General features: G+C 65.1%; 55 protein-coding genes (1 of these 55 only partly in view). 19 read left to right on the top strand and 36 right to left on the bottom strand.

The features are described from left to right. Positions 1-66: 66 nt before the first annotated feature. The 25 genes from ACFVJ3_RS38615 to ACFVJ3_RS38735 form a co-directional block, all read right to left on the bottom strand. The gene (locus ACFVJ3_RS38615) at positions 67-429 is read right to left on the bottom strand and encodes a MaoC/PaaZ C-terminal domain-containing protein (RefSeq protein WP_378457073.1); all 363 of its coding nucleotides are present in this window, start codon (positions 427-429) and stop codon (positions 67-69) included. A 771-nt stretch (positions 430-1,200) separates the two neighbouring features. Continuing rightward, positions 1,201-2,562, bottom strand: coding sequence for an MFS transporter (locus ACFVJ3_RS38620; RefSeq protein WP_378457074.1), 1,362 nt, complete (start codon positions 2,560-2,562; stop codon positions 1,201-1,203). Then, positions 2,559-3,350 (bottom strand): enoyl-CoA hydratase, encoded by a 792-nt coding sequence (locus ACFVJ3_RS38625; protein ID WP_378457075.1) that lies wholly within the window; start codon positions 3,348-3,350, stop codon positions 2,559-2,561. Before ACFVJ3_RS38625 ends, ACFVJ3_RS38620 begins: the two co-directional genes overlap by 4 nt. Positions 3,351-3,376: 26 nt before the next feature. Next, positions 3,377-4,606: a CaiB/BaiF CoA transferase family protein gene (locus ACFVJ3_RS38630; protein WP_378457076.1), complete on the bottom strand. Its 1,230-nt coding sequence runs from the start codon at positions 4,604-4,606 to the stop codon at positions 3,377-3,379. A 31-nt stretch (positions 4,607-4,637) separates the two neighbouring features. Next, positions 4,638-6,725, bottom strand: a complete 2,088-nt coding sequence (locus tag ACFVJ3_RS38635; protein WP_378457077.1) for a 3-hydroxyacyl-CoA dehydrogenase NAD-binding domain-containing protein — start codon at positions 6,723-6,725, stop codon at positions 4,638-4,640. Between the two features lie 56 nt (positions 6,726-6,781). Continuing rightward, the gene (locus ACFVJ3_RS38640; RefSeq protein ID WP_378457078.1) at positions 6,782-7,882 is read right to left on the bottom strand and encodes an acyl-CoA dehydrogenase family protein; all 1,101 of its coding nucleotides are present in this window, start codon (positions 7,880-7,882) and stop codon (positions 6,782-6,784) included. Between the two features lie 52 nt (positions 7,883-7,934). Further along, complete coding sequence (locus tag ACFVJ3_RS38645; protein WP_378457079.1) at positions 7,935-9,134, bottom strand: acyl-CoA dehydrogenase family protein; 1,200 nt, start codon at positions 9,132-9,134, stop codon at positions 7,935-7,937. Between the two features lie 8 nt (positions 9,135-9,142). After that, positions 9,143-9,808: a 3-oxoacid CoA-transferase subunit B gene (locus tag ACFVJ3_RS38650; RefSeq protein ID WP_378457080.1), complete on the bottom strand. Its 666-nt coding sequence runs from the start codon at positions 9,806-9,808 to the stop codon at positions 9,143-9,145. Between the two features lie 3 nt (positions 9,809-9,811). Beyond that, the gene (locus ACFVJ3_RS38655; RefSeq protein ID WP_378457081.1) at positions 9,812-10,525 is read right to left on the bottom strand and encodes a 3-oxoacid CoA-transferase subunit A; all 714 of its coding nucleotides are present in this window, start codon (positions 10,523-10,525) and stop codon (positions 9,812-9,814) included. Positions 10,526-10,540: 15 nt separating this feature from the next. Beyond that, complete coding sequence (locus ACFVJ3_RS38660) at positions 10,541-11,698, bottom strand: acetyl-CoA acetyltransferase (protein ID WP_378457082.1); 1,158 nt, start codon at positions 11,696-11,698, stop codon at positions 10,541-10,543. Next, positions 11,695-12,054 carry a Zn-ribbon domain-containing OB-fold protein gene (locus ACFVJ3_RS38665; protein ID WP_378457083.1) on the bottom strand — a complete coding sequence of 120 codons (360 nt, stop codon included), beginning with the start codon at positions 12,052-12,054 and terminating at the stop codon, positions 11,695-11,697. The genes ACFVJ3_RS38660 and ACFVJ3_RS38665 overlap by 4 nt, the downstream gene beginning before the upstream one ends. Positions 12,055-12,503: 449 nt before the next feature. After that, a complete protein-coding gene (locus ACFVJ3_RS38670) occupies positions 12,504-13,343 on the bottom strand; it encodes an amidohydrolase family protein (protein ID WP_378457084.1) in 840 nt (279 codons plus the stop codon). Next, the gene (locus ACFVJ3_RS38675) at positions 13,343-13,954 is read right to left on the bottom strand and encodes a TetR/AcrR family transcriptional regulator (protein WP_378457085.1); all 612 of its coding nucleotides are present in this window, start codon (positions 13,952-13,954) and stop codon (positions 13,343-13,345) included. The genes ACFVJ3_RS38670 and ACFVJ3_RS38675 overlap by 1 nt, the downstream gene beginning before the upstream one ends. 707 nt (positions 13,955-14,661) lie before the next feature. Beyond that, positions 14,662-15,708, bottom strand: coding sequence for an ABC transporter substrate-binding protein (locus ACFVJ3_RS38680; protein WP_378457086.1), 1,047 nt, complete (start codon positions 15,706-15,708; stop codon positions 14,662-14,664). Between the two features lie 217 nt (positions 15,709-15,925). Further along, positions 15,926-16,513 (bottom strand): ABC transporter permease, encoded by a 588-nt coding sequence (locus ACFVJ3_RS38685; protein WP_378457087.1) that lies wholly within the window; start codon positions 16,511-16,513, stop codon positions 15,926-15,928. A gap of 269 nt (positions 16,514-16,782) precedes the next feature. Further along, on the bottom strand, positions 16,783-17,565 hold the full coding sequence (locus tag ACFVJ3_RS38690; protein ID WP_378457088.1) for an ABC transporter ATP-binding protein: 783 nt from the start codon (positions 17,563-17,565) through the stop codon (positions 16,783-16,785). Positions 17,566-17,757: 192 nt separating this feature from the next. Then, positions 17,758-18,669, bottom strand: coding sequence for a LysR family transcriptional regulator (locus ACFVJ3_RS38695; protein WP_378457089.1), 912 nt, complete (start codon positions 18,667-18,669; stop codon positions 17,758-17,760). A gap of 120 nt (positions 18,670-18,789) precedes the next feature. Beyond that, on the bottom strand, positions 18,790-19,596 hold the full coding sequence (locus ACFVJ3_RS38700) for an enoyl-CoA hydratase (protein WP_378457090.1): 807 nt from the start codon (positions 19,594-19,596) through the stop codon (positions 18,790-18,792). Positions 19,597-20,798: 1,202 nt separating this feature from the next. After that, positions 20,799-21,191, bottom strand: a complete 393-nt coding sequence (locus ACFVJ3_RS38705; protein WP_378457091.1) for a hypothetical protein — start codon at positions 21,189-21,191, stop codon at positions 20,799-20,801. Further along, a complete protein-coding gene (locus ACFVJ3_RS38710) occupies positions 21,188-21,379 on the bottom strand; it encodes a hypothetical protein (protein ID WP_378457092.1) in 192 nt (63 codons plus the stop codon). The genes ACFVJ3_RS38705 and ACFVJ3_RS38710 overlap by 4 nt, the downstream gene beginning before the upstream one ends. A gap of 40 nt (positions 21,380-21,419) precedes the next feature. Next, positions 21,420-22,556, bottom strand: coding sequence for an acyl-CoA dehydrogenase family protein (locus ACFVJ3_RS38715; RefSeq protein WP_378457093.1), 1,137 nt, complete (start codon positions 22,554-22,556; stop codon positions 21,420-21,422). A 10-nt stretch (positions 22,557-22,566) separates the two neighbouring features. Further along, complete coding sequence (locus ACFVJ3_RS38720) at positions 22,567-23,736, bottom strand: acyl-CoA dehydrogenase family protein (RefSeq protein WP_378457094.1); 1,170 nt, start codon at positions 23,734-23,736, stop codon at positions 22,567-22,569. A 47-nt stretch (positions 23,737-23,783) separates the two neighbouring features. Continuing rightward, positions 23,784-24,611: a crotonase/enoyl-CoA hydratase family protein gene (locus ACFVJ3_RS38725; protein WP_378457095.1), complete on the bottom strand. Its 828-nt coding sequence runs from the start codon at positions 24,609-24,611 to the stop codon at positions 23,784-23,786. 43 nt (positions 24,612-24,654) lie between these two features. After that, positions 24,655-25,464: an enoyl-CoA hydratase gene (locus ACFVJ3_RS38730; RefSeq protein ID WP_378457096.1), complete on the bottom strand. Its 810-nt coding sequence runs from the start codon at positions 25,462-25,464 to the stop codon at positions 24,655-24,657. A gap of 204 nt (positions 25,465-25,668) precedes the next feature. Beyond that, a complete protein-coding gene (locus tag ACFVJ3_RS38735; protein WP_317567774.1) occupies positions 25,669-26,310 on the bottom strand; it encodes a TetR/AcrR family transcriptional regulator in 642 nt (213 codons plus the stop codon). Positions 26,311-26,511: 201 nt separating this feature from the next. Here ACFVJ3_RS38735 and ACFVJ3_RS38740 point away from each other — a divergent pair, with 201 nt between their 5' ends. The 9 genes from ACFVJ3_RS38740 to ACFVJ3_RS38780 all read left to right on the top strand — a co-directional run bounded on the left by ACFVJ3_RS38740 (position 26,512) and on the right by ACFVJ3_RS38780 (position 34,005). Further along, positions 26,512-27,882: an MFS transporter gene (locus tag ACFVJ3_RS38740; RefSeq protein WP_378457097.1), complete on the top strand. Its 1,371-nt coding sequence runs from the start codon at positions 26,512-26,514 to the stop codon at positions 27,880-27,882. A 95-nt stretch (positions 27,883-27,977) separates the two neighbouring features. After that, a complete protein-coding gene (locus ACFVJ3_RS38745; protein ID WP_378457098.1) occupies positions 27,978-29,639 on the top strand; it encodes a long-chain fatty acid--CoA ligase in 1,662 nt (553 codons plus the stop codon). 3 nt (positions 29,640-29,642) lie between these two features. Further along, positions 29,643-30,632, top strand: a complete 990-nt coding sequence (locus ACFVJ3_RS38750; RefSeq protein WP_378457099.1) for an NAD(P)H-quinone oxidoreductase — start codon at positions 29,643-29,645, stop codon at positions 30,630-30,632. Between the two features lie 41 nt (positions 30,633-30,673). Beyond that, positions 30,674-31,276 carry a hypothetical protein gene (locus ACFVJ3_RS38755; RefSeq protein ID WP_378457100.1) on the top strand — a complete coding sequence of 201 codons (603 nt, stop codon included), beginning with the start codon at positions 30,674-30,676 and terminating at the stop codon, positions 31,274-31,276. 206 nt (positions 31,277-31,482) lie between these two features. After that, positions 31,483-32,220, top strand: coding sequence for a hypothetical protein (locus tag ACFVJ3_RS38760; RefSeq protein WP_378457101.1), 738 nt, complete (start codon positions 31,483-31,485; stop codon positions 32,218-32,220). Further along, positions 32,106-32,780, top strand: a complete 675-nt coding sequence (locus ACFVJ3_RS38765) for a hypothetical protein (RefSeq protein WP_378457126.1) — start codon at positions 32,106-32,108, stop codon at positions 32,778-32,780. Before ACFVJ3_RS38760 ends, ACFVJ3_RS38765 begins: the two co-directional genes overlap by 115 nt. Positions 32,781-32,828: 48 nt before the next feature. Beyond that, positions 32,829-33,161 (top strand): hypothetical protein, encoded by a 333-nt coding sequence (locus tag ACFVJ3_RS38770; protein WP_378457102.1) that lies wholly within the window; start codon positions 32,829-32,831, stop codon positions 33,159-33,161. Positions 33,162-33,305: 144 nt separating this feature from the next. After that, positions 33,306-33,653 (top strand): Lsr2 family protein, encoded by a 348-nt coding sequence (locus tag ACFVJ3_RS38775; RefSeq protein ID WP_378457127.1) that lies wholly within the window; start codon positions 33,306-33,308, stop codon positions 33,651-33,653. A 130-nt stretch (positions 33,654-33,783) separates the two neighbouring features. Then, positions 33,784-34,005, top strand: coding sequence for a hypothetical protein (locus ACFVJ3_RS38780; RefSeq protein WP_378457103.1), 222 nt, complete (start codon positions 33,784-33,786; stop codon positions 34,003-34,005). A gap of 119 nt (positions 34,006-34,124) precedes the next feature. Here the strand turns inward: ACFVJ3_RS38780 and ACFVJ3_RS38785 are convergent, their stop codons facing one another. The 3 genes from ACFVJ3_RS38785 to ACFVJ3_RS38795 form a co-directional block, all read right to left on the bottom strand. Next, entirely contained in the window at positions 34,125-34,460 is a 336-nt protein-coding gene (locus tag ACFVJ3_RS38785; protein WP_378457104.1) for a hypothetical protein, read from the bottom strand. A gap of 556 nt (positions 34,461-35,016) precedes the next feature. After that, on the bottom strand, positions 35,017-36,129 hold the full coding sequence (locus ACFVJ3_RS38790; protein ID WP_378457105.1) for an alcohol dehydrogenase catalytic domain-containing protein: 1,113 nt from the start codon (positions 36,127-36,129) through the stop codon (positions 35,017-35,019). 70 nt (positions 36,130-36,199) lie between these two features. Further along, the gene (locus tag ACFVJ3_RS38795) at positions 36,200-36,796 is read right to left on the bottom strand and encodes a cysteine hydrolase family protein (RefSeq protein WP_378457106.1); all 597 of its coding nucleotides are present in this window, start codon (positions 36,794-36,796) and stop codon (positions 36,200-36,202) included. Between the two features lie 129 nt (positions 36,797-36,925). On the opposite strand from ACFVJ3_RS38795, the gene ACFVJ3_RS38800 reads away from it, so the two are divergent. Beyond that, complete coding sequence (locus tag ACFVJ3_RS38800; protein WP_378457107.1) at positions 36,926-37,657, top strand: GntR family transcriptional regulator; 732 nt, start codon at positions 36,926-36,928, stop codon at positions 37,655-37,657. 401 nt (positions 37,658-38,058) lie between these two features. On the opposite strand, the gene dmpG is transcribed toward ACFVJ3_RS38800, so the two are convergent. The 3 genes from dmpG to ACFVJ3_RS38815 are packed head-to-tail and all read right to left on the bottom strand — an operon-like array spanning position 38,059 to position 40,891. Next, the gene (dmpG, locus tag ACFVJ3_RS38805) at positions 38,059-39,075 is read right to left on the bottom strand and encodes a 4-hydroxy-2-oxovalerate aldolase (protein WP_378457108.1); all 1,017 of its coding nucleotides are present in this window, start codon (positions 39,073-39,075) and stop codon (positions 38,059-38,061) included. Next, the gene (locus ACFVJ3_RS38810) at positions 39,072-40,055 is read right to left on the bottom strand and encodes an acetaldehyde dehydrogenase (acetylating) (RefSeq protein ID WP_378457109.1); all 984 of its coding nucleotides are present in this window, start codon (positions 40,053-40,055) and stop codon (positions 39,072-39,074) included. The genes dmpG and ACFVJ3_RS38810 overlap by 4 nt, the downstream gene beginning before the upstream one ends. 5 nt (positions 40,056-40,060) lie before the next feature. Then, positions 40,061-40,891 (bottom strand): 2-keto-4-pentenoate hydratase, encoded by an 831-nt coding sequence (locus ACFVJ3_RS38815; protein ID WP_378457110.1) that lies wholly within the window; start codon positions 40,889-40,891, stop codon positions 40,061-40,063. A 146-nt stretch (positions 40,892-41,037) separates the two neighbouring features. On the opposite strand from ACFVJ3_RS38815, the gene ACFVJ3_RS38820 reads away from it, so the two are divergent. The 6 genes from ACFVJ3_RS38820 (at position 41,038) to ACFVJ3_RS38845 (ending at position 48,935) form a co-directional block, all read left to right on the top strand. Further along, complete coding sequence (locus ACFVJ3_RS38820) at positions 41,038-41,820, top strand: IclR family transcriptional regulator (protein WP_378457111.1); 783 nt, start codon at positions 41,038-41,040, stop codon at positions 41,818-41,820. A gap of 82 nt (positions 41,821-41,902) precedes the next feature. Next, positions 41,903-43,441, top strand: a complete 1,539-nt coding sequence (locus ACFVJ3_RS38825; RefSeq protein ID WP_378457112.1) for an FUSC family protein — start codon at positions 41,903-41,905, stop codon at positions 43,439-43,441. Between the two features lie 704 nt (positions 43,442-44,145). After that, a complete protein-coding gene (locus ACFVJ3_RS38830; RefSeq protein WP_378457113.1) occupies positions 44,146-46,113 on the top strand; it encodes an FAD-dependent monooxygenase in 1,968 nt (655 codons plus the stop codon). After that, positions 46,113-47,024 carry an alpha/beta fold hydrolase gene (locus tag ACFVJ3_RS38835; RefSeq protein WP_378457114.1) on the top strand — a complete coding sequence of 304 codons (912 nt, stop codon included), beginning with the start codon at positions 46,113-46,115 and terminating at the stop codon, positions 47,022-47,024. Before ACFVJ3_RS38830 ends, ACFVJ3_RS38835 begins: the two co-directional genes overlap by 1 nt. Positions 47,025-47,026: 2 nt before the next feature. After that, complete coding sequence (locus tag ACFVJ3_RS38840) at positions 47,027-47,968, top strand: 3-carboxyethylcatechol 2,3-dioxygenase (protein WP_378457115.1); 942 nt, start codon at positions 47,027-47,029, stop codon at positions 47,966-47,968. Positions 47,969-48,215: 247 nt separating this feature from the next. Next, complete coding sequence (locus tag ACFVJ3_RS38845) at positions 48,216-48,935, top strand: GntR family transcriptional regulator (RefSeq protein WP_005245204.1); 720 nt, start codon at positions 48,216-48,218, stop codon at positions 48,933-48,935. 77 nt (positions 48,936-49,012) lie between these two features. Here ACFVJ3_RS38845 and ACFVJ3_RS38850 read toward each other — a convergent pair whose 3' ends face one another. The 4 genes from ACFVJ3_RS38850 to ACFVJ3_RS38865 form a co-directional block, all read right to left on the bottom strand. Next, positions 49,013-49,777: an SDR family NAD(P)-dependent oxidoreductase gene (locus tag ACFVJ3_RS38850; protein ID WP_378457116.1), complete on the bottom strand. Its 765-nt coding sequence runs from the start codon at positions 49,775-49,777 to the stop codon at positions 49,013-49,015. A gap of 9 nt (positions 49,778-49,786) precedes the next feature. Continuing rightward, positions 49,787-50,659, bottom strand: a complete 873-nt coding sequence (locus ACFVJ3_RS38855) for an alpha/beta fold hydrolase (protein WP_378457117.1) — start codon at positions 50,657-50,659, stop codon at positions 49,787-49,789. A gap of 66 nt (positions 50,660-50,725) precedes the next feature. Next, positions 50,726-52,072 carry an MFS transporter gene (locus ACFVJ3_RS38860; RefSeq protein WP_378457128.1) on the bottom strand — a complete coding sequence of 449 codons (1,347 nt, stop codon included), beginning with the start codon at positions 52,070-52,072 and terminating at the stop codon, positions 50,726-50,728. Between the two features lie 387 nt (positions 52,073-52,459). Continuing rightward, a complete protein-coding gene (locus tag ACFVJ3_RS38865) occupies positions 52,460-53,365 on the bottom strand; it encodes a LysR family transcriptional regulator (protein ID WP_378457118.1) in 906 nt (301 codons plus the stop codon). A 121-nt stretch (positions 53,366-53,486) separates the two neighbouring features. Between ACFVJ3_RS38865 and ACFVJ3_RS38870 the strand changes: the two genes are divergently transcribed. Together ACFVJ3_RS38870 and ACFVJ3_RS38875 are read left to right on the top strand one after the other, a co-directional pair. Then, positions 53,487-54,785 (top strand): aconitase X, encoded by a 1,299-nt coding sequence (locus tag ACFVJ3_RS38870; RefSeq protein WP_378457119.1) that lies wholly within the window; start codon positions 53,487-53,489, stop codon positions 54,783-54,785. After that, on the top strand, positions 54,782-55,216 hold the full coding sequence (locus ACFVJ3_RS38875; RefSeq protein WP_378457120.1) for an aconitase X swivel domain-containing protein: 435 nt from the start codon (positions 54,782-54,784) through the stop codon (positions 55,214-55,216). Before ACFVJ3_RS38870 ends, ACFVJ3_RS38875 begins: the two co-directional genes overlap by 4 nt. 8 nt (positions 55,217-55,224) lie before the next feature. On the opposite strand, the gene ACFVJ3_RS38880 is transcribed toward ACFVJ3_RS38875, so the two are convergent. Continuing rightward, entirely contained in the window at positions 55,225-55,956 is a 732-nt protein-coding gene (locus tag ACFVJ3_RS38880; RefSeq protein ID WP_378457121.1) for a GntR family transcriptional regulator, read from the bottom strand. Positions 55,957-56,272: 316 nt separating this feature from the next. Here ACFVJ3_RS38880 and ACFVJ3_RS38885 point away from each other — a divergent pair, with 316 nt between their 5' ends. Next, positions 56,273-57,189: the 5' portion of an LLM class flavin-dependent oxidoreductase gene (locus ACFVJ3_RS38885; RefSeq protein ID WP_378457122.1), read on the top strand. Its footprint extends 157 nt past the window's final position; 917 of the gene's 1,074 nt are visible here — the first part of the coding sequence; its start codon is at positions 56,273-56,275; its stop codon lies off the right edge, out of view.

Genomic DNA, 57,189 nt, shown 5'->3' on the forward strand with positions numbered 1-57,189 from the left:
CCACGAGTTCCACGGCGAGTGGAACTACACACTCCACCCCGCACCCGACGACACGCCCGAACCGAGCTAGATTAATTCATCACAAGCCCTTAGTGTCGCCTTTGCGCGGATGCGTGCTCCGGATTTCACGGGGGTGACGAACCGAACGCGGTTCTGACCGTAGTTGAGCCGGAATTTCGGTTGCCGGTCGAAACTGATGAAGCCGGACGTCAGTGTCGGAAGCAGAGACAACAACAGGTAGCCATGCGCAATCGTGGTGCCATAGGGTCCCTGCTGCGCGCGTTCGGTATCGACGTGTATCCACTGTCGATCACCGGTGGCTTCGGCGAACTGATCGATGGCGCTCTGTTCGACGGAGTACCAGCTACCCGTTCCCAGGTCCGATCCGATGGCAACCTCAAGGTCTCGGACGGAAGCGAAGAGTGCCATAAGAAATTCCTCTCCGGATGGTGGTGTGGACGACGAACGGAGATCGGGAGTTCAAGTGCGATGGGTATCGCGATGGTGCTTGTGCAGAGACCAGGTCTGTCGGTGCGGTCGATCGGTCTCGTCGCCGCGACCGCAGGTTGCGGCGGCTTCCTCCTCCACCCACGCCAAATTCGGCACCGGGAACGGTCGCACCACTCAGTACGTGTTAGCGCCGATTTTCACTCAGCGAGTCCACCCTCATTCGCTGGGTCTGATCATTCGAATTCGTAGCGGACCGTGCGTGCGCCGAGCCATGGGACTGGGACGTTGGGTAGGTCAGCTTGGCGTGGCGGGCGAGCAGGTGCGCTGGGTATTCGCTCACTGGTCGATGACCTCAGTCAACCGTGCCCCGGTCGCGGAGATCACCGAACCAGCGCCCGCGTGTCGCCAGCTCGGCGGCCGAGCGTCCCAGAATCCTTAATGGCAGGAGAGTAGTTCGTGACGGCATGAGGGTGTCCTCCTTGATAGGCCCCGCCAGCAATCGTTCGCAATGGCCAGCAGGGATTCGCTTTGCCAGTCAGCGAGATGCCCTCATCACGTTCGCGCCGTGATCACCCGCCCCACAGCGAAACGCCTACCAGGCAACGCATTCAATCCCTCACGATGCCACGAGTGCCTCCCGAGCGACACGAAGTTCAGGCAATTAGCGCTCCGCGAAAATCGGCGTTAGGGAGTCCGACCGCCCCGATGACCCCAACGGTCCTACGACGGGCCCGCCGGTGTAGCTCACGACTACTGTGTTGCCTCCTCTTCCGTGAGCGGCTTTTGGGGATCCGATGTCGATTCCGCGGTGCGCCGCAGCAGGATTGTCGATGCCACGATGGACAGGAGGGTATAGACCACACCCAGGCCGACGACGGAAACAACGGACCCGGTCTGGTTGAAGAGGAACTGGCAGAGGATCGGTGTCGTGCCTGCGAACAGTGCGGTTCCGGTCTGGTAGGCGAGTGATATCCCGGTGTACCGGGTTTCCACCGGGAACACCTGCGAGAGCAGACCGGCAAGGGTTGCGTAGAACATGGCATGCGGGATGGTTGCGGCCACGATTCCAAACAGAGCGAGGCCGAAATTGCCGGTGGGGATCAGCACGAACATCAGCGGCAGCGTGATCAGTTTCGGCAGCAGCATCGCGGGAATGGCGCGGCTCATGCGCCAGTACGGCGACCGCATCGCGGTGAGCGGTTGGACGATAAACTGCACGATCAGTGAGATGAAGATCATGGTCAAGAAGGTCGACCGGTCGAAGTACCCTTCGGTCGTCGCCCAGGACAGGGTGAACACGGTGATCATGAAGTTGCCGGCCATGGCGATCGCGCTCGCACACAACGCGAGAACCAGGAGCGCCCGGGACGAGCGCAGCACCTCGACGAGCGGCAGCTTGACCGGCTTGCTGGTTTCGAGCAGGCGCTTCATCTCCGGTGACTCTTCGAGCTTGAGCCGCACGACGACGCCGATACCCACCAGCAGTGCGGCGAACATGAACGGAATACGCCAGCCCCAGCTCTCGAAGGAGCTCTCGGGGAGCATCGCGAGCAGGAGGAACACCAGGGTGGAGAGGATATTTCCGGCGGGGGATCCTTGCTGCGCGAACGCGCCGTAGAGGACCTTCTTCCCCTTGGGGGCGTGCTCGGTGGCGATGAGGACGGCGCCACCCCACTCCCCGCCCAGTGCGACGCCCTGCACGCAGCGAATGAGGATGAGCAAGATCGGTGCCGTGATGCCGATCTGTGCGTAGGTGGGGAGGAATCCGACGGCGGCGGTGGCGATGCCGGTGAGGATCAGGGACAGGACGAGGACCTTCTTGCGGCCTACCCGGTCACCGAGGTGACCGAAGATGATCCCGCCCAGTGGCCGCGCGATGAAGCCCACCCAGATGGTTCCGAATGCTGCGAGTGTTGCGACACCGGGTGACTCGGAGGGGAAGAACAGCTTTCCGAGGACGAGTGCTGCGGCGGTGCTGAAGATGTAGAAGTCATACATCTCGACGGTGGTGCCGACGAAGGCGCCGATCCCGGCGCGACGCGCCATGCGTTCGTTCTGTTCGGGTTCCGGCGTCTCGTTCTCGGCTGGTGTCGCCTCGGGGATGGTGTTCATCGGGAAACGTCCTTGCTTCGATCTTTTTTGAACTGATTCATGAATTTTCGCGGTTCTCCGGTCGAGAACGCGTGCCCGAAGGCGTCTACGCTTTCGTCGATGGCCTGAGTGAGGGGAAGTTCTTCCCACTCCCGTAGGAGCCGCTTTTGCTGTCGGAGGACCTCGGGGCCCAGGCCGGCCAGCGTGTGAGTGGTGCGTGCTATGCGGGCGTCGAGTTCACCCTCGGCCGCTACTTCGTGAAGGAGTCCCCAGCTCAGCGCTGTCGTCGCGTCGATGTTGTTCCCGGTCAGCAACATCCACGCGGCGTGCGATCCGCCGACCAGGCGGGGTAACAGGGCAGCGTGGATCACCGACGGTATCCCGACATGGACCTCGGGCATCCCGTAGTTCGAGTCGGCGGAGCCAATGCGCAGGTCGCAGGACAACGCGACCTCGAGACCGCCGCCGAGGCACCACCCGGCGAGGCGGGCGATGACGGGAACCGGAAAGTGCCGAAGGGCGTCGCACAGCCGCCGCAGAGTGCTGATAAACCATTTGGCCGAATCTGGTTCAAAGTCGGACATTTCGAAGATGTCCGCTCCACCGATGAATGCTCGGTCGCCCGTGCCGCGCAGCACCAGTACGCGGATGTCGGGGTTGCTTCGGAGTTCGGTCAGCGCGTCGATGAGGTCTTCGATGACCGGTGTGCCGAGGATGTTGAGCGATTTCGCGTTCACGATGGTGAGGGTCGCGACACCGACGTCGGTGATGTCGGATAGGGCGTGCTCGAGGCGGGTGGATTGAGGCATCGTCTACTTTCTGGAAGCGTCGGCGGTTACTGCTGCGGGGTTCCGACGACGCCGGATTCGAGGAGTTGCTCGACTGCGTGTGGGTCGATGTCGATCTCGCTGAGAATTTCGGCGTAGTGCTCGCCGCGAAGTGGTGGCGGTGCATACCGGTGGGTTGCGTCGGCGCCGACCATGGGGTTGCGGACCATGGGAATGGCACCGACTACGGGATGTTCGGCCGAGACTTCCAGCGTCCGGTGAACGACCTGGGGATCGGCGAAGACATCCGCGAGGGTGTTGATGGGGCCCCAGGAAATGCCGGCGTCGTCGAGTGCGGCGCCCCAGGATTTACGAGTCCGGGTGACCATCAGATCGGCGATAAGTGCGGTCAGGACCTCGCGGTGACGGAGCCGGTCCGAGTTCGTGACGAAGCGTTCGTCGGCCGCGACGTGCGGGATGCCGGCGAGGGTGCAGAACGCCGCGAACTGGGTGTCGTTGCCGATCGCCAGGATGAGGTGCCCATCAGAGCAGGGAAAGACCTCATACGGAGCGAGGTTCGCATGGGCGTTGCCGATCCGCTGCGGAGACTGGCGGGAGACGAGAAAGTTGGATCCCTGGTTGGCGTTGAGGGCCACGGCGACATCGAGCAGGGTGATGTCGATGTGCTGTCCCTCGTTGGTTTGGGCGCGCTGGAACAGGGCGGCGAGCACGGCAGAGGTGGCGTACATGCCGGTCATCAGGTCGACGACCGAGACACCGGTGCGCAGGGGCCCGTCGCCGGGTGTTCCGTCCGGCTGGCCGGTGTAGCTCATCATTCCGCCCACGCCTTGGAAGACGTAGTCGTATCCCGGTTTGCCGGCCATCGGCCCGGTCGGTCCGAATCCCGTGATCGAGAGGTGGATGATGCGCGGGTTGATCGCGCGGAGGTTGTGGTAACCGAGACCGTGGCGTTCGAGCGTGCCGGATCGATAGTTTTCCACGACGACATCGGCGTCGGCGACAAGGCGGCGGATCAGCTCGGCTCCCGTCGTGGTGCGGAAGTCGATCGCAATGGAGCGTTTTCCTCGGTTGCAGGCGATGAAGTACGCGGAGAAGTGTGCGCCCGCCCGATCCCCGAGATAGGGCGGCCCCCACCCACGGGTGTCGTCGCCGTTCTGCGGGTTCTCGACCTTGATGACGTCCGCGCCCAGGTCGGAGAGATTCTGCGTGCACCACGGCCCGGCCAGGATGCGAGAGAGGTCGAGGACCTTCAGTCCCTTCAGTGCTGATTCCAGCATGATGCGTGTCCGTTCTGATCGATCGCTGCGGTCAGGGTGTCAGGAAGGTCGTCTCGCCGGCGGCGACCAGTCGCTCGAGCAGCGGCGCGGGGGTCCAATGCTCACCGTGCTCGGCGTGCAGTGCGCGGATCTTCGCGAGAACGTGGTCGAGACCCAGAGTTTCGGCGTAGTGCATCGGGCCGCCGCGCCAGGCGGGGAACCCGTAGCCGGAGACATAGACGACGTCGATGTCCGAGGCGCGCTGCGCGATGCCGTCGTCGAGAATTCGAGCGCCTTCGTTGACGAGCGCGAGTACACACCGCTCGACGATCTCGTCGTCGGAAATGGGACGACGTTCGATGCCCGCCTCACGCGCGCATTCGACAACGATCTCGTCGACGACCGGGTCGGGTCGGGGGATTCGGCTGCCGTCCTCGTACCGGTAGTAACCGGCCCCGGTCTTCTGCCCGAAACGTCCACGCTCGCAAATGAGATCGGGAATCTTGCAGTACCGCAGATGGCTCGGCCGGGTCGGGGCCAGCCGCTTGCGGGTGGCCCAGTTGATGTCGAGGCCGGCGAGATCGGCCACGTTGTGTGGACCCATGGCCATGCCGAAGCGCACGAGAGCGTGGTCGACCTGCTGCGGTGTCGCGCCTTCCTCGAGCAGGAAGTTGGCTTCGCGCCAGTACGGGGTGAGCATGCGGTTGCCGACGAAACCCTCGCCCACCTTGACGACCACGGGGACTTTCCCGATGCGCTGGGCCGCCCTGACGCAACTGACCAGCGTTTCCGGGGAGGTGGCGTCGCCGCGGACGATCTCGAGCAGGCGCATCACATGTGCCGGGCTGAAGAAGTGCAGTCCGATGACGTCCTGGGGCCGGCTGGTGACGGCGGCGATGTCGTCGATCGACAGGCGTGAGGTGTTGGAGGCGAGGATCGCTCCGGGTTTGCACACAGTGTCAAGGCTGCGGAAGACCTCCTTCTTCACGTCCATATCCTCGAAGACCGCTTCGATGACCAGATCCGCGCGCGCCAGATCGCTCAGGGTCAGACTCGGGCGGATGAGCGAGAGCCTCGTCTCGACCTCAGCGGCGGTGATCTTGCCTTTGTCCGCGGAAATCTCGTAGTTGGAGCGGATGCGGTCGATTCCGCGGTCGAGTGCTGTGTGCTCCCGTTCGTAGAGGGTTACCGGAATTCCCGCCGCGGCGAAGGCCATCGCGATTCCGCCGCCCATGGTTCCCGCGCCGAGTACCGCGGCCTCGGCGACGGGCCGGATCGGAGTATCGGCGGGCAGGTCGGCGACTTTCGGAGCCTGCCGTTCGGCGAAGAAGAGATGGCGCAGCGCAGCAGATTCGGGACTGACCACCAGCGCGTCGAACCGCGCACGTTCGTAGCGCAGGCCCTCCGGCAACGGAAGGCGTGTGGACGCTTCGACACAATCGATAGCGGCGTGCTGCGCGATCGCATTGCGGCTCTTGTTGTTGACCGACGCATGCCGCGCGGCGAAGTCGACCACGGATTCGTCGCTGTTTCGGGTCAGTGTGTCTCCGGCCGCCGCGACCTGCTCGAGGACCGCGGCGACCGGGTCTGCGTCGAACACGGCGTCGGCGAGGCCGAGCTTCACCGCGTCGACTCCGCTGACCCGCGTCCCGTGCTGGATCATCTCCAACGCGGGGGCGGTGCCGATCAGACGCGGCAGCCGCTGAGTTCCACCGCCACCCGGCACCAAACCGAGCGTGACCTCGGTCAGCCCGAGCGATGCCGTCGCGGTGACAATCCGGTGGTGGCAGCCGAGGGCGAGTTCGAGTCCGCCGCCGAGTGCGACGCCCTCGATGGCGGCGACGACGGGTTTCGTGCTGGCCTCGATCTGCGCGATGAGCGCGGCGAGCATCGGGTCGGCGGTGGCGGCCTCGGTGTTGAACTGCCGGACGTCGGCGCCGCCACAGAAGTTGGGGCCGGCACCGAGCAGCACGATGGTGCGTACGTCGGGGTCTTGTCCTGCCCGAGTGAGTGATTCGGCGAGAGCGGCACGGAGATGGTGGCTGAGCGCGTTCACCGGCGGGTTGTCGAGGTGGATGAGGGCGACGCCCGCCCGGGTGTCGTAGTGTGAGGCCTTTTCGGTGGTCGAAGCGGTGTTCATTCTGCGGAGGTCTTCTTTCGACTGGGAGGGCGGCGCGGGTGGGCGGGTGAGCCCGATCAGGCCGAGGTCATGTACCGATGGAGGTGGTAGTGCCGGTCGCCGAGAGTGTGTTCGATCGCCAGTAGTCGTTTGATGTAATGGCCCAGCCGAAGTTCGTCGGTCATCCCTACTCCGCCGTGCAGTTGCACGGAGTCGAGACCGATCAGGCGTGCCGCGTCGATGCACGTGACTTTTGCGGCGGACACGGCCTTCTCGGCGGTGAGACGGTCGCTTCCGGCTCCGAGGGTGGCGAACGCGTGCGCTGCGAGCGATCGGGCCTGCTCGAGGGTGAGGAGAAGGTCGACCAATCGGTGCTGGATGGCTTGAAAGCTTCCGATGGGGCGCCCGAATTGGTGACGGCTCTTCGCGTAAGCGACGCTGTCCTCGACGATCGCGGCCATGATGCCGACCGATTCGGAGCAGAGCGCGGCAGTGGCCAGATCGCGCGCTCCGCTCAATTCTTCGTGGACGTCGCCGATCGGTCCCAACGCGGCGTCGGGTGACAGTTCCGTGGAGTCGAAGCGCAGGTCGGCGCCGCGGCCGCCGTCGATGGTGGGGTAGTGCGATGCCACCAATCCCGGATGCTCGCGGTCGACAACGAACAACGAGATGCCCTCGGTCGAGGGATTGTCGCCGGACGTGCGGGCGGTCACCAGGTAGCTGTCGGCGTCGCCGTCGACGACGACGCATTTGGTTCCCGTGAGAACCCAGGCATCTCCCCGACGGTGCGCCGTGGTGGTGACATCGGCGACGTCGTGCTGGGTGTGTGGTTCGTCGTGGGCGAGGGCGAAGGTACGTTGCCCGCTGACCAGGGGCGGCAGCAGGGCTTTCCGTTGGATGTCGTCTGCGGTGAATTCGATGATGTGCCCGCACAGGAGGGTGGTGACGTAGGGAAGCGTGACCAGGCGCCGGCCGAAGGTCTCCATGATGGCGTGGGTCGCCGACGGCTCCATTGCCAGGCCGCCGTATTCCTCGGGGAGAGTGAGGCCGAGGAGCCCCATCTCGGCGAAGGCGGCCCAATGATCCGGAGGGGCCGGCGCGCGAAAATCGTGCGTGCGCGCGAGGTACACCTCGACTGCGTCGGCGAACGCTGCGTGGTCGTCGTGGTTACCCACCATGATGTTCTCCTGACATGTCTCTGGCGCGGTGGAGTTGTGTGGGGGTGCCGGTTCAGAGGCGAAATGCCTTCTGGGCGATGATGTTTTTCTGAATCTCGCTCGAGCCGCCGTAGATTGCGATCTTGCGGAAGTTGAGGTGGAACCGGGCCAAGGGGTCCACCCACCTCGGGCCGGCAATGCTGTCCAGTTGCGTGTCGCTCGAGGATCTCTCCCGCACGGGCAACGTGTGGGGACCGGCTAATTCGATGTCGAGTTCGAGGATGCGGAGCACGAGGGAGGTGCCGAGATATTTGAGGATGGAGGCCTCGGCGCCGTGGCCTTTCCCGGCACGCATCGTCGCGCCCAGGCGTCTGCTCGTCTGTTCGAGGGCGAGCAGCTCGATCTCGAGGTTCGCGATGCGTTCGGCGACGTCCGGCCGCGCGGCGAGAGGAATGCCGCCGACTGTTCTTTGGGCTGCGACGCGGGTGAGGAAGTTGAGTTCGCGCCGGGACCGCCCGACTCGCGCGGCACCGAGCCGCTCGTGGTCGAGCAGGAGTTTCGCACAGTTCCATCCGCCGTGGAGCTGACCGACGAGGTTGTCGATCGGCACGTGGACGTTGTCGAAGAAGACGTCGTTGATCTCCTGTCCGCCGTCGAGTGTGCGAATCGGCGAGACCGTGATGCCCGGTGTGGTCATGTCGATGATCAGAAACGAGATTCCCAGCTGCGGCCGGGGGGCTTGGGGATCGGTGCGCACCAGGCAGAACATCATGTTCGCGTGTTGTGCATACGTAGTCCAGGTCTTCTGGCCGTTGACGACGAACGCGGACCCATCCGGGGACAGTTCGGCGCGGGTGCGCAGTGATGCCAGGTCCGAACCCGAATCAGGTTCGGAGAAGCCCTGGCACCACCAATCGTCGCTGTCGAGAATGCGCGGAAGGTAGCGTTCCTTCTGCGTCTCGGTGCCGTAGGTGAACAGGACCGGGGCCACCATGCGCAGACCAAAGGGAAGGGTTTCGGGTGCGCCCGCGACACAGCATTCCTCATCGAAAATGTATTGCTGTTCCGCCGACCAGCCTGTGCCGCCGTACTCGAGCGGCCAGTTGGGGGCGATCCACCCTCGCCCACGCAGGATGCGCTGCCACTCGAGGATGTCGTCCGGCTCGAGGGGGATGTGCCCGAGAACCTTGTCGCTCAGGTGGCGGGGGAGTGCGGTGGCGAGGAAGCCCCGCACCTGCGCGCGGAACTCCTCGTGCGTCAGATCGTCCGGCATCGTGGTCCTCAGCTCCGGTGCGTGTCGAACCGCAGCGGTGCGCCGGTTCGGTCCTGTACGTCGGGTTCAGTCACACCGGAAACCAGGTCGACGACACAGAAGCCGGTGGGGGTGACGTCGATGGTCGCCAGGTCGGTGTAGATGCGGGTGACGACACCGGCTCCGGTCAGGGGAAGCGAGCAGGTCTCGACGAGCCGTGGCCGGCCGTCGCGGGTGGTGTGATCCATCAGCACGTAGACGCGTTTCGCGCCCACTGCAAGATCCATTGCACCGCCGACGGCGTCGGCTCGTGTCGGGTCTGCCAAGGACCAGTTCGCGAGATCGCCGGTGGCAGAGACTTCGTAGGCGCCGAGCACGCTGTAGTCGAGGTGTCCGCCGCGCATGATCGCGAAGGAGTCCGCGTGGTGGAAGTAACTCCCGCCGGTGACCAACTGCACCGGCCGTTTCGCCGCATTCACAATGTCCGGATCGGGTTCTTCACCGTCCGCCAAGGACCGCATGCCGAGAATCCCGTTCTCGCTGTGGACGACGATTTCCTGGTCGGGGGTCCAGTGATCGACCACGGTGACGGGAAGCCCGATACCGAGATTCACGTACGATCCCGCGGGAATGTCCTCCGCCACGGCCCGTGCCATGTCCGTGTGACTTCGCCTCGAAACTACCTGGGTACTCATGACTTACCTTCTGCCGTTGTGGACCGTCGAAACAGTGGCACTCGCGGGGGAGTGCTCCGGAATGGCGACCACCCGTTGGACGAAGATTCCCGGGGTGACCACGTGCTCGGGATCGAGCGCACCGAGTTCGACGGTCTCCCGGACTTGCACGATCGCGGTCGTGGCGGCCATACACATCACCGGCCCGAAGTTTCGACCGGCCTTCCGATACGTCAAATTGCCCCACCGGTCCCCCCTGTCCGCCCCGACGAGGGCGAAATCGCCAGGTAGCGGCAATTCGAAGACGTGTCCCCGCCCGCCGATGATGCGGGTCTCCTTGCCGTCGGCGAGCGTCGTGCCGTAACCGGTGGGAGTGAAGAATCCGCCCAATCCTGCGCCGGCGGCGCGTAACCGCTCCGCTAGGGTTCCCTGGGGAATGCACTCGTATTCGATGCGTCCCGCTGCGTACGCTTCCTCGAATGCGTACGAGGCGTCACCGCGTGGGAATGAGGCGAGGAGTTTGCTCACTCGCCCGAGTTTGATGAGCCGCGCCAAACCCTGGTCGTAACTTCCGCCGTTGTTGCAGACCACGGTGAGGTCCCCGGCGCCCTGCTCGGCAACGGCGTCGATAAGTTCCGACGGTTGCCCGGACAGGCCGAAGCCGCTGATCAGGATGGTGGACCCATCGCTGATGTCCTGGACCGCCTCGGCAGCCGAGGCGACAATCTTGTTCTGCATCCGATGCACCTCCTTCTAACGTGTGGCGGACAAAATCGCGGTGGCCTGACTGGACAGGACCCCACCGTTACCGTGAACCAGTGCTGTCTCGGCGTCGGACACCTGCGCGTCACCGGACTCGCCACGCAGTTGCGCGACCGCCTCGATGACCAAGAAGATCGAATACATTCCGGGATGACCGAAGGAGAGTCCCCCGCCGTTGGTGTTCAGCGGGAAGTCTCCGCCCGGTTCGATTCGCCCGTCCGAAACGAACTCTCCGCCCTCACCTTTCGCGCAGAATCCCAGATCTTCCAGGAACAGAATCGGATTGATGGTGAATGCGTCGTAGAGTTCGACCACATCGATCTCATCGGGGCGCAGGCCGGACTCCGCGAACGCCCGCGACCCCGATTCGACGGCGGGTGTGACGGTGAGGTTCTCCATGCACGAGATCTGCCGATGCCAATGTGCGTGTCCGGTACCGAGAACGTGGATCGGTTTCGTATGCAGCTTTTCGGCGCGGTCGGCGCTCGTGACGACGAAGGCGCCGGCCCCGTCGGTCACCAAACAGCAGTCGCGGACCGTTATCGGGTCGGAGATCATCTTCGAGCCGAGAACATCGTCGATCGTCAGCTCGTCCCGCGAGAAGGCGTCCGGATTGAGCTGCGCCCACTTGCGCGCGGCCACCGCTACCGCGGCCAGCTGCTCGCGTGTCGTCCCGAACTCGTGCATGTGACGGGCGGCGGCGAGGGCATAGCTCGATGCCGGGTTGAAAGGCTTGTACACCTGCTCGTACGGCTGGGGATCCAGTGCCGCCCGCATATCGTTGATCGCGGTGGAACTGGGCGCCGAACGCGGGGTAGCCCCGTAGCAGATCAGAACATTCTCGCAGTCACCCGCTTCGATCGCGAGCTTCGCGGTCTTGATATCGGCGATGAAGGAAGACCCGCCGAACATCGTGGTATCGGAAAACCGGGGTCGAATACCCAGATACTCGGCCATCCGCATCACCCACCACGGGGACGTCAGGCTCGATGTCACGAGACCATCGATATCCGCCCACTCCAGTCCACTCGCCGCGACAGCCTTCCCCGCGGCCTGCGCAATGATCTCCTGCTCACTGCGCCCACCGGCATGCCCGAGACCGGCCTGACCGGTACCGAGGATCGAAATGCCCTCTGTCCGTGCGCTCATGCTCGCGCCACCTCCGGACGGAAAACAACGATCGACCGTTCTCGGTCCTGTTCGATCTCGGCCTCGACGGACAAGCCGATCCGCACGTCGCTCGGGTCGATACCGGTCACGCGACTCATCATCCGCGGACCCTCTGCGAGATCGATCAGTGCAACGTTGTGGTCGGGTCCATTGTTCTTGCGCACCACCGTGGTGGAATACACGACGCCGCGGCCGGACGCGTCAACCCAGCGAAGTGCAAACGAATGACAGAATGGGCAGCTGACGCGGGGATAGAAATGAAACCGCTGGCAGTTATTACATTGCGGAATTTGGAACCGACCACGCGATAGTTGGTCGAAGTAGAATTCGTCCATTGCATCAGTGCAATTAGCCGATTGCAAAACACTCATTGTACGTTATGTCCAACCCGGTCGATATGGCCCACGTCATAGTGGCTTGTCTCACCATAGAACGGTGGTTGGGTAAAAGCGATCAAAGAAAATCGAACGCCCCGTTCGATGTGACCAAAGGCCACTCGGCAGGCTGGAGGCGGCGTGTGTGACGGACTACGGCTGACCGTTGCCCCGGGAATGCAGGCAGGAGCAAGGGCTACGGGGCCAGGCTTGACCGCGGTGAACAGGGAAGAACCGGGCGTCGCATCCTGCGGTTCGCCGACGCGCCGCGCCGCAACCCGACCGTGCGGGGGTCAACGCGTCCAGCGCGCCTCTGGCCGCCGGCGGTAAGCAGCCTCTGCCTCATCAGAGTGAGGTGAGCAGTGATCACCCGAAATTAAAGTCGCGGAGTTCCGGAATGTTCCGGCGAATCAACTCCGGGAATTCGGGCTAACTCCTAGTTTGAACACTTCTGCGGCGTTGCCGTGTAAATACCGTGCGGTTGTCTCCTCGTCGAAGTCGAGGCCGGCGAGATCCGCGAGTGCGTGCTTGTGGTTAATCATCGGATAATTGGTGCCGAAAAGTACCTTCCGGCTTCCCGTCCGTGTGCTCATGAATTTGACCAGTTCAGGGGGGAGACGCTTACTGGTATATGCGGAGGTGTCGATGTACACGTTGGGATGCTTACGGGCGACCGCAATCATCTCTTCCGTCCAGGGGTAACCGATATGCCCGCACACGATCACGAGTTCGGGGAAGTCGAGGGCGATCTGATCGATGTAGGGAATAGGTCGGCCAGTTTCCGAAGGCCGCAACGGGCCGGTGTGCCCAACCTGGGTGCAGAAGGGAATGCCCAGGTTGACGCACTCTGCGTACAGCGGGTAATACAAGCGGTCGGTGGGCGCGAGTTCCCAGAGCCAGGGAACGACGCGCAGGCCCACGAACCCGAGTTCGTCGACGCAGCGACGTAGTTCACGCACCGCGGCGATCGGTGTGTGTAAATCCACTGCCGCGAGGCCGGCGAACCGATTCGGGTGCTCGTTCACCCAGCGCGCAACTTCATCGTTACTGATCAAGGCACCTTCCTTCGGTGCGTGCCAGGCGCTGAGGAGCCCGAAATCGACCTTTCCGTCCCGCATCGCTGCCACGGTCAAGTCGATCGGCAGTTCCTCCTCGGGAACGATCTGACCGGTCCATCGACGCAGAGACTCGAACATGTCGTGGCGGAGAAACCGCAGAGTCGGGTGCTGCATCCACACATCAATGGTCATCATTGATCCGTTCTGTTCGAGTGAGATGCCATGGAGCGCAGGCCCGCGACTGCGGCATCGGCAAGGGGGGCCGCAAACTCGATCGGATCGCCCTCCAGCTGACCTCGAAGCCACAGCCGCGCAATCTCTTCGGCGGGGGCAAAGACGATCGGATGCGCCAAGCTGATCGGTATGGCTGGAAGGTTTCCGAGGGCAGTTTGGTGATCCAACCACTGTCGTGAATGCGCCCGGAACTCGTCGTTGAGAGCTTTGAGTTGATCACGCCACGCAGGTGCCACGACAAACTCGCGTTCCTCTAGCAGAAGTCTCGCCAGTGGCGCGTTGCTGCGAGCCCAGAACAATCTGTGCCGGACGATAGCTCCCACCGCCGCCTCGAGATCATCGCGATGCTGATCGAGAAGGGCTTTCGCCTCCTGCTGGTATATCGAGACAGCATCGATCAGCACGGCCGCGAGTACACCGTCTTTGGAGCCGAAGTGGTGGTAGATACTTCCGTTGCTGACACCGCTCGCTTTGCTCAGTTCGGTCAGACCGACACTCGGCGAGCCGCCCCGCGCGAGAAGTTCTCGCGCGGTGGCCAGCAGTCGGCTACGAGTGGAATTGGTCGTCATGATCGGAGCGGGGGCGGCGTAGCGTGGCGGGAAGACTCATGCGCTGTACCGCCGTCCCATGCGGGCGGAGCCGTCAGATCTCGTCGAAGCCTCACGTCATCGGCAAGAGGTACGTCGCCACCGCGGCTCGTTGCTCGACGGGTGGGTCGCGGACTCGCCTGCAGATGTTTGTGTGTGCGCGCGAGGTGGTGGTCTCGCCGGCAGAATCGATTGGTGCGCGGGCTCATACCGGGCCCCGGCCAGGAGGTCGTGCCGACGGGCAGCCACTCCACCTCAGAACTCGGGTAGTGAAGGCACGCTGTGTCATCGGCCGTCAACACTTGCACTTGCCCACCTGTCGTAACTCGAACACCAGTCACAGTAATCCCATCGCTCAACACCGTTAGAGAAAGTCTCTAGAGATGGTCTCTGTTTGTCAACCGGCCTATCGTTTCCAGGCCCCGGTGAGCTCGAGGGCGCGAGAGGGACGCTGCCCGTGCCCGTGCCCGTGCCCGTGCCCGTGGCGGCCTGGAGCGACTCATAGACCCCACGGGAAGCACCTCAAGTGCGAACGAGCATGGACAACTGCGCCGACACCGGCCCACCCACCCACCCGGTGTCGGCCGACCGCACCGCTACGGGAGGCCTCGGCCCGATGCCAGGGCCTCCCGTTGTTTCTGCGACAGCGCAGAGGTGTTCTGGTGGGACTGCGGTGATACAACCTGTCCTTACGGTTTCCAGGCGGTTGCCGCGGCCTTCACCTGCTCGGCGTCAAACGTGTTGGCGGTCTTGTTCAGATCGAGGTCCACGACCTCCTTGTAGGGCACCTCGCCCTCGGTGATCTGGTACTTCGTGAAGAAGTTCGCGGCTTCCTCCACATTCTCATCGGTGAGATAGCCCCGCATGCCGTCGTCACCCACACCGAACCGATTCGCCCAAGCATTAGTGACACTGTGCTTGGCTTCGGCCACTGCGTCTGCCTGCGCCATGCCGGCCGGCTTCTGGTCGGGGAACTGCTCCCAGTAGATCTGAATGGCCGCGTCGGGGTTCGCGAGAGAGAATTCCATGCCCTGATAGCTGCCCTTCAAAAAGGCCTCGATGTCGTCGCGCCGAGTTTCGAGGACCTTCTTGGTCGTGACATAGCCCATTGACCCTGCGATGTCGTCGAGGGCGGACGGCAGCGCGCGCAACTTTTCCTGTGTTACGGCGCTCACCAGGTCGAGGGGACCGTCGTAGGCCGAGAATGCCTGTACGCGACCGGAATCGATGGCTTCGGCGGCCTGGGTTCCCGTCCCGATGGGCAGCCACGAGACGTCGGAGTCCGGATTGAGGCCGGCGGCACGCACGATGGAACGGCCGTAGGTGTAGGAACCTGAGGTGAGCGAGATGACACCGATTGTCTTTCCACGCAGCTGCTCAACGCCCGAAATCGACGAGCTCTCGGGGACACCGATGCGCCACACGTTGCCCGGAATCAGGGAAACGACCCGCAAGTCCTTGTTCTGTGCCGCCGTGGAGTACGTGGTGTCCGTGCCGGAAATTACGATGTCAGCACGACCGGACAACAGCAGCTGCAGCGCTGCCGTCGAGCCGTTGGCGTTTTGCACCTCGACATCGACTCCCGCATCCTTCCAGTAGCCATTAACCTGCGGCACAACAGTATAGGGGGACATGACAACTGTTGAGACCGCAGAGCCGACGTTGAAGACGAGCGCGTCGTCGGTGGACCCCGACGAGGAGCTACCACAGGCCGCGCTCATAAGCGCGGACGCCATCACGAGGGCGATGACGGCAGGAAACCGGAACCGCCTTCTCGGTGGCTGATGGGTCGGGGACATGAGTTCTCCTTTAGAAGAGCGTGCCGCGGTGCGAGCAGCGAGGGTCGGTTCGCCGGACAAGCCGGTCAACGAGGACGAGTGAGGTGAGGGGCGGAACGAATGGACAAATCAGGTGTCTGAGCTGGATCCAGTCGCGGTCGAATGTGGGCTCGGCTTACGCGTCACGGGCGGGTGGGACGATGCTTCGTGGCAGCAATCGCCTGACGACCTGCACGACGGCGCGCAGCGCGACTCCCATAATCGCCAACAGGATCAGGGCGGCGAACATCGAGGCCGAGTCGCCGTAGCCCTGCCGTTCGACCAACAAGTAGCCAAGCCCCTCTTGAGCACCTACGAGCTCGGCCGCGACCGCGCCCAGCAGAGCGAAGACGATCGCCACGTCGAGCGAGGGAAAGATGTAGGACATGGCGTTGGGCAGTCGCAAGTAACGCATTTCCTGCCACTTCCTCGCACCGATCGACTTCATCAAGTTGTGCTCGTCGGGGTCGAGTGCGGTAAAGCCCGCAATTGCTGCCGTCATCACCGGGAAATAGGCGAGGAGTGCCGCCACAACGATCTTCGGCGCGGCGCCGTAACCCAGGGCGACGACGAGGAGGGGGGCGATCGCGACCTTCGGGAAACTCTGCAGGGCGATAACGAAGGGGTAGACGGCTTCGTAGAGTGGCTTGAGGAACGCGAAGATCGCTCCGATCACCAGACCCGCGACGGTCCCGATGACGAAACCCATCACCATCTCGTACATCGTGATTTGGATATGACCCCACCAGAGTCCTCCGAGAAGGCCATGATTCAGTGCAGAGACTACGTCTCCGGGGGCGGGCAGCAAAAGCGGTGAGACGCTCCCAGAGTCGGCCGCGGCCCACCACGCTGTGACCAGCAGTACGAGGAAGAGCACTGGAAGTCCCACACGCCGAGATGCGTTGCGGCTCATCGAGCCGGCTTTGGTCCGCAACGTCGGTGCCGGTGGGGTCGCCGGTTTCACGGCGGGTCGTTCGGTGAGGGCGGTCACGGTCAAGCTCCCTTCGCCACAGCGGGCGTTTGGTCGATCAGGTGACGAATTTCGCCGGTGAGGGCGTAGAAGTCGGAGTCGGTGCGCAGTGAGGGGGTGCGCGGGCGAGCGAACGGCACGTCGACAACGGCACTCAGCGCCCCTGGCTGGGTGGTCATCACTCCTACCCGGTCGGAGAGGTAGATCGCCTCGGCGATGTGGTGGGTGATGAACACGACCGTCTTGGGGCGGTCCATCCACAGCCTGAGCAGCTCATCCTGCAGAGTCTCCCGGGTGAACTCGTCCAGAGCGCTGAACGGCTCGTCCATCAGGAGTACGTCGGGGTCCGAGACCAGGGCGCGAACAATCGAAGCACGCTGCTGCATACCTCCCGACAGTTCCGTAGGGTAGCGCTTCGCGACGCCCGCCAGGCCAGCCATCTCGAGATAGTGCTCGGCCCGCTCGAGCGCTGCGCGGTCGAGCCGCCCATTGATCTTCGACGGCAGGCAGACATTCTCGTGGACCGTGAGCCAGCGAAGAAGCGATGCCCGCTGAAATACGACGCTGGTTGCCGGGTTCGGTTTGCGTACAACAGCGTCGCCGATGGTGACCGTGCCACTCGACGGTTCGAGGAGGCCGGCAAGGATGTTCAGCAGGGTCGACTTGCCGCACCCACTCGGACCGACGAGACTGAAAAACTCCCCCGCCCGCAGCTTCAAGTCGGTCTGGGCCAAAGCTTGTACGGTTTTACCGCGTCCTTGGCCATAGGTCTTGGTGACCTTGCTGATTTCGATCGCCCGCGCCACGGTGGTTCCCTTCGTCTGCGGTGCGCCCGCTGAGCGGACGAGCCACTCGATGTGGCCTACGCCACCCTATGAAGGAACCGGCATGGGAATCCATCGCAGTAATTCGAAGGCAGGGTTCGAAGATCACGACACCCCGGGTGCCGACGAAAATCCCTGTCCGCCAGCCCCGACCCGTTACAGCCTCGGAAGTGATCAGCGCTGCTCGTCGCTCCTCAGCGAGCGGTCGTCGAGGAGAGATAGCGCAAAGGACCTGATTAACGGGGCCATCTTTTCGTCGCGGCGGGTCACCAGCGTGAGCTGACGGGACGCCCAGGCCTCGCGCATGGCAACAACCTCAACCCGCCCACGCTCGCCGGACGAGCGGACGACACTACGCGGAACCATCGCGATCCCAATACCGGCCGCGACCAACGAGAAGACGGCGTCGAAGGTCGGCACGTGCAATCTCGTCAACAACTTGCGGCCCGTACGCTGTGAAGCCTCGGACAGGAACTTGAAGTTACTGCTCGACCGGCTAAGACACACGAAGTGGTAGTCGAGTGCTTGCTCGAAATTGATTGATCCGGACGGGGCCAGCGAATGACCGATAGGCGTCACGATGACCAATTCATCGGTGGCGTAGGCGCGACTTTCGACCGATGATGATTCCGCCACTCCGGCCATCACCCCCACGTCGAACTCCTGTGAGGCGACCGCGGCCGGAATGGCGTCGCTGGCTCGCTCGATGAGGTCGATGTTGATGCCCGGGTTGGCTAGCAGGAACCTGCCGAGACTCGGGATGAGGAAGCCGTGCAACGAGCTGCTGTTGGCGACGAGACGTATATTTCCCCGCAGTCCTGACGCGAACCGGGAGACATCGCTGTCCATCGACTCGATGGACGACAGCAGGTCGTTGACGTGATGAAGGAGAACCTCGCCAGCGGGTGTGAGCTCCATACCCTTCGCGACGCGGGTGAACAGCGGGGTGCCGAGCGCGTGCTCGAGGTTTTTGAGCCTGTAGCTGGTTGCTGACGGGCTCAGGTACAGGTCGGCGGCGGCCGCCGACAAGTTCCCGCTGTTGGCGATGGCCTGGAAGACCCTGAGGTCCGTCAGCTCGTATGACACAGCTCTACCCGTCGTCCGTTTCTGGCATACCGCCGCCCTCGATGTCGGCGGTTGAACATACCAAAAACGTAAACCCGCGGTAGACCACCACGGGCCTGCGAGGACTGAGTGACGAAAGCTTCAGCCTCGCTTTTCGGCAACGAAACGACCCATATGGTGCTGAGGTTCCCCGGTGAGGAAGGCAAGCCCGAATTGCTGCACACTGTCCTCGATGGCGGCTCGTGTTGTCATCGAGGACCATTTGGACAACAAGGCCTTTTGTTGTCGGACCACACTGGGACCGAAGGAAAGGAACCGTTCCACCAGCGTCTCGATGCGCTCGTCGAGATGGACGGGTTCAACGACTTCTTGCACGAGCCCCCACTCGAGTGCGGTCGCTGCGTCGATATTTTCTCCGGTGAGCAATAGGTAGCTCGCCCGTGACCAGCCGATGAGCCCCGGCATCAGCGCGGAGTGGATCACAGATGGAATACCGACTGCGACTTCCGGCATCCCGAATTGAGCGCCGCGCTCAGCGATGCGCAGGTCACATGCCATAGCGACCTCGAGTCCACCGCCAAGGCACCATCCGGATAAGCGTGCAATCACCGGTACCGGTGATTGCTGCAGGGCGTCGCACAGTCCTTTCAGACGGGTGATGAAGGCCTCGGCCGAGTCTCGCTCCAGCTGCGCCATCTCGAAGATATCTCCACCACCGAGAAAGGCACGGTCGCCGTCGCCTCGCAGGACCAGGACACGCAGATCAGGCTCGGCGGCCACCTGCTGGACGGCTTCGGTGAGGTCGGTGATGGGGGCCGAACCCAAGATGTTCATCGACTTGGAATCGACGAGCGTCACGACGGCGACGCCTGGCCGTGGGTGTGCGATGGTGGCGTGGCGGCCGACGCGGTGCAAAGTCTCGGTGCTGGTGGTCGTGCCGAGGGTCATCTTCAAATGTCCTTCTCTGTCGGTCGGTTGCTCGTGGCGGAGGGTCCGCGGATCTCACCCCGTGGGTGTGTCGAGCTGGCGGGAATCGCATCGGTAGTCGCCGAGTAGCCGGGGCCGGCGCGACTGGTACCTCCTCCGACAGAGCCTGCTGCGGACAAAAACCATCAGGACGGCGCCGAATGCTCAGGAGTCACGCAGACACCGCAACGCGGAGTCGGTGGACCTGCGCGGCAGCGGACACAGCGATTCTAGAGACACGACGGCACCGTTAGCGATCACAGAATCGTGAAGAGGGCCTTCGTGCCTGTCGAACGCAGCTGGGTCACAATCCCTCTCCGCGAGGCCAATTGGTGTGGTACGGAATGGTGGGAGGATCGTAGCTGGTGGCGAGGCGACGCCGATGTCATCGACGGCAGATCGCACGCTTTGTCTTTGGTAAGCGCGCGGGCACAGGGATGGTGCTCTCCAGAATGACGTGAATCCGCCACGCAGATCGTAAGATGCACAGCCTCTCGGTATAGCCGCGGCCTCGAAATGGCCAGCGGCCACCTGGTTGGTCGCCTCGCGTCGAGGCATCCCCGCACTCTTTGCGAACGATCCGGCGTCGCCACAACGCCGCGCTCGCCTTGAGCGCAACGAGATTCCGCGAACGTTCACGACGTTCGGGTCGGACACGTGACCATCGACATCGGAGATTGCCCGGACGTGCAGTTTTAGGACAAATATTTACCGTAGTTTCTGCCAGAACATAGTTCCAGACTCGACCCATTCATGTCATGACGAACCGGAATGCACCGCACAACAAGGGATCATGACGCTTACGATGCACAAACGACGCGCGGTCAATGTGGATCGGGTTTTCCTGGCAACTCGGCGATGCTAATTCGCGCATCACTAATTGATGCCCACACCTCCCAACAGAAGGACGATTTCTCCGCCCAGGGCTACGTAAAGTCCGTACAGCCGATCGGTGCACGGCACGATCACCGATCCGTCCTTCGGGGCAGAGTTCGGCGTCTAACTTACTGAGGAGCGCTGTTCGAGTCCTTTTCCAATCGGCCTGGGAGAAGGTTCTCGCCGTCAATGTCAAGGGCCCCTTCATGATGACGGAGGCCTTTCTGCTTGTTGAAGCAGGCATCCGCCTCCCGGCGACCCCTCCCGCGTGATCAACACCGGCAGCGTCGACGGAATACGCTCGCCCGCTACCGGATCAAACACTTCTCCAACAGTGCTAGCAAACTGGCGGTGCGCATGCTGACCGGCAACTCGCCGGCGCGTTCGCCCCTGACGTCCTCGTCAACGCGATCGCGCCGGGACTTTTCGAGTTTCAAGATGACCAAGGAAATCCTTTCCGCCGGAGAGATACGGCCGCACAACATATTCCGCTGCAGCGCATCGGATGGGCGGACGATATCGCCTCCGATAGCCGTGTTCCTCGCCAGCTGGGCCAGTTCATACATCACCGGAACGGTGATTCCCGTCGACGGCGGAGTCGTCCGATCGTGACCGGAACAGACCGGGCCGGTCTCCTGCCCGGCCAGCCCCGACCGGTGGTCGCGGGCGCTCCCATGGCCGTATCCGGTGTCGGACCTCATCTCGGTCCTACACCGGGCCCCGCCTCTTCTTTCGAGCTACGAACAGCCGCACACAGGTAGGGGACGAGCAGCGCGTTGACCACGAATCCGGCCTGGTCTTTGGTGTGGATCGTCCTCTTTCCGAGGACGTCCCTCGCGTAGGAGGTGGCCCGTTCGACGACGGTGGGATCGGTCTCGAGGGACCGCACGCGGTGTCCGCCGGCGGGTCGTCCCCGCTGGGTGGTGGTGTTACAGCTCGATCAGGTCGTGATCGCGGATCCCGGCGGCGAGCAGTCTCAGGTGTTCGTCGGTGCTACCGAAGGTGTGCTCGATGGCCAGGAGCCGACGGACGTACTGGCCGATGGCGTGTTCGGCGGTCATTCCGATTCCGCCGTGCATTTGAATGGCCTCTTGACCGATGCGGCGGGCGGAGCGACCGATCTGCAGTTTGAGACGGGATGCGAGGATCTCGTCGGCGTCGCCGTCGGCGAATTTGGCGGTCGCGTAGTCGCACATCCCGCGGGCCATTTCGACCGCGACGTACAGGTCCGCGGCCCGATGTGCGAGTGCCTGAAAACTGGCGAGTGGCACACCGAATTGCTTGCGGGTCTTGAGGTATTCGACGGTCAGCGCCAACGCCTCATCCATGATGCCGACCGCCTCCGCGCAGACGGCGAGTTGTCCGCCGGTGACGGCGCGCCGGATGGCGGTGTCGGTGTCGGTGTCGGTGGCACCCAGCCGTTCGGCGGGGGTGCGGGTCAGGGTGAGCTGCGCGCCGCGCAGTCCGTCGTAGGTGGTGTAGGGCTCGCGTGTGAGCCCGTCGGCGGTGGCGTCGACCAGGAACAGCCCCAGTCGGTCGCCGTCCTCGGGGGTGACCGCGCTGACGATCAGCCGGTCGGCGCAGTCTCCGCGCAGCACCACGTTCTTCGTGCCGTGCACGAGGTATTGGTCGCCGTCGCGTTCGGCCTTCGTGCTGACCGCCGGGCAGGACCAGCTACCGCCCGGCTCGAGGTGCGCGAAGGCCAGCAGCAGCGCCCCGGTGGCGACAGCGGGCAGTATCTGCGCGCACTGCGCCGCTGACCCGGTGTCGGCGATCAGCTGCGCCGGAACGAGAACGGTGTCGGTCAGTGGTTCGAGGGCCAGGCCGCGGCCGATCTCGGTCATGACCGCCGCGACCGCGGCCGGTCCGGCGCCGAGGCCCCCGTGTTCCTCGTCGATGGTCACCGCGAGCAGCCCGACCTCGGCGAAGGTGCGCCACATTTCACGGCTCCACCCGAGTTCGGAAGCCGTGAGCCCGTGCCGGTATTCGGTGGTGTAGCGGCGGGCGAGCAGGTCCTTGACCGTGGCGGCGAACAGTTGTTGTTCGTCGGTCGGTGCAGTGTTCATGGTCTGTGCCTCACAGTCCGAGGATCGAGCGCGCGATGATGGAGCGCTGGACTTCGCTCGAGCCGCTGTAGATGGTGGATTTGCGCAGGTTCAGGTAGGCCGGGACCGCTCGTGCCGATCCCGGTGTGGGATGCGTGGAGCGGGCGTCGACGGGCAGGGATTCGACCCCGGCCGCGTCCATGAGCAGCTCCGTGCTCGCCTGCTGCAGCTCCGAGCCACGGAGTTTGAGCAGGGAGGACACCGGGTTGGGTCGGCCGGAGCCGGAATCGAGGGCGACCTTGGCCTGCACGATTTCGAGTGCCAGCAGTTCGTTCTCGAGCTCGGCGACCTTGGCCGCGAACAGCGGGTCGTCGAGCAGAACCCCGCCCCCGACGGGCACGGCGGCGGCGTGCGCCTTGGCCTGGGACAGTTTGAGTTTGCTGAAGCCGACTTTCGCCACTCCGGTGCGTTCGAGCCCGAGGAGGAATTTCGCGTAGTCCCAGCCGGCGTTTTCCTCGCCCACGAGGCCCGTCGCCGGGACCCGGACCTCGTCGAAGAAGATCTCGTTGACCTCACAGCTGCCGTCGATCAGTTCGATCGGCCGGACGGTTACCCCCGGTGAGGTCCGGTCGATGAGCAGGAAGGAGATGCCCTTCTGCTTCTTGGCGTTGGGATCGGTGCGGACCAGGGCGAAGATCCAGTCGGCGTACTGCGCCAATGTGGTCCAGATCTTCTGGCCGGTGACGATGTAGTGGTCGCCGTCGCGGACCGCGCGGGTCTTGAGCGAGGCGAGGTCGGAGCCGGCGTCGGGTTCGGAGAATCCCTGCGCCCACCAGATGTCGAGGTTCGCCGTTGCCGGCAGGAACCGCTCCTTCTGTTCCTGGGAGCCGAACTGGGCGATGACCGGTCCGACCATGTTGGTGTTGAAGGCCAACGGTTCGGGCACGCCCGCCAGTTGTAGCTCGTTGCGCCACATGGTCAGCTGCATAGGCGTCCAGTCGCGGCCGCCCCACTCGGTCGGCCAGTGCGGGACGGCCAGACCGTTGCGGTTGAGGATGCGTTGCACGGTGACCAGGTCGTCGCGGCCGGGTTCTTCGAAGTCGGCGACCCGCTGACGAATGTCCGCGGGAATCTTGGTGCGGAAGAACTGCCGCAGCTGGTGGCGGAAGGTGGTGTCGTCGTCGGAAAGTGCCAGAGTCATCGGGCTGGTTGTCCTGCCTGCGGGAGTGTGGAGGGGTTCATGTGGTGTCAGCGTCCGGTGAATTCGGCCGGGCGGCGCGCCAGGAAGGAGGCGACCCCTTCGGCGCCGTCCTCGGTGTCGAGCAGTCGCAGCATGTCCGGCACCAGTTGTTCGGCGGCGATCCGTTCACCGTCGCGTTCGGCCCGGCGGGCGGCGGTCAGCGTGGTCGAGACACCGAGAGGGGCTTGCGCGGCGATGAGCTGTGCGATCTCGTAGGCGCGCGCCAGTTGGCGTCCGACCGGGACCACCTCCTGGACCAGGCCCATCCGCAATGCCTCCGCGGCGCCGAACGGTTCGGCGGTGAGCATGTACCGCATGGCGTTACCCCAACCGACCTCGCGGGGGAATCGGATGGTGGCCCCGCCGAACGGGTAGATGCCGCGGCTGATCTCCATCTGGGAGAACTTGGCGTCCTCGGCCGCAACCCGGATGTCGGTGGCCAGCAGCAGCTCGATGCCCAAGGTCATGCACCAGCCCTGGGTCGCGCTGACCACCGGCTTGCGCCTCTGGATTCCGGTGAGCTGGCGAGGATCGACGCCGCCCTCGGGGATTCCGCCGCGCCCTTCCCGCAGTGCGTTGCCGACCTTGGCCATGTCCAGTCCGCCGGTGAAGTGCTCGCCGTGGGCATAGAACACCCCGACCCGGATATCGTCGCCGCGCTCCATTTCGCCGTATGCGAGCGCGAGTTCGGCGCGCATCTCGAGGTCGAACGCGTTGCGCTTGGGCACCCGGTTGAGGCCGATGAGGTAGACGTGACCGACCTGGTGGCGGGTGACGACCCGGTCATCGGCCGGCAGGGCGAGTTCGGTGATCGCCGCGGCTTCGGTGCTGGACATGGTGCTGCCTTCCTTCGATGAATCGGGGGTCGTGGTGCGCAGGTCAGCGCACCGAGGTGCCCACCTTGTGGCGTTCGATGGACTTGGAGAATCCGCCGTCGGCCTTCGCGCGGCGGGCCTCGTCGCTGAAGTGGGTGAGCTGGTGCCCGTCGAAGTGCGCGTTGAGGGCGGCGTGGAATCCCTGCACTTCGAGGGTGCGGTTCAGGGACCGCTTGAGCACCTTGGTCGCGAACGGTGGTGCCAGTGCCACCCGGTTCGCGAGCGTCGCGACCGCCTCGTCGAGCTGGTCGACCGGTACGACCCGGTTGACCATCCCGCTGGCCAGAGCATCCGCTGCGGAGAGCCGTTCCCCGGTGAACAGGAATTCGCGGGCCTTGCGGTGCCCGAGCACCCACGGGTGCACCAGCACCTCGACCGCGCTGACACCCATGGTGTGCAGGACCGGGTCGGCGAAGAACGCGGTGTCGGAGGCGACGATCATGTCGCACATGTTCGCGACCATGAAACCGCCTGCGACGCAGGCACCGTCGACCCGGGCGATGGTCGGCTTCGGGAGATTGAAGATGTTGAGGCAGTAGTCCATGTACGAGCGGGACTCGTACTCCCACCGCTGCTCGGGGGAGAAGTCCTGGCGCTCGACCTGTCCCTCCTTGAGGTCGTGTCCGGCGGAGAAATGCCCGCCCTTGCCGCCGAAGACCACCGCACGCACCTGCGGGTCGCCGCCGGCGCGCACGACCGCGTCGTTGAGCTCGTCGAGCAACTGGCTGTTCTCGGCGTTGCGCTGCTCCGGGCGGTTGTGCCAGATGGTCGCTACCGAACCGTCGATCTCGTACAGCACGTAGTCGTAAGCCACGTTCGTCTCCCTTGAAAGAGGTGTGATGGGCGAGTGGCGACCGGCCGGGGTCGTGCCTCAACTCGCATTAAAACTTGCAGTGCATGTTTAAAGGTACATGCAGGGCGGCCCCAGGGGAACCCCCGTGCGAAGGAGACGGTCGAGAATCGGGGGATCCCGTGCGAAGGAGGTCGAGAATCGGGCCGCCGACGGGCGGGGTGAGGATCAGCGCGTGGCGCCGAGTCCGACGATCTCGGAGTACTGCAGCGTCAGGCCGTCGATCAGGCAGGACAGTCCTCGCTCGAACGCGGCGGTGTCGAGCTCGGAGTGCTGCGGCAGCAGGTGCGCCTGGCCCAGGTGGGGGTACTGACCGGCGTAGAACGCCGGGTCTTCGGTGAAACCGGCGAAGTAGGAGCCGAGCGCGGAGCCGGCGATGTAGTTGCGGACCGCAATGGCTACCTCGGTGGCCTGACGCGGCGGCCAGCCACCCTTGGTCAGGCTCCCGTAGAAGGCGTCGGCCAAGCGCAGTTGGGTCGGCCGCGTCGCAGGTCCGCGGGCCAGAAGTGGCACGATGCCGGGGTGGCGCTGCAGCGCAGACCAGTAGTTCCGCGCCCAGATCGGCAACGCGGTGCGCCAGCCGGCGGTATCGAAGATCTCGATGTCGACGGTGTCGAGAATGGCGTCGACGACGGCGTCGGTCACCTCGTCCATGGTCTTGAAATGGTTGTACAGCGAGGGCCCCTGTACGCCGAGGCGGGCGGCGAGCTTGCGGGTGGAGAGAGCGGCCACGCCCTCCTCGTCGATCAGCGCCATGGCTTCGCCGACGATGCGCTCACGTGAGAGCAGCGGTACCCGAGGTCGTCCCATGGTTAACAGCTTGTCACGCCGTCCCGACGGCCGCGAGCGACTCCCCGCCGGAGGCACGTTCAGATCCGGGTGGATTCCCTGAAGTGACCCCCTTCACAAACTCGAATTCCGAGGTCTATAGTTTCAACTATCAGCGCTAGCTTTTGAGTCGGAGAACTCGAGCGGGCGCGCACCCCATACTTCGATGACAGGATTCGTTCAATGTCTTCTCCCGCGACATCCCTGCCGCCCAAGCCCGCCGACCCGGGGCGGTCTCCGCGGCCGTCCGCGCGGGCGTGGTCGGTCACCGCCATGATCGTCATGTTCGCGACGATCAACTGGGCGGACAAGGCGCTGATCGGCGTCGTCGCTCAACCGCTCAAGGAGGAACTCGGTCTGACCTCCGCTCAGATCGGGTTCGCCGGCAGCGCCTTCTTCTTTCTCTTCAGCATCAGCGGGGCCGCGGTCGGTTTGATCGGGGACCGGGTGCAGATCCGATGGATCCTGTTCGCCCTCGCCGGGATCTGGGGTCTGATCCAGTTCCCGCTCGTCATCGCCGGTACCTTCGCCGTTCTCCTGGCCACCCGCATCGCACTCGGCGCCGCCGAAGGACCGGCCACCGCGATGGCCAATACCGCCGTCTTCCAATGGTTCCCGCCGGAAAAGCGGGCCTTTCCCTCGGCGTTGGTGACCTCCGGGTCCTCGTTCGCCAAGATCGCCGCCGCCCCTGTTCTCGCGCTCATCGTGGCCGCCTGGGGCTGGCACGCCGGCTTCCTGACGATGGCGGTGGTGAGCTTCGTGTGGTGCGGGGTGTGGCTGCTGGTCGGCAAGGAAGGACCCTACGCCCGCCGTGCAGGTGACGCGGATAGCGATTCCGCCCCCGACGACGACGAGACACCCCCGCATCAGCTGGTGCGACTGCCGTTGCGGGACATCCTGCTCACCAAATCATTCATCGGTGCGCTCATCGGCACCTTCACCGTGTACGGCCTGGTGTCCGCGTCGATCACCTGGATCCCCTCGTACTTCGAGGCCGGGTTGGGGTACTCACGGCTGTCCTCGGGGTTCATGTTCGGCCTGCCCAGCATCGCCTCGCTGGTGATGATGTTTACCTCCACCTTCGTCACGGACCGCCTCGCCGACCGCAACTTCTCCTCCCGCGTTACCCGGGTGTGGACGACGACCGCGTTCCTGGTGGTAGGAGGACTCGCCTTGGCGTGCCTTCCGTTCATCGGCGTCCCGGTCGCGGTCGTCGCGGTGTTGGTGTTCGGCTACGGCTGCGCCAGCGTCGCCCTGCCGATGATGAACGCCGTCGTCTCCCAGATCGCCCCGGCGCACCAGCTGTCGAGCACACTCGGAATCTTCCTCGCAGTGCAGAACCTGTCCGGGCTCATCGCCCCGGCACTGGTCGGCATCCTGGTCGACCGCGCCCCCGACCCGTTGTCCGGATACTCCCTCGCCTACCAGATCTTCGGGCTGTCCATCATTGTCGGCGGCCTCGTCGTCCTCCTGCTGGTCCACCCCGACCGGGACGCGGCGCGCGTCCGGGCCAAGCTCACCGCCCGGGAAGCAGCCGCCGAATCCCACACCTGACAGCCCACCGAGCCCACACCCGCACTCGACACTCACGACCTGCGCGGCGAACGGCCTCCACGCCCACGCCGAGCCACCCGCAAGGAGAACCCGCATTGTCTGCCCTCGACGACCAGCCCTGGACCTCGCTGTACCCAGCCGCGGTCGACGAACTCGACATCCCGACCGAGATGTCCCTGATCGACCTGCTGCACTCGAGCAGGGACCGCTATGCCGACCAGACCGCACTGACCTTCGAAGACCGCACCTGGACCTTCGACGAGTTGTCCGTGCAGTCGCACGCTTTCGCGCACCTGCTCGCCGCCCGCGGCTTCGGCCGCGGGGACCGCCTGGCGATCATCCTTCCCAACCGCCCCGAGTACGTCTTCGCACTGTTCGGCACCGTGATCGCCGGCGGCATCGTCGTCCAGGTCAACCACCGGTACCCGGCCGAGGAGATGCGGCGCATCCTCGATGACGCCGGCGCATCGATGGTCATCACCACCGATGAGACGCTCGACCGGTGCGCCCGAGGTGACGGGCAGTCGTTCCTCGGCCGTCCGGTGATCCGGGTGGACACCGAGCCGAATCATCGGGCGAGGCTGCGGGGCATCGCCTGCGGGTCCGTTCGCGACTTCCTCCTGCGCCCACCGCTGAACGTTGCCGTTGACTCTTCCGAGGTCGCCGTCCTGCAGTACACCGGCGGCACCACCGGCGCGGCCAAGGGCGTGATGCTCACCCACCGCAACCTGATCGCCAACATCGAACAACGGTTCGCGGTCACCTACGCCCTGTTTGACCTCCCCGACAACGCCAAGACGGTCAACGTGCTGCCGATGTGCCACGTCTACGGCCTGACCTGCGTCACCCTGACCTCGGTTCGCGGCGGAATGAACCAGATCCTGATCCCGGAGTTCGACGCGAGGGCGGTGTTGGAGATCATCCGGGATCAGCGGCCCGCCGTCTTCACCGGCGTGCCGACGATGTACACGGCCCTGACCCGCACCCCCGACATCGATGCGTACGGACTCGACCAGGTCACCATCTACAACAGCGCCGGAGCCGGATTCCCCCTCGAACAGGTCGAACAGTTCGAGGCCAAGACCGGCGGACGGATCATCGAGGGCTTCGGTATCAGCGAGGCCTCCCCGTCCACCCACCTCAACCCCGTCTTCACCGAGCGCCGGATAGGCAGCATCGGAATCCCGATGCCGCTCACCGACGTCCGGATCGTCGACCGCGACGGACACGACACCATCCCGCTTCCGCCCGGCGAAGTAGGAGAAATGATCATCCGCGGACCGCAGGTCATGGCCGGCTACTGGAACCAGCCCGCCCTCACCGATGCCGCGCTGCGCGAGGGCTGGCTGCTGACCGGCGACCTCGCACACCGAGACGACGACGGCTACTTCTACATCGACGGCCGCAAGAAGGACATGATCGTCACCAGCGGCTTCAACGTCTACCCGGCCGAGGTCGAACAGGTCCTCGCCCGGTACCCGGGAATTCTCGAGGCCGCCGTCATCGGCGTCCCCGACCCGTATCGAGGCGAGGCGGTGCGCGCCTACCTCGTCCACGACCCGGCTCGGCCCGTCTCGGAGACGGATCTTCACGAGCACTGCCGCCGTTTCCTCGTCGGGTACAAGGTGCCGCGCGAGTACCGCTTCGTCCCCGCCCTTCCCCGCACCCCGGTCGGCAAGATCGCCAAGAACAAACTCGACACCACTGCGGCCGCGGAAATCGTTGCCGTACTGACGAATCAGAAAGAACACCACTGACCCATGCAGGCAATCTCTGTGACCGAGTTCGGCGACCCTGACGTCATGCGGTGGACCGCCCATCCCGAGCCCGTCCCGGCCGCCGGTGAGGTGGTGATCGACGTCGCCGCCGCCGGCGTCAACCGCGCCGACATCAACCAACGACAGGGCCACTACCCACCGCCCGCCGGGGCCAGTGAGATCCTCGGGCTGGAGGTCTCCGGTGTGATCAGCGAAGTCGGACCCGCGGTGACCGGATGGGAGATCGGAGACCGCGTCTGCGCCCTGCTATCCGGCGGCGGATACGCCGAACGGGTGGCGGTACCGGCGTCCCAGGTGCTGCCGATACCGGACGGCATCGACCTGCACAGGGCGGCGGCACTGCCGGAGGCGGCATGCACGGTGTGGTCCAACCTCGCCACCACCGCGCATCTGCGCCGAGGCGAGACCGTGCTCATCCACGGCGGGGGGAGCGGCATCGGCACCCACGCCATCCAGGTCGCGCAGGCGCTCGGAGCCCGCGTCGCCGTCACCGCCGGATCGTCGAAAAAACTGGGCGCCTGCCGCGGTCTCGGTGCCGACATCCTGATCAACTACACCGACACCGACTTCGTGACGGCGGTCAAAGACAGCACGGGCGGCCACGGCGCGGACGTCGTCCTGGACAACATGGGCGCCGCCTACCTTCCTCGCAACCTCAGCACCCTCGCCGACGGCGGCCGGCTGGTGGTGATCGGCCTGCAAGGCGGCTGGGACGGCACCCTGAACCTCGCGAAACTCATGGCCAAACGCGCCAGCGTGCACTCCACCGGCCTCCGCAGCCGCCCCACCGCCGGGCGAGGCGGCAAAGCAGACATCGTGGACGACGTCGTCAAGCACGTGTGGCCGATGATCTCCGAGACCACCGTGCGTCCAGTCGTGCACGCAATACTTCCCATCGGGGAAGTGGCTGCCGCGCACCGGATGATTGACGCCCCGGAGACGATCGGCAAGGTCCTGCTGAGAGTGTCGTAGCCAATTCCGCTCCACATGCCCAGGTCGGCGGCCATTCAATCATGTCTTCGTCGCTTCCCCGGTACTGTCGACGCCTCGCAGGCGCAACGCCGCTGAGCGAGAAGGGTTTCGGCATCGCCAGCGCTCGGTCCTCACGCCTGTTCGAGCAGCCCATCGACGACAGTGCTTCCCTGACCACCCGTCGCTCCGGGCTGGCATACGTCTCACTGATGGTCACAGCACCTCTGACGTGGCTGGGGTGGCGGCGACGGGCACTAGCGGCCACGTGTTGTGCGAGACCCCATTTGGGTCAGATCGACGATCAGGTGCACACCGGTGAGGATCTGGCGCAAGAACAGGCTCGAGATCCGGCGCCTGCTCGACCGGCCCAAGCCCGGGTGACGTCCACCGCGGTGTCCCTGACCTGTGTTGTGGCGATGATCCTCGGGGTGGGCGCCACCTGCATCCTGATGGACTACACCGCCGCCACGCTCGGCTCCTCGAACAGTTTTCTCCTCGGAGTCCTGGTGGGTTCCGTAATCGCCGGTGCCGTGGGGAGAGTGGGTAAAGATCACCGGGTTCAACGCCACCGCCGCGAGCTGGATTCCTGGGCTGCGCACCTCGCCGACACCGCGATGGTCCGCCTGGACGAACGCCTGCCCTGACCGCAAAGCGATCCCTGCGAGTCCTCCCCTCCGAGTAAGGGAGGCATCGACTCACGCGATTGAACAGGGAAAACGACACGTCCCCCTCTCGTGTCACGTCGGGTAAGGCTCTCCATCAGCATCGAATTGGGGCGCACTACGTTCGGCTCCCCAGATTCCCCCGGGTGGGAATTGCGGGCTCTTCCGGAGCGGGAGAATGGCCGGTGATGAGCGAGACAAACATGGGCCGCGTACCGGTGGGGGATCCGATCCCGCTCCGGCTCGATCCGACCACCAAGGGGCGGCTCGAGGAGTTGGCCGCCGGCATCGGCCCGCGCCGCTTCGGGGCGCTGGTGCGGGTCGCCGCACGACGACTTCTCGCCGACCCCGACCGGGTGCCCGAGGCACTGGACCAGGCCCGGCGCGCCTCCGCCGACGCCCGCCGCATCCCCTGGGCGGAGAGACCGCTCGACCTCGACCCCGAAACCAGCACTCGCCTCAACCAACTCGCCCACGAGTTCCACACCGACCGGAGCGCGATCGTCCGTGTCGCACTGCACCGCTTCCTCACCGCGGCCGGCCGGTTCCGGCACCCGGTGCTCCGTGAAGACGCCCGCACCGATCTGAGCTGCCGCACCCGGGTGTACGTCAACCGCTCCACCCTGGTCCGGCTCGAGAAGCTGATCGGCCGCAACGGTGACGCCCTCACCGCCGCGGCCATCCGGGTCGCGGTCCGCCGACTCCTCGACGACCCGGGAGACCTCGCCGCCGACCTGGCCACGATCGGCGCGGCCCGCGACCTGACCCGGAGACCCTCGGCCCTCGCACGAACGTGCACTTCGACGACGACCTGCGCCAGCAGCTCGACGCCCTCGCCGGTCGGCTCGACTCCGACCGCGCCGAACTCATGCGGTTGGCCGCCCGCCAACTCCTGGCGAACCCGCGGGACCTCGAGAAGGCGGTGACCGAGGAGATCTACCGCGGGGACGCCAACCGGGACCTGCTCCTCGCCCGGAACACCCGCCGGCAGACCGCTGACCACGACACCGCCGTGCGCGCCGTCCGCAAGGCGCCGAGCCCGCAAGGGAACCCGTTCGGGAAACGGCACGTCTTCCGGTTCGATGAGGACACCAAACGCCGACTGGAGGAGCTGGCGGGCGAGTACGGTCCCCGCCGGCTGTCTGCGCTGCTGCGGGTGGGGATTCGCCGACTCATCGAGAGCCCGGCGGCCGATGAGGCCCTGGCGCAGGCACGTCGCGTCGCCGCCCCGCCGCGCACAGCCCGGGTCGACGTCGCCCTCGACGGCGAACTCCTCGTGCACCTCGACGCCCTCGCCGACCGGCTCGGCTCGAACCGCCAGGAGTTGGTGTCTCTGGCGGCCACGCGCATCCTCCGCTTCCACGGCAACATCGAGAACCGGATGCTCGACGAGATGTTCCGCGCCCCGATCAGCCGGAGGCACCTGCTCGCCAAGCATGCCCGCCGCGAGAAAACGCGTCGGAGAGACCGCGGCAGCGACACCTGACCTGGGAGAATGGGCGGTGGGTCGGGCCCCGCACCACCGGAGGATGCCATGTCTCGGTTTCTGCGCCTCGCCGTCGTCGCGTCCACCGCGGCCGCCGCCCTGTCCCTGACCGCGGCGCCCGCACACGCCGCCCCAGCTCCGAGTGGGTGCGACATACAGTTCTTCGCGGTCGGTGCCATGGCGACCTGTGCACCCGGATCGGTGAATACCCACCAATTGGAACTGGTGTGCGTCCCGTTTACCAATTTGATTTATCCCGTCAACACCATCACCGTGTGGGGGCCGGAGGTGCCCACCTTCTTGCCCTCCATCGCACTGTGTCCGCCGCCCATCTACTTCGCGCTCGCCCCCATGCGGGACACCCGGGTGCACACCCGATAGGACCCCCCGGCTGCTCCTGCGCCCTACAACCGGCAGGTGACCTGCGGAAATGACAAGTCCCCGGGGTCGGTTGCCCCTGATCGGCCGCTGCCGCCAGTAGGGTTCTGCCTGCTGTATCGAGAAGATGTGAGAGATCGGGGAACTGTGGCGCGCGAGGTAGTTGTCGAACTGGTCGACGACATCGACGGAACCGTCTTCGGTGAGGACGGGGAGAGCATCACCTTTTCCGTCAACGGGGTGGATTACGAAATTGATTTGAAAGGCAAGCACGCCAGCAAGTTTCACAAGCAGATCGGATTCTTCATCGAGCACGCCACCCGGGTCGGTGGCCGCAAACGACGTTCCGATCGTTTCGCGGTCTCGGACGCCTCGGTGCGGCGACGCGGGAACGGCAAGGAGATCCGCGCCTGGGCGGCCGAACGGGGCTACGAAATCTCCTCGCGCGGCCGCATTCCCGCCGAGGTGGAGCAGGCGTTCCAGGACGCCCACTGAACGCGAAGGAGCGTTGATGCGATCGCTGCGTAATCCCCGGTACCGGGCCTCGGTGCGCCGAGCGGCGAGCGGCGAGCGGCGAGCGAGCATTGGCTGACCACCAGCAGCCGGGGGTTACGTGGCATGACCGGTGAGCCGGTGGAACTCAGCGACAGCTACCGTCCTCGCCGCCCTGGTCGAAACCACCGGTGGACGGTGGCCGGCGCACACCGCGCGTATCGCCCGCACGCTCCGCCGGCTCGGCATCGACGGCAACACCGAGCAGATGGCCACTGCCATCACCGCTCTGGTAAGCGACCCGGACTGGTCCCACCGCGCCCGCGAGATCACGTCCAGCGCATCGGACTGGTAAGCCGGATTGGCTCATTCACCTGGGTAGATGATATGTCCCCATCGTTGCGGGGCTGAGGAGGATCCAAAGTGCAGGCGTGAGCGTGCGCTGGTGTCGCATGCCGCGATGACCTGTTTCGGTCAGGCCCGGTGCAGATCCTCGTAGATGCGGTTCACTACCGCATCGGCGGACCAGGACGCGTCGAGCACGGTCTCGATCGTGAAAGGCAGCGGGCGCCCGCGGTACCACCCGTGCATGTCCGCCGGGGTGAACTCGGCCGCCTGTGGGCAGGTGGCGTGCCGGTCGAGGGTCTGCTCATACGTCAGGTCGAAGGCGTAGAAGTTGGCGCTATCGGCCGCGGTTGCAAGGCGTTCGAGCTTCCCGCCATACCGGTCCACGTCGAGGATGCCCTCGACGATGGTCGTCCGGGGGTGTTCACCTATGGCGAGCGATGATGCGGGCCTTGGGACCTCCACGAACTGACTGTCCGGTAATCACGCGTAAGAGGGCCTCCAATCACACCTGATTCCGCTTTGCTGCGGGCACAGTCGCGCACTCCAGGCGAACGGTGGTGATCGCTGCAGATCGTTCTGGGTGGGCGCAGACAATCACGAGTCGCGATTCCATCCCGGGTCCTCAATTCGACTCGGTACCGATATCCAGGCCCTCGGTCCGCACCTCTCTACCGACTCCACCACTTCGGCAGCATTGGTCGTGCAACAGGTCGGCGACCGGACAGCCTCGGCACTCGCGCGGCAGAACGCATCCCTGACAATCGACGACGCCGTGGGGTTGGCACTCGGGCAAAGTTCACGCAGCCGAAGCAGACCACCCGGTGAAGTCCCCGCTCACCAAACGGAAGACTCAAATGAGCAACTATCGGCGACCGAGTGATCGCAGCAGCAGACTTCGGCGGTCCTATGCCCTCGCATCGAACCCCGCGGCGGGGTTCCGAAATTTCACAGAACCGCCGCCGCCGGGCCGCCGAACTCGTCTACAGTGCTGTGTCGGCTGTGGGCTTTCGCTCGTGTATCAGATTCCGGGAGTCACCACTACATTTGCGAATCCACCGGAGCGTAGGGCTGCCTGCTCCAGTGCATCGTTGGCTTTCTCGAGGGGAAATGCCGTGTGGTCGAACGCTGTCAAGTCGAGAGTGCCCGCACTAGCCATAGCAGCCATGTCTTCTCCATCGGAAACATCGAACCAGAGGGAACCGATGATGGTGATATTCGCTGTCATCAATCGATACATTTCGAGAGGTAGGGGTGCCTCCATCGCTCCGATACTCACCATTCGGCCACCACGGCGCAACGAGTCGAGACAGTCGAGAGTGAGCTGCGCGGGCGATGTAGCCGAGACGGCGTCGACGAACACATGCGGACCCAGGCCATCAGTTTCTTCCCGCGCCCAGTCCTGGACGTCGTGGTCGCCTACGCGCATGACGCGCACACGCTCGGGATCAAGCTGCCGCAGGCGTTCGAGCAATTCGGTCTTGCGCCCCAACGCAAGGATTCGCGTCGCACCCATGGCCAAGGCGTTGAGCACCGTGCTGACGCCCAGCGTTCCAGTTGCCCCGTTGATGAGAACAGTCTGCCCGGCACGCACTCCGGCCTTGCGCAGGCCCGCATAGGCTGTGCCCAGATACCCAAAACGGCTGGCTTGTTCGAATGTGACGTTCGCCGGGAGAACAATCAGTCCATCGGCGGGAGCCTTCATGTACTCGCACAAGCCTCCGTGCGGGTAGTCGCGGAAGAGCCGTGCGGAACCCGGTCCGAAGCCGAAGTACCCCTGGAAGGTGAAGGCCGGGTCGTTTACAGGTTCGCCGATTCGGGAGGCATGCGAATCGCCCGAATGCCGACCGGGATTCACGTAGACGCGATCTCCCACCTGGACATTCCCAACCTGCGACCCGACTTCAGCCACAACCCCCGCGGCGCCGAGGCCGAAGATGGCCGGGAGTTCGGGAAGCGGGAGGAAAGGATTCTTTTCCGGGTAGACCGATATGACGTTCTTCAAGTTGGGAATCATGTTGCAGGCCTTTACTTCGACCACAACATCGCGCGGCCCGGGCGAGGGCCGCTCCACCTCATCGATGGTGAAATTGTGGCCAATTTCGTGAAGGCGTGCTGCGCGCATCGTTGTCATGCCATTGCCTGTTCTTGTGATCGGTTACTTGATGTCCGTGGTTGGGCCCCAGGGGCAATGCCTCGAGGCATCACGCCGGTGCGAGTGCCTCGAGGAATCGCGATGATTCGCTGACGGTGGCAAATAGCGCCATGGATGCGAGGCTTGCCTCGTGTGCGGTGGGATCGGCGGCCGAACAGAGGTCACCCAGCACCGTGCAGTGATATCCGAGATCGGCTGCCTGCCGTACCGCGGCCTCCACCGAGGCATTGGTCGCGACGCCTGCTACTGCGACAGACGTGATCCCTCGCTGTGTCAGTTCCTCGTGCAACGCCGATCCGGTGAACGGACCCGGGCGCACGTGAGTGAGGACGATGTCGCTTTCGTCGATCGCGATTGCCGAAACGATGTCGGCGGCGGCGGTACCGTCCTTGAACGCACCCATGTCGGTGACCATTTGAAGCAGCGGCATGTTCGCATCGAGATCGGACGAATCTTCGGCGAATGCGATACGAAGGAACACAACGGTCACGCCGGCAGCCCTCGCCGCGCGTGCGAAATCATTCGTGCTCTCGATAATCCGGCAACGCGCGGCTTCTGCAGCAAAGACGCCGCCAAAAGCGCCGTCCGCTTCGACGATGTCCGGTTGCAGGTGCACGAGTATGACCGCGGTTTGGTCGACTGTCACAAGGGCGCCTTTCGAATCGTGACCAGGGCAAACAAATCAAACAGAGGCCCTGTGATGGCGGTAACAATATTCGCCGAAGAGTAGATTCGTCAACACAGAATATTTTCTGCTCTGGGTTATGCTTTGTGCATGGCCCAGCGAGGAGAAGCGCAGACTCTGACGGAGCATGTTCGGGGGCTGTTGCGTCGCGATATTCTGGCGGGAGTCTGGCCGCCCGGGTCTCGACTTCAGCCCGCTGCTTTGGCACGCAACTACGGCACGAGCACGACAGTGATCCGCGAGTCGCTCGCTCGATTGGGGCAGGAGCGCCTTGTGACGGCAAAACCCAATCAGGGCTTCTTTGTCATGAGTCTTTCGCTCCTAGAGCTGCAGGACCTCACATTGGTCCGTTCCCATAACGACACCCTTGCTCTTCGGCTCGCGATCGAGCGCGGCGGCGTGCCGTGGGAGACCGACATCATGAGCGCCTTCCATGTGCTTACACGCACGCCGAGGCGCTCCGCCGAGGATCCCGCGCACACAACCGAAGCCTGGTCCACGGCACACCGCAACTTTCACGTCAAGCTTGTTGAGGCGTGTGGCATTCAGATGCTTGTCGACGCGACTGAGGCGCTTTTCGATACGACCGAGTTGTACCGAAGATGGGCTGCCCCATCTACCGTCGCCAGTAGGAGATCCGTGGATGATGAACATCGGGCGATCCTGGATGCATGCCTCGCAGGCGATGTGGAGATGGCTCAGGACAAGCTGCGCGAGCACTACGAGACATCTCTCCATGTGATCCTCCAAGCTGGTCTCACCGCTGAGCAGAACGTTCGGGCCGATACCGGTTCGATCGATATTCGCGCAACCGCGCGCTGACATTCTTCCCCCGCCTGGTACGAAAACGGAAGTCGATTCTGCTGCAGGATAAGTCGTGAAGATCGAACTGCGGTCAAGGCGCGCGCGGATTCTCGCCTGTGCGAGATAGGGACCTGGGCGCGGGCCGCAGCGTGCTGGTCTCGATGCCGTCCTACGGAATTGTGCCCCTGGGCGACGATTATGTGAGCCGGGGTGGTTTTGCACTGCGCCGAGCTTTCCGACCTACCTATCGCCGACATCCGCGCCTCGCGATGGGCTGCTCGCTCGACACCACTCGAGCAGCCATCAACCTCGCCACGATATATGCGCTGCAGTGCTTTCCGCACATCGGCAATCCTCACCTCGCCTATCGTCGGGCCGCGACGGCGACATTTTCGTCACCGCCGCGGCACGTTTCGTCCTCAGTTGCCTGCTCGGCTACGCAGGTCGAGGGCGATGTCGACGATGAGGTCCTCCTGTCCGCCGACGAGGCCGCGGCGGCCGACCTCGAGGAGGATGGTGCGCACGTCGATGCCGTACCGCCCGGATGCGGCTTCGGCGTGCCGGAGGAAGGACGAGTACACGCCGGCGTAGCCGAGGGTGAGGGTTTCCCTATCGACGCGCACGGGCCGGTCCTGGAGCGGCCGGACGAGGTCGTCGGCAGCGTCCTGGAGGGCGAACAGGTCACTGTTGTGCTTCCAGCCCTGCAAGTCCGCGACCGCGATGAACGGTTCGATCGGGCAGTTACCGGCGCCGGCGCCGTGCCCGGCCAGCGAGGCGTCGACCCGGGTGACACCCTCTTCGACGGCAACAACGGAATTGGCGACCGACAGCGACAGGTTCTCGTGGGCGTGGATGCCGATCTCGGTAGCCTCGTCGAGCACGTCCCGGTAGGCGCGGACCCGGTCGCGGACGCCGTCCATGGTCAACCGGCCACCGGAGTCGGTGACGTAGACACAGTGCGCGCCGTAGGACTCCATGAGCTTGGCCTGGGCGGCGAGCTCGGGTGCGGTGGTCATGTGGCTCATCATCAGGAAGCCGGACACGTCCATGCCGAGTTCCCGGGCCTTGCCGATGTGCTGGGCGGCGACGTCGGCCTCGGTGCAATGAGTCGCCACCCGCACCGACCGCACACCCAGTTGGTAGGCGCGTTCGAGTTCGGCGATGGTGCCGATACCGGGCAGCAGCAGGGTGGTCAGCCGGGCATGGGTGAGGTTGGCGGCGGCGGCTTCGATCCATTCCCAGTCGGTGTTGCTGCCGGGACCGTAGTTCAGCGAGCCGCCGGCGAGTCCGTCGCCGTGGGCGACCTCGATCCCGTCGACCCCGGCGGCGTCGAGCGCGGCCACGATCTTTCCGACGTCGTCGGGGGTGATGCGGTGGCGGACGGCGTGCATGCCGTCGCGGAGGGTGACGTCTTGGATGAACAGCCTGGTGGTCATCGGGTGGCTCCCTGTGCTGCCGTCGGGACGGCGATCGTGTCGGCGACGGACTCGGCGTAGCGCACCGCGGCCGAGGTCATGATGTCGAGGTTTCCGGCGTAGGCCGGCAGGTAGTGTGCGGCGCCTTCGACTTCGAGGAACACCGTCACCTGGTGGGTGGGTGCCGCCGTGTCCCCGGAGGCGAGCAGGGTGTGGACGGGTTGGCCGTCCGGGACCGGGGTGATCTGGACCTGTTGCTTGAGTCGGTAGCCGGGCACATAGGTCGCGACGTGGTCGACCATCGTCTGGATCGAGTCGCGCACCTTGTCGTGGGTGGCCGGGTCGGGAGCGGAGATCAGACACAGGACGGTATCGCGCATGATCAGCGGCGGGTCGGCCGGGTTGAGGACGATGATGGCCTTGCCGCGGCGGGCGCCGCCGACGGTTTCGATGGCGTGGGAGGTGGTTTCGGTGAACTCGTCGATGTTCGCCCGGGTGCCCGGTCCGGCGGACTTCGAGGCGATGGAGGCGACGATCTCGGCGTAGGCGACCGGTGTCACGCGGGAGACGGCGGCGACGATCGGGATGGTGGCCTGACCGCCGCAGGTGACCATGTTGACGTTGGCGGCGTCCCGGTGTTCGTCGAGGTTGACCGCCGGCACCACGAACGGGCCGAGGGCGGCCGGGGTGAGGTCGATCAGCCGTTTGCCGCGCGGTTCGAGCAGGGCGGCGTTGGCGGCGTGTGCCTTGGCGGAGGTGGCGTCGAAGATCACGTCGATCTCGTCGAAGTTCGGCAGCTGAAGCAGGCCCTGGACGCCGCCGGCGGTGGTGGGGACGCCGAGGCGGCGGGCGCGGGCGAGCCCGTCGGAGTCGGGGTCGATACCGACCATCGCGCCCATCTGCAGGACGTCGGAGTGGCGGATCACCTTGATCATCAGGTCGGTTCCGATGTTGCCGGATCCGATCACCGCGACGGTGACCTTGCGGGTGTTCTCGCTCATGGTGCTCACTCCTGGGTGAAGGTTGCGGTGACCGATCCGAGACCGGTGATGTCGGCGCGGACGGTGCCGGCGGTGTCGATGGCGGCCATCGGACCGAGGGCCCCGGACAAGATCACCTGCCCGGCGCGCAGTGGTTGGCCGAACTCGCGTGCGGTGCGCGCGAGCCAGGCCAGCGCCCGCAACGGATCACCGAGACAGGCTGCCCCGGTTCCGGTCGACACCTCGGTGTCGTCGATGAACATCTGCATCTGCGCGGCGACCGGGTCGAAGGAGTCGAGGGTGCGCCGGTCGGCGCCGAGGACGAACAGTCCGCTCGACCCGTTGTCGGCAACGGTATCGCCGAAGGTGATGTCCCACCCGGCGATTCGGCTGTCGACGATCTCGAGGGCGGACACCGCGTAGTCGACGGCGGCGCGGATCTGGGCGTCGTCGAGCGGCCCGTCCACCAGATCGCGGCCGAGGACGAACGCGATCTCCGCCTCCACCTTCGGCTGCAGCAGACGCGACAGCGGGATCGGGGTTGTCTCCGTGCAGTGCATGTCGTCGAACAGCACCCCGAAGTCCGGTTGGTCGACGCCGAGCTGCTGCTGGACCGCCGGGGAGGTCAGGCCGATCTTGCGGCCGACGACGCTCGCTCCGGCGGCGATCCGGCCGGCGACGATCCGCTCCTGGACGGCGTACGCGGCGGCGACGTCGTCGGCACCGATCAGGTCGCGGACCGGCGCGCACGGCGTGGAAGTTGCGGCGGCGGTGCGGAGCCGCTCGGCGGCGTCGGCGATCGCGTCGGCGGTGGCCCGCGCCGTGGGGGGCAGGCTGGTGCCCTGAGGTGTGCTCATCTGACTTCCCGATGTGATCGTGGGGAATGGACTGTGGTTCCACTGTTGCCGCGGGGCGACCGCGCGCCAAGCATTGCGTTCCACTGAGCCGAACACGCGCCGTATCGTGGGCGTGAGCGCCGGCGGCAACGGAGGTGATGTTCGCAGTGTCCGATCAGGAGTTCGACCGCACAACGGTGCTGGGCAAGGTGATGATGGTGCTGCACGCGTTCACCATCGACGACTCGACCCTGTCGCTGGCCGAACTGGTCCGGCGGACATCCATCCCGAAAGGCACGCTGCACCGCGTCCTCACCGACATGGTGGCAGTGCGGATGCTGGACCGCACCGATGCCGGCTACCGGCTCGGCGGCTCGTTATTCGAGCTGGGCATGCGGGCGTCGGTCGAGCGCAGCCTGCTCGAGGTGGCGATCCCGTTCATGGAGGACCTGTACGTGCGCACCCACGAAACGGTGCACCTGGGCGTCCTCGACGGCACGGAGGTCGTGTACCTGTCCAAGATCGGCGGCCATCGGCAAGCCAGCGCACCATCGAGGATCGGGGGCCGGATGCCGTTGCACTGCACCGCAATCGGCAAGGTACTGCTTGCCCACGCCGACAATGCCCTCCGAGAGCAGGTGCTTTCCGCTCCACTGGCCCGCTACAGCCCGCGGACCATCATCCTGCCCGGACCGCTGCGCACCCAGCTCGACCGCATCGCCGCCGAGGGCATGGCCTACGAATACGAGGAATCCGCCACCGGAATCGTGTGCATAGCCGCCCCTGTCCGCGAGAGTGAGGACGTCGTCGCCGCGATCAGCGTGACGGGTCCCTCTCATCGCTTCCGGCCGGACACGCATGCAACCTCGGTCCGCGCAGCCGCCGACGGCATCGGTGTGATGCTCTCTCGGCGAACACAGCTTTTTGCCGACACGCGAACCAGCCCGTAGGCCCTTCGGCCTAGCAGAGAGGTCAACGACGACACCCTCGATGCAACTAGACGTCTAGAATGCTAGTTGCTTTAATGGTTTGGTGCTCAATCATTTGGTGGTCGCCCTTCGTCGTCGTTCCCCTGACTGCGTCATCGCACCGTCGCTACGTGCCGGCGTCGCGGTGGGTGTTCCGCTGGTGGGTGCCATGATGGCGGGCTGGCACCACTGGGTGCCCTATCTCGCGCTTGGCTCGCTGGTGGCCCTGTATGGGAAGAACGAACCATATCGCCGGCGGGCGGGAACCCTCACCGGTGTCGGTATCGGACTGGTGTTGGCCGTAGGTGCCGGTGTGTGGGTTGCCGGTTCGGTTACCCATCCCGCCGCGCGCTTGTTGATGATCGGGGTTGCGGCCGCGGTGGCCAAGCTCTTGTGCGATGCAGGCGCTTCCGGGCCTCCGGGAGGATTGATTCTCGGTTTCGCCTGCGCCACCACCGCGTATCTCCCGCCGCCGGTTCCGTCGGTGGTGGCGGTCTTCGCCGCTACCTCGGCGGGAGCGTTGTTTGCCTGGGTGGTGTGTATGTGTGGATGGGTGTTCGATCCGTGGGGTCCGGCGCGGGTCGCGGTCGCGAATGCGTTGCGATGCGCTGCGACGATCTCCCGGTCCGACGAGGCCCGTGCCCGGCACACAGCCGCACTGGCGGTGCACTCTGGCTGGTTGGCTCTGGCGGCGTCGCGTCCACGGCGTGCCGGTGTTCACGGCATGCTCGTCCGCTTGAATGCTGCCGCCGAATCGGTTGTGCTGAATCCGGCATCGCCAGACACCGCGCGAGGTCACCAGCTGGAATCGGCGGCGGCACGAATCCTGCGGCGGCGGCCACCGAATCTGCCGGATCTGCCTGCGCCACCGTTTCTGAACGCATTCACGGATTCTCCGGGGTCTGTGATGCTTCGGTCACGGTCGATGGTTGCCGCGCTGCACCCGCGGTCACTGATGATGCCGGGCGCGGTGCGCGTGTTTCTCGGCGCCGTGGTCGCCGGCGGCGTGGCGCAGGCACTGCACCTCGGCCACGGCTACTGGGCTTCGGTGACGGCGATTGCGGTGTTGTCGGTTCCCAGCGCCGTCGCCAGCGTGCATCGCGCCGTGCAGCGCACACTCGGTACCGGGGTGGGACTGATCCTGGCGTTGCTGGTGCTGTCGACGGTGTCCTCCCCGCTCTGGGTGTCCGTCATCGTCGTCGGGTGTGTCATCGTGGGGGAGATCTTCGTGGTCTACAACTATGGGTACGGGATGGTGTGGATCACCCCGACTGCTGTGTTGCTGACCGTGTTGGCCGTGCCGGCCGGGCCCGCGGACCTGACGGGTGATCGCCTGCTCGCCACCGCTGTCGGTGGGCTGGTTGCGCTGGGATGCGTACTCGCTGTGCGAAACCGAAGGTCGATACGTGCGCTGGAGTGCGCGATACGTGCCTGCGAAAAGGCGGTCGCCGAACCACGCGGTGAGCAACAGCGGCGGAAGTTGGTTCCCCTGGTCGCAGCGGCACGTGATGCGTACGAGATCGTCCGGGGTGAGCACTCGATTCGTGATGTACCGGATGAGGAGGTCGTCCGTCGCTTCGAGCGGGAGTTCGCATACTCCTGAGGTCGTCGCCGGGCGACGTCGACACAGTGGGGTACGACCATGGGCGCGGAGCGAATACCGGCCTGCCTTCATAGTGCTTTTCGATCTCGCGTCCGTAACTCAGTTTCGCGGATGCGGAACGGGACCATGGCCCTGGGGACCAGGCACGACACCACCAGCCCTGGTCCCGATCCACCGCCACGAACGAATGCAAAAACGGGGTGATCGACCGCCGCCGGCTGCGTACCTGTCGCGCCGGGGTGATTGAAGGACGTCGTCCACGTCCCCCTCCGGCGGCCGTCATGTGGTGAGGCTGTGGGGAGGTGAGCGACGGCGGGCCCGTGTCGGGTGTGCGGCCGGAGCCGTCGACGGTTGTCCCGGGCGAAGGCCCCCACCCGGGGCGGTCCGTACCCGGTGATCACGGCAGTTCCAGGCCCGGAGTGGCGGCAGCGACCCAAGCCAGGGTGCACCGCTCTACCGGAGGAAAGTATCGAGCACTGCCGTTCTAGAGTGCCAATATTCTTCATTGAAGTGATCTGGACCACTTCGTGGTCGCCTGGATTAAATCGATAACCAGGTGCTACCTGGGGATATGTAAATAGTTTGAAATAGTTCCGGCAAGCCTCTTTCTTGTTGGGGGAGCAACTGGCATGCTAGTTGTAGTGATACCGATCACCCAGGAAGGCCAATGTGCCCTGGGTCCACAGAGAGTTTGAGAAGGTGCAATGGAGACTTCAGCCTTGCCTGCCCCGGCATTCGTGCCGTTCCCCGATGACGGCAGCGGTTACGACACCGATGTCGTGATCGTTGGCCTCGGGCCCGCCGGCGGCACGGCCGCCCTGGCCCTGGCCACGTACGGGATCCGAGTCCACGCTGTCTCGATGTTTCCGTGGGTGGCGAACTCCCCCCGGGCGCACATCACGAACCAGCGCGCCGCCGAGGTTCTCCGCGACCTGGGCGTGGAGGAGGAAGCGCGGCGATATGCGACGCCGTGGGACCAGATGGGGGACACGCTGTTCACCACGAGCCTGGCTGGTGAGGAGATCGTCCGACTTCAGACCTGGGGTACCGGTGACCTGCGCTACGGCGACTACCTGACCGGCAGCCCGTGCACGATGCTGGACATTCCGCAGCCGCTGATGGAGCCGGTACTCGTCAAGAATGCCGCCGAACGCGGCGCGGTCGTGAGCTTCCACACGGAATACCTCGACCACGTCCAGGACGAGGACGGCGTGACCGTCCGCTTCCGTGATGTCCGCTCCGGGCACGTCTTCGAGCAACGCGCCCGGTACCTGCTGGGCTTCGACGGCGCGCGTTCGAAGATCGCCGAGGAGATCGAGCTTCCCTTCGAAGGCGAACTTGCCCGCGCGGGTACTGCCTACATCCTCTTCAACGCGGACTTGAGCAAGTACGTCGCGCATCGCCCGAGCATCCTGCATTGGATCGTGAACTCGAAGGCCGGTTTCGGTGAGATCGGTATGGGTCTGCTGCGGGCCATCAAGCCGTGGAACCAGTGGATCGCCGGCTGGGGATTCAACATGGCCGACGGTCAGCCCGACGTGTCCGACGAGGTTGTCCTCGAACAGATTCGGACACTGGTCGGCGACCCCGATCTCGAGGTCGAGATCGTGTCGCGGTCTTTCTGGTACGTCAATCAGCAGCATGCCAACCACTACCAGTCCGGCCGGGTCTTCTGCGGCGGCGATGCCGTCCACCGGCACCCACCGAGCAGCGGACTGGGGTCGAACACGTCGATCCAGGATGCGTTCAATCTGGCCTGGAAGGTCGCGTTCGTGGTTAAGGGATACGCCGGTGATGGTCTCCTCGAGTCCTACTCGCCCGAGCGGGTACCGGTCGGCAAGCAAATCGTCGCCCGCGCCAACCAGTCCCGCAAAGACTACGCAGGACTGCGCGAATGGTTCGACTACGACAGCGACGACCCGGTCAAGGCCGGCCTGGCGAAGCTGAAGGACCCCTCGCCCGAGGGTGTCGCCCGACGCGAACGCCTCTACGAGGCACTGGAATTGAAGAACACCGAGTTCAACGCCCAGGGTGTCGAACTCAACCAGCGTTACGAGTCGGACGCGGTCGTACCCGATCCTGACGCCGACGACGAAGAGTGGGACCGCAACCGAGAACTGTATCTGCAGGCGACCACGCGGCCCGGCGCCAAGCTGCCCCACGCGTGGCTGGTCGGAGCGGACGGCACGCGCATCTCCACCCTCGACGTCACCGGGAAGGGGATGATGACCCTTCTGACCGGAATCGGTGGCCAGGCGTGGAAGCAGGCCGCCGCCAAACTGGACCTGCCGTATCTGCGCACCGTGGTGGTCGGTGAGCCCGGAACCATCGACCCCTACGGTTACTGGCGGCAGGTTCGCGAAACCCACGAAGCCGGCGCCATTCTGGTCCGCCCCGACGGTTACGTCGCATGGCGGCACAGCGCCCCGGTCTGGGACGACGCCGAAGCAGTCCAGCACCTGGAAACCGCGCTGGCCAGTGTCTTGGACCGGTCGGCGGAGCAGTCCACCGACAGCGAGACGGCCATCGCGAGCGACTCGGGCCGTTCGACTCCGCCGCAGTACAGCACCGCGGCGATGCCGATCGCCGTTCCTCAGGCCACACCTGAGGACGCGTCGGCGGTCGCGGGCACGCAGAGCAATGTCATCACAGCCGAGGGAGGCAACAACTGATGTCCCGTCCATACACCAGCGTTTGGGACGACCTGAACCAGGTCGAGTTCAGTCAGGGATTCTTGCAGGCGGGGCCGTACCGGACTCGGTACCTGCACGCCGGTGACGAGTCCAAGCCCACGCTTTTGCTGCTGCACGGCATCACCGGCCACGCCGAGGCGTACGTGCGGAACCTGGCCGCCCATGCCGAGCACTTCAACGTCTGGGCGATCGACTTCATCGGCCACGGCTACAGCAGCAAGCCCGATCATCCCCTCGAGATCAAGCACTACATCGACCAGGTCCAGCACGTTCTCGAGGCTCTGGGCACCCAAAAGGCGTACTTCAGTGGTGAGTCCCTCGGTGGCTGGGTCACCGCGCGGTTCGCGGCAGATCACCCCGACCGGGTCGAGCGGATCGCCCTGAACACCATGGGCGGGACGATGGCCAACCCGAAGGTGATGGAACGCCTTTACACCCTGTCGATGGAAGCGGCGAAGGACCCGAGCTGGGAACGGGTCAAGGCCCGACTCGAGTGGCTGATGGCCGACCCGACCATGGTCACCGACGACCTGATCCGCACCCGGCAGGCGATCTTCCAGCAGCCGGACTGGCTCAAGGCCTGCGAGATGAACATGGCCCTGCAGGACCCGGAAACCCGCAAACGCAACATGATCACCGACGACGACCTCCGTTCCATCCAGGCCGAGGCTCTCGTCGTCTGGACCACCAAAGACCCCTCCGGTCCGGTTGACGAGGGCAAGCGCATCGCCTCGCTGATCCCCAATGCCCGGCTCGCCGTGATCGAAAACTGCGGGCACTGGCCGCAGTACGAGGACGCCGCCACCTTCAACCGGATTCATCTGGATTTCCTGCTCGGTCGCGACAACGCCGCGTCCGGCGAAACCCGCATCACCGCCGGACAGGAGTAGCGATGTCCCTCGCGCTGCTCGCGATGAGCCACAGCCCCCTGCTCGAGCACGCCGAACTGCCTGCCGACGTGTCGGCGGAACTCAACACGGCGTTCGAGCAGGCCCGCGCGTTCGTCCGCGACTACGACCCCGACATCATCGTCAACCTCGCCCCCGACCACTACAACGGCTTCTTCTACACCCTGATGCCGGCGTTCTGCATCGGCTATGCGGCCGAGAGTATCGGCGACTACGGCAGCCAGGCCGGTCGGCTCGACGTGCCCGAGGAGATCGCCCGCGGCCTCGCCGAGTACGTCATCGATCAGGGCATCGACCTTGCGGTGTCCCTCGACATGCAAGTGGACCACGGTGCGGTGCAGCCGATGGAAGTGCTCTACGGGGACATCGCGGCCAAACCCGTCGTCCCGGTCTTCCTCAATTCCGTTGCGCCGCCGTTCACCCCGGTCAAGCGTGTGCGGATGCTGGGGGAGGCCATCGGCGGGTTCCTGCCTGGTCTGGACAAGAAGGTCCTTCTCATCGCATCCGGTGGCCTTTCCCACGACCCGCCGGTTCCCCGCCTGGCGACGGCCACTCCCGAGCAACGCCGCGCGCTGCTCGGGCAGGGCGGCCCGATCACGCCGGAAGCGCGGGCCGCACGCCAGCAGCGAGTGATCGACGCGGCCCGCGACTTCGCGGCAGGCACCGCCGTCATCCAGGACCTCGCCCCGGACTGGGACCGGGAACTGATGCGCATCCTCGCCTCCGGCGATCTCTCGCCCCTCGACGCCTGGAAACCCGACGAGATGACCAAGATCGCCGGCAACTCCTCGCACGAGGTCCGCACCTGGATCGCCGGATACGCCGCACTCGGTACCGCCGGCAGCTACACGGTTCAGTACAGCTACTACCGACCCATCCGGGAACTCATCGCCGGATTCGGCCTGACCACGGTGACTCTGGACTGAGCCGAAGGTCCACCCGTGGTGACCACACCATGGGTGGACCACCGTCGTAGGCACACGTCAACGCCATCCGGTCGGCGAAGGCCCGGTATCTGATGTGGTGTGGTGGGGTGACCGCATCACACCGAGCGGGATTCCCATTGCACGACAGCCAGGCAGAACTCAGGTCCGGGCCGCCCCGCCGAGGCACGTAACATCTCGCTTGAGCAGCCAGCACGGTGCCGCGAGAACAAGAGTGCGAGGAGAAACGATGAGCGAGCCAATCGCGTCTGGCCGACCGGGGCAGAGGCTCGGTCACGTCGTGCTCGAACAGCTGAAAGAGCGCATTCTCGACGGGAAGTACAAGCCCGGCTCCCGGATCTCGATCGAGGAAGTCCGCGCAGAGTTCGGTGTCAGCAAGCAACCGGTCATGGATGCGATGCGGCGCCTGGAATCGATCGGAATCGTGCAGATCGTTCCGCAGAGCGGGTGCCGCGTCGAGTCATACACCAGCTGGGAGGTCGAGGACTTCTTCCGCCTCTTCGGGAGCTTCGAAAGCGAGATCGCCGCCGCTGCCGCCGCCCGCCGCACCCCCGCTCAGCTCGACGAACTCGACGAGGCCTGGCGCCGCATCGAGGAATTGAATACGTGCACCGACAGCGTCGAGCGGGCGCGCAGATATCGCGGCCTCAACCGAGAATTCCATCTCGTCATCCATCGCATGGCCCACTCACGGGTAATGGCCGAACAGAGCAAACGCATGTGGGACATGTCCGACTTCCTCATCAACACGGCAGGACCCCCACATCCTCTCGCGGACGCCATCGTGGATCGCAACCACGATCACGACGTCATTCGCACCGCGATCCGTCAACAGCGGGTCGAGGTTGCGCGGGCAGCGATGGGCTCCCATATCACCGGAACGATCGACCACGTCAAACCTGGTCCAGTGGCACCGAGCCCGGCCGGGCCCGCTCACGGCACCCCCTGACCGAATCCACGACAATCCGGGCGTATTCGCTGACGGCAGTTCGGCTTCGCAAGTAGAACGCGTATGGCTGCAGCGGGTCACAGGCGGTTGCCGTTGGTGGCGTCGATGACTTGCCCGGTGATGGCACCGGCCGCGTCGCTGACGAGAAATGCCACGATGTTGGCGATGTCGGCGGCGGTCGCGAGAGTGCGCAGGGCTGTGGAGCGCGCGGCAGCGGTGCGTGCCTGGTCGTTGCGGCGGAGCCAATGCGCGTTCATATCGGTATCGAGCGCAGCCGGAGCTACGGCGTTGACGGTGATACCGCGCTCACCGACAGCGGCGGCGAGGGTGCGCGTGAACACCTCGATCGCTCCCTTGGTCATGGCATAGCTGATGACTTCGGGTCGGGCGTAGCGGGCGGATCCGGAGGAGATGTTGACGATCCGTCCGCCGTTGCGCATGCGGGGCAGGGCCTGCTGGGTCACGAAGAACGGGGCGCGCTGGTTGAGAGCGACGTGGTGGTCGAAGTCGTCCGCAGTGACGTGCGCGATCGCTCCGCGGCGGTTGATGCCGGCATTGTTGACGAGGATGTCGAGACCCCGGTCGATCCCGAGATCGTCGAGGGCGCAGTCGAACTGCTGTAGAAGCTCTGCGGGACCGTCGGGTCGAGTCAGGTCGGCGCGGACCGCCGCCGCCCGGCCTCCGTCGGCCGTGATGTCGTCGACGACCGCGGCTGCGGCCGCGCAGTCGGATCCGTAATGGATGATCACGGTGACACCGGTGGCGGCCAACGCATGTGCGATGGCCGCCCCGATGCCCCGACTCGCCCCGGTGACCAGGGCGACTCGCCCACTTGTATGCATTCCTGTGTGTCAGCTGCGGCCGAGGAGGAAGTCCAGGTGCAGCTTGTTGAAGGTGGTGGTGTCCTCGTACTGCGGCCAGTGCCCGCAGTTCTCCATGATCGCCAGCGTCGCTCCGGGGATGTGAGAGGCGATCCGCTTGGCCTCGTCCACTGGGCCCGAGGGGTCCTTGGTAGTCCACAGCACCATCGCCGGGGCGCTGATACCTTCCAGAGTCTGGTCGGTGATCATGTTGCGTTTGCGGGTTTCCGGGTCCTGCAGGGCCATGTTCATCTCGCAGGCCTCGAGCCAGTCCGGCTGCTGGAAGATCGCCTGCCGGGTGCGGATCAGGTCGTCGGTGACCATGGTCGGGTCGGCCATCAGCCACTCGAGTCGGGCCTTGACCCGTTCCCAGCTCGGGTCCTTCGCCGCTTCCATCGACAGGGTGTAAAGGCGTTCCATCACCTTCGGGTTGGCCATCGTCCCGCCCATGGTGTTGAGCACGATCCGCTCGACCTTCTCCGGGTGATCGTATGCGAATTGGGCGGTGACCCAGCCGCCGAGCGACTCACCGGAGAAGGACGCCTTCTCGACACCGATGGCGTCCATGAATTGCAGGACGTGGTCGATGTAGTGCTTGATCTCGAGGGGATGATCGGGCTTGCTGCTGTAGCCGTGGCCGATGAAGTCGATCGCCCAGACGTTGAAGTGCTCGGCATGGGCGGCCAGGTTCCGCACGTACGCCTCGGCGTGGCCGGTGATGCCGTGCAGCAGCAAAAGCGTGGGCTTGGACTCGTCACCGGCGTGCAGGTACCGGGTCCGGTACGGCCCCGCCTGCAAGAATCCCTGACTGAACTCGACCTGGTTCAGGTCGTCCCAAACGCTGGTGTACGGTTGCGTGCTCAAAGCATGCTCCAATCCTGATTGAAAAGTGTTGTTGTTCCGGCTGATTAGCTCGAAACGGCGTCGCTGTTAGTCGCCGACCCGCACTTCGTCTGCCTTGGTGTGCAGCGCGGACGCCGTCGTGGCCGAGGACGTGGGAGGTGCGGTGGTGGCCTGGTCCTGTAGAAGCTGACGGGCGGCGCCTTTGCGACCCCAGCCACCAGGCAGGAAGATCACCGAGATGATCGAGATTGCCGAGACGATCAGTAGGTAGGTGACGATCGCATCGCTGGAACCGGTGGAGGTGTACAGCGCGGCTGCGATGGTCGGGGCGAAGGCGGACCCGCAGAGCTGGGAGAGGGTGTAGCCCGTGGAGACGCCGCTGTAGCGCACGTCGGCGTCGAAGATCATGGTGAACAGGGATCCGGTCACGCCGGCCGCGGGTGCCATAGCGATGCCGAAGATCATCACCTGGGCGAGCATGAACAGCCAGGGATTCCCGGTGTTGATCAACGCGAACGCCGGCGCGATCACCACACCCATCAGCACGGCGCCGAGCAGGTACATCGTCTTGCGGCCGAAGGTGTCCGACAGCGACCCGAACACCGGGTACAGCACCACGGCGACGAGGCCGGCGACGAATACCCCGGCCAGGGCGGAGGTGCGGCTGATCCCGGCGACAGTGGTGCCGTAGGAGACCAGATAGGCCATGCAGATGTAGGCGAACACGCCCTGAGAAAGGTAGGTGCCGGCGACGAGAAGGATTTCCTTCCAATGCTTGCGGAACGCTTCGGCGATCGGCATCCGCACCACCTCGGCGCGTTCCTTGACCGCCGCGAAGTCGGGGCTCTCGGTGAGGGAGAGTCGGATGAACAGCCCGATGATGATCAACACCGCGCTGAACAGGAACGGCAAACGCCAACCCCAGGAGAGGAACTGCTCGTCCGACAGCTGGGAGACGGCGAAGAACGCCAGCGTCGCGATACTGGTGCCGGCGGGGGCGCCCATCTGGGAGAAGGAACCGAAGAACCCCTTCTTGGCCTGTGGGGCGTGCTCGACCGCCATCAACGTGGCGCCGCCCCACTCGCCGCCGACGGCGAAGCCCTGGACCAGGCGTAGCAGGGTGAGCAGGATCGGGGCCGCGACACCGATCTGCGCATAGGTCGGCAACAACCCCATCAGCATCGTCGCCACACCCATGCCGACGAGGGAAATCACCAGCATCTGTTTGCGGCCGACCCGGTCACCGAAATGCCCGAACACGATGCCGCCGAGGGGGCGGGCGAGGAACCCGACACCGAAGGTGGCGAACGAGAGCAGGATCCCGATCGACGAGGAGACCTCGGGGAAGAACAACTTCGGGAACACCAGCGCCGCGGCGGTGCCGTAGATGAAGAAGTCGTAGTACTCGACCGTGGTGCCGATGAAACTGGCCATCGCCACCCGTAGTGGTGTCGTCGTGGCGCTCTTGGTCGGTGTGGGGGTAGTGCTCACAGCGAGACCTCTCCGATCCGCGAACCGAACCTGGCCGGTACCGCGTGGGCAAACAGGGGCGAAGCGGTCGTCATCGCCGCTCCTTTCTCGGGACGTCGCGAAGCGAACCCCGCAACTGGAATGCTAGTCGTCTAGAAGTGAAGCTACGGTAGCGATTGTTGTGATGCAAGTCTCTTCCGGGAAGGGGCCGTCGGGGCCACCGCCCGCGTCGACCGTGCTGACGGCCATCGGGTCAGGTCAGCGGCAAGAAGGCGGGTTTCGGGAGCCACACTGAACGGGGCGGGAGTGCCCGCCACTCCGGAGGGTCCAGGCGTGGGCCTCCCGGAACATCTACCGCGCGGTGTCGCGTTCTTGGACCGTGGCGAGCAACTCCAGCCAGAACTCGTCGAGCACGGCGGATCGACGGCGTGCGAGTCGGATCGCCGCGATGGACCAGCGCAACTCCGCGTCGAGCACCGGTAGCACCCGAAGGTCGTCGCGGGCTGCGACCAGGAAGTCGGGAACAATCGCGATCCCCAGGCCGGCGGCGACGTACTCGGGCACGTCGGCGGGATCGGCGACCTCGGCGACGACCTGGCGTGCGAGCCCGGCCCGGCCGAACGCCGCATCCGTAATCGACCGATTCGCCTGCCCGAGCGGAGATTCGATCCATCTACGGTCGGCGATCTCGGCCAACCGCAGGGCTTGATGAGGGTGGAGTGCGTCGCCGACGCCGACGGCGCACACCAAGGCGCCGGTGCACAGGGGCGTGACGAGCAGATCTCGGGCCTGCTCGTCGGTCAGATCTCCGGACGCGATGATCGCGTCCAGCTCGGACCTGCGCAGCCGCTCGACGAGGCCGGCGCTGCCGATCGCGTCGGAGAGCACCCGAATACCCACGCCGGGATGAGCGGCGTTCAAACGGGCGAGCGCCCGGGGCAGCGGGATCGGTCTGATCGAATTGATGACCCCGACCGTCAGTTGCCCGGACAGGGTCCGGTCGGCGTCTTGGACGACCCGCCGGGCCAAGGCGGCGCGGGCAATCAGCGCGCGCGCCTCGGGGACCAACGCCCGGCCCGCCGTGGTCAGCGATGCGGTACGGGATGTCCGATCGAAAAGCTGCACGCCGAGATCCCGCTCGAGTGCGGTGATTCCGGCGCTGATCGTGGACTGCACGAAACCCAGCCTGGCTGCGGCACCGGCAAAGGTCCCCGCGTCGACGACACCCAGGAACATCTCGACTCGGCGAAGATCCATACCCTAATCATCGGCTATTCCGAACGAATTTATCGAAAACCATCGTTGGACACGAACCGTCCATACGATCGACGATGCTGGGGTGGAACAGGCGAGAACCAGTCGAGCGAGGTCAATCACGATGCAGCTCAGCGAACGACAACGCGCGATCCTGGACGGCGCCGAGGGTGCGGTCATGGCGAAGGTGCTGCGCACCGTGGTGCAGTACGGCGAAATATTCGGTGCAGGCCGCCTGGCCGGCCTCGACGGTCCCGTGCACGTGGTGACGTCGATGGGCATGACCGGGTTCGAGGCCGTCTTCGATCTCCTCGATCAGCTGATCGAGGCCGGACTGACTACGCAGGAACCGTTCACGGTCGACCCACGTCCGTACGATCTCGACGGGGTGGACTACACGGCCACCGAGAAGCAGGCCCTGCTCGAGCTCTACAAGCACCAGGACCGGTACGAGGATCAGCTGCGCGCGCTCGGCATGAAGGACGACCGGTCCTACTCGTGTACCGCCTATCTGTCCGAGGTGGGGAACACGCCCTCCGCCGGTGACGTGCTGGCCTGGGCCGAATCGTCCGCGGTGGTGTACGCGAACTCGGTGCTGGCGGCGCGTTCGAATCGGAACTCGGCACTGATCGAGCTGATGTGCGGAATCGCCGGATTCACACCCGAATTCGGGCTCCTACTGGACGAGCGGAGAAAGGCCACCTATCTGGTGGAGGTCAGAACCTCCGCGCTGCCGCCCGCCACGGTTCTCGGGTCCGCGGTCGGCCGCGCCGTCGTCGGCGACGTACCCTTCGTCGCCGGGATCGACCCCCACCTCGGCGACCTGAACGATCCGGCAACGCAGGACTATCTCAAGGACTTCGGCGCCGCCACGGCGTCCAACGGCGCGGTCGGCCTCTTCCACGTCGAAAACCTGACCCCGGAGGCAAGAGGTCACGGCCGCGACCTGCTGACCGACGACTACCGCCGAATCGTGATCGACGACCAAGCCCTCGCCGATCTCGTCGCCGACTACCCCGTGCTCTGGGAAAAAGAAGATGCCGAACCCGAAACCGCCCTGATCGGGTGCCCCCATCTGTCCTTGAACCAGCTGTGCACAGTCACTGACACCATCCTCACCGCGCTCGAGGCTGTCGGCCGCACCACGGTGGCGATGCGGACGGTGCTCAGCGCCGCACCTGCAGTGGTCGCCACCTTCAGGACCGAGCACAGCCAGTCGTTCGAGCGCGCGATCACTGCGGGAGTGAACATCGCGTCCATGTGCCCCGCGCTGCACATGAACACCCCTGCGACCGCCTCGCGGCCGGTGATCACCAACTCCAACAAGCTCCGCACCTACACCACCAGCCGGTTCCTGGCCGATCACGACGTCCTCGACCGCATCGCCGCACCCCCCGCCCGCCGACAGGAGCAGACCCGATGAATACGTTCACCGGCCGGGTGATCACCGCCGGGACCATCAGCGGCGACAGCGTCGTCACCCGGCAGGGCTTCAACACCCTCGCCAGCTACTTCCAGGGCATCACCACCGCCAGCCCCGTCTGCCACGACCAGAACAACCCGGACCTGTACCGAAAGGTGATCGGCGGGAAGATCCTCTGCCTACCCCAAACCATCGGCTCCACCACCGGCGGCATGGTCCTCCAGTGCGCCGCCAGCGTCGGAATCGCACCCGCTGCCATGCTCTACTCCGAGCACATCGACACGATCTCCGCTGCCGGCATCGTCCTGGCCGACATCTGGGACGACAACCGCATCATCGCAATCGACCAACTCGGCCCGCGGTTCCTGGATGTGGTCCGCGACGGTCAGCGCATCGACATCGACCTCGACGGGACCGTCACCGTGCACTGAGGATGGGCTCAGGACACTGCCGAGGCGGATTCGTTGCGGATGACCGCGATCGTTCCGACAATATGGCGTTCCATCGCCGCGCGGGCACCGGCCGCATCGCGGTTGCGCAACGCCTCGGTGATCTCGCGGTGATCGTGCTGGCGGTCGGGCAGTGCACTGGAGAGGGGATTGGTGATGCCGGTGGTGTTGATCAGGAAGTCCGACAGGTCCCACATCCGCTGGCTCGTCTCCGCCATGATCCGGGAGTGCGCCATCGTGTGGATCGCCGCGTGGAATTCTCGGTTGTGCACCCGGTACCCGTGGGCGCGCACCACCGGATCGGAGGATTCCGCAAGCGCGTCCACCCGCGAGGAGATCAAATCCAACTCCAGCAGCTGCGCCTCGGTCCGCCGCGCGGCGGCCACCGCGGCGATGGTTCCCTCGAAGCCCCCGAACAAGGTGTAGAAGTCCTCCACCTCGCGCTCGCTGTACGCCACCACCTCACAGCCGACCTGGGGCACGATGTGCACCAGCTTGTCGCTCGAGAGGCGGCGAAGCGCGTCCATGATCGGCTGCTTGCTCACCCCGAACTCCTGGCGAATCGCCTCGACCACGATCTTTTCTCCCGCGCCGTAGCGACCCTCGAGAAGCCGGGACTTGAGAATGTCGTACAGGGCGGATGACAACCGCGCACCCGAGATGCGGCTCTGTTCCAACAGGGCGGCAGCCTCGCTTCCCGTGCCGGTATAAGCGGTGCTCATCGATTTATGCCCTCCGTCGGCGGCCCGGTCATAGTTCCCTCGATTCTGCGTGTTCGCGCAGCAACTTGCATTCTAGTACTTGTGGCGTGAGTCACTATGAGGTACGTTCGTCTGGAACGCTAGCATGCCAATTCGGTTGGGTGTTGGAGTTTGACCAGCTCATCGGGTCGAGGCGATCGACCCGTTCTGTTGGATGCCCCGCCGATCCCCGGCACGCCGACATCGGTTGGAGCGAGACACCATCACTCGTCAGCTCGGGCCCGCGGCCGGGGCGAGGTGCCCCTCCAACGACCACGGGCAGAGCAAGGAGAAGGACATGGAATTTTGTATCGGCACCTGCGCCAAGATCGATCAGGTCGCAATGGTGAAACAGGCCGAGGACCTCGGGTTCTCGCACTTCGGTGTCGGCGAGGGCCCCCTGCTGTTTTCCGACCCCTACCAATTCCTCGCGCTCGCAGCTACGCAAACCAGCACGATCGCGCTCGGCACCATGGTCACCAACCCGCTGACCCGGATCGCCCCGGTCACCGCGAACTCCATGGCCACCCTCAACGCCCTGGCTCCGGGACGAACATTCCTGGGTATCGGCACCGCCAACAACGCGCTGCGCTCGATGGGTAATCGCACCGCGAAGATCTCCGAACTCACGCACGCCATCGAAGTCTCCCGAGAACTGATGGCCGGACGCCGCGTCACCCACAACTGGCTCGGACAGTCCCGGGAAGTGGAGTTCCTCGACAAGGAGAGCGGCTTCTACAACGTCACCGACCACATCCCGATCTGGGTGGCCGCCGGCGGACCGCGCGGACTGGCCGAAGCCGCCAAGTACGCCGACGCCGTCGTCTACTGCCTGGGTCCGAATACCGACATGATCGGCCTGATCCGCCGCGAACTCGACAAAGCGGTCGCCGACGCCGGCCGAGCTCCCGGTGCGGTCAAACTCGTCTCCCTGTCGTGGTTCTACCAACTCGAGAACGGTGAGACCTGGGAAGACGGTGTCACCAACGGCTTCGGCTCCGGCCCCATCAGCTCGTGCATCACCAACGCCGGCCTGATGGACCAGCACCGCGACGAACTCGGCGACTCCATCGTCGACGCCTCCCTCACCGCAGCCCAGCAGTACCTCGGTGACCCGAAGGCCCCAGACCAGCCGCACTACCTCGACGTCTGGGCGAAGTACCTGCGCGGACTCGACCCTCGGCACCGCCCGATCATCACCAAGGAACTCGTCGA

Origin of the sequence: Rhodococcus sp. NPDC127593 (assembly GCF_042671975.1) — a bacterium.
Taxonomy (GTDB): domain Bacteria; phylum Actinomycetota; class Actinomycetes; order Mycobacteriales; family Mycobacteriaceae; genus Rhodococcus_F.

Bases quoted from the DNA above. Each gene is read 5' to 3' on its own strand.
- ACFVJ3_RS38615 (WP_378457073.1), bottom strand. From the start codon at position 429: ATGGCACTCTTCGCTTCCGTCCGAGACCTTGAGGTTGCCATCGGATCG.
- ACFVJ3_RS38620 (WP_378457074.1), bottom strand. From the start codon at position 2,562: ATGAACACCATCCCCGAGGCGACACCAGCCGAGAACGAGACGCCGGAA.
- ACFVJ3_RS38625 (WP_378457075.1), bottom strand. From the start codon at position 3,350: ATGCCTCAATCCACCCGCCTCGAGCACGCCCTATCCGACATCACCGAC.
- ACFVJ3_RS38630 (WP_378457076.1), bottom strand. From the start codon at position 4,606: ATGCTGGAATCAGCACTGAAGGGACTGAAGGTCCTCGACCTCTCTCGC.
- ACFVJ3_RS38635 (WP_378457077.1), bottom strand. From the start codon at position 6,725: ATGAACACCGCTTCGACCACCGAAAAGGCCTCACACTACGACACCCGG.
- ACFVJ3_RS38640 (WP_378457078.1), bottom strand. From the start codon at position 7,882: ATGGTGGGTAACCACGACGACCACGCAGCGTTCGCCGACGCAGTCGAG.
- ACFVJ3_RS38645 (WP_378457079.1), bottom strand. From the start codon at position 9,134: ATGCCGGACGATCTGACGCACGAGGAGTTCCGCGCGCAGGTGCGGGGC.
- ACFVJ3_RS38650 (WP_378457080.1), bottom strand. From the start codon at position 9,808: ATGAGTACCCAGGTAGTTTCGAGGCGAAGTCACACGGACATGGCACGG.
- ACFVJ3_RS38655 (WP_378457081.1), bottom strand. From the start codon at position 10,525: ATGCAGAACAAGATTGTCGCCTCGGCTGCCGAGGCGGTCCAGGACATC.
- ACFVJ3_RS38660 (WP_378457082.1), bottom strand. From the start codon at position 11,698: ATGAGCGCACGGACAGAGGGCATTTCGATCCTCGGTACCGGTCAGGCC.
- ACFVJ3_RS38665 (WP_378457083.1), bottom strand. From the start codon at position 12,054: ATGGACGAATTCTACTTCGACCAACTATCGCGTGGTCGGTTCCAAATT.
- ACFVJ3_RS38670 (WP_378457084.1), bottom strand. From the start codon at position 13,343: ATGACCATTGATGTGTGGATGCAGCACCCGACTCTGCGGTTTCTCCGC.
- ACFVJ3_RS38675 (WP_378457085.1), bottom strand. From the start codon at position 13,954: ATGACGACCAATTCCACTCGTAGCCGACTGCTGGCCACCGCGCGAGAA.
- ACFVJ3_RS38680 (WP_378457086.1), bottom strand. From the start codon at position 15,708: ATGGCGTCCGCGCTTATGAGCGCGGCCTGTGGTAGCTCCTCGTCGGGG.
- ACFVJ3_RS38685 (WP_378457087.1), bottom strand. From the start codon at position 16,513: ATGTACGAGATGGTGATGGGTTTCGTCATCGGGACCGTCGCGGGTCTG.
- ACFVJ3_RS38700 (WP_378457090.1), bottom strand. From the start codon at position 19,596: ATGACCCTCGGCACGACCACCAGCACCGAGACTTTGCACCGCGTCGGC.
- ACFVJ3_RS38705 (WP_378457091.1), bottom strand. From the start codon at position 21,191: ATGAGGTCCGACACCGGATACGGCCATGGGAGCGCCCGCGACCACCGG.
- ACFVJ3_RS38715 (WP_378457093.1), bottom strand. From the start codon at position 22,556: ATGAACACTGCACCGACCGACGAACAACAACTGTTCGCCGCCACGGTC.
- ACFVJ3_RS38720 (WP_378457094.1), bottom strand. From the start codon at position 23,736: ATGACTCTGGCACTTTCCGACGACGACACCACCTTCCGCCACCAGCTG.
- ACFVJ3_RS38725 (WP_378457095.1), bottom strand. From the start codon at position 24,611: ATGTCCAGCACCGAAGCCGCGGCGATCACCGAACTCGCCCTGCCGGCC.
- ACFVJ3_RS38735 (WP_317567774.1), bottom strand. From the start codon at position 26,310: ATGGGACGACCTCGGGTACCGCTGCTCTCACGTGAGCGCATCGTCGGC.
- ACFVJ3_RS38740 (WP_378457097.1), top strand. From the start codon at position 26,512: ATGTCTTCTCCCGCGACATCCCTGCCGCCCAAGCCCGCCGACCCGGGG.
- ACFVJ3_RS38750 (WP_378457099.1), top strand. From the start codon at position 29,643: ATGCAGGCAATCTCTGTGACCGAGTTCGGCGACCCTGACGTCATGCGG.
- ACFVJ3_RS38755 (WP_378457100.1), top strand. From the start codon at position 30,674: ATGTCTTCGTCGCTTCCCCGGTACTGTCGACGCCTCGCAGGCGCAACG.
- ACFVJ3_RS38760 (WP_378457101.1), top strand. From the start codon at position 31,483: ATGAGCGAGACAAACATGGGCCGCGTACCGGTGGGGGATCCGATCCCG.
- ACFVJ3_RS38770 (WP_378457102.1), top strand. From the start codon at position 32,829: ATGTCTCGGTTTCTGCGCCTCGCCGTCGTCGCGTCCACCGCGGCCGCC.
- ACFVJ3_RS38790 (WP_378457105.1), bottom strand. From the start codon at position 36,129: ATGACAACGATGCGCGCAGCACGCCTTCACGAAATTGGCCACAATTTC.
- ACFVJ3_RS38800 (WP_378457107.1), top strand. From the start codon at position 36,926: ATGGCCCAGCGAGGAGAAGCGCAGACTCTGACGGAGCATGTTCGGGGG.
- dmpG (WP_378457108.1), bottom strand. From the start codon at position 39,075: ATGACCACCAGGCTGTTCATCCAAGACGTCACCCTCCGCGACGGCATG.
- ACFVJ3_RS38810 (WP_378457109.1), bottom strand. From the start codon at position 40,055: ATGAGCGAGAACACCCGCAAGGTCACCGTCGCGGTGATCGGATCCGGC.
- ACFVJ3_RS38815 (WP_378457110.1), bottom strand. From the start codon at position 40,891: ATGAGCACACCTCAGGGCACCAGCCTGCCCCCCACGGCGCGGGCCACC.
- ACFVJ3_RS38830 (WP_378457113.1), top strand. From the start codon at position 44,146: ATGGAGACTTCAGCCTTGCCTGCCCCGGCATTCGTGCCGTTCCCCGAT.
- ACFVJ3_RS38835 (WP_378457114.1), top strand. From the start codon at position 46,113: ATGTCCCGTCCATACACCAGCGTTTGGGACGACCTGAACCAGGTCGAG.
- ACFVJ3_RS38840 (WP_378457115.1), top strand. From the start codon at position 47,027: ATGTCCCTCGCGCTGCTCGCGATGAGCCACAGCCCCCTGCTCGAGCAC.
- ACFVJ3_RS38845 (WP_005245204.1), top strand. From the start codon at position 48,216: ATGAGCGAGCCAATCGCGTCTGGCCGACCGGGGCAGAGGCTCGGTCAC.
- ACFVJ3_RS38850 (WP_378457116.1), bottom strand. From the start codon at position 49,777: ATGCATACAAGTGGGCGAGTCGCCCTGGTCACCGGGGCGAGTCGGGGC.
- ACFVJ3_RS38860 (WP_378457128.1), bottom strand. From the start codon at position 52,072: ATGGCCAGTTTCATCGGCACCACGGTCGAGTACTACGACTTCTTCATC.
- ACFVJ3_RS38865 (WP_378457118.1), bottom strand. From the start codon at position 53,365: ATGGATCTTCGCCGAGTCGAGATGTTCCTGGGTGTCGTCGACGCGGGG.
- ACFVJ3_RS38870 (WP_378457119.1), top strand. From the start codon at position 53,487: ATGCAGCTCAGCGAACGACAACGCGCGATCCTGGACGGCGCCGAGGGT.
- ACFVJ3_RS38875 (WP_378457120.1), top strand. From the start codon at position 54,782: ATGAATACGTTCACCGGCCGGGTGATCACCGCCGGGACCATCAGCGGC.
- ACFVJ3_RS38880 (WP_378457121.1), bottom strand. From the start codon at position 55,956: ATGAGCACCGCTTATACCGGCACGGGAAGCGAGGCTGCCGCCCTGTTG.